General features: G+C 69.6%; 57 protein-coding genes and 4 pseudogenes. 28 read left to right on the top strand and 33 right to left on the bottom strand.

Going from position 1 to position 55435, the window contains the following annotated elements; genetic code table 11:
• Positions 1–359: 359 nt before the first annotated feature.
• Genes menC through AB0J97_RS43900 form a run of 6 tightly spaced genes read right to left on the bottom strand, consistent with a single transcriptional unit; the run spans position 360 to position 7425 of the window.
• Entirely contained in the window at positions 360–1475 is a 1116-nt protein-coding gene (gene menC / locus AB0J97_RS43925) for an o-succinylbenzoate synthase (RefSeq protein WP_357700137.1), read from the bottom strand.
• Between the two features lie 10 nt (positions 1476–1485).
• Positions 1486–3000, bottom strand: a complete 1515-nt coding sequence (locus AB0J97_RS43920) for a serine hydrolase domain-containing protein (protein ID WP_364101073.1) — start codon at positions 2998–3000, stop codon at positions 1486–1488.
• Complete coding sequence (locus AB0J97_RS43915) at positions 2984–4189, bottom strand: pyridoxal-phosphate dependent enzyme (protein ID WP_357700133.1); 1206 nt, start codon at positions 4187–4189, stop codon at positions 2984–2986. Before AB0J97_RS43915 ends, AB0J97_RS43920 begins: the two co-directional genes overlap by 17 nt.
• A 1-nt stretch (position 4190) precedes the next feature.
• Positions 4191–5009, bottom strand: a complete 819-nt coding sequence (locus AB0J97_RS43910; RefSeq protein WP_364101069.1) for a CoA ester lyase — start codon at positions 5007–5009, stop codon at positions 4191–4193.
• Complete coding sequence (locus AB0J97_RS43905; protein WP_364101066.1) at positions 5006–5986, bottom strand: MaoC family dehydratase; 981 nt, start codon at positions 5984–5986, stop codon at positions 5006–5008. The genes AB0J97_RS43910 and AB0J97_RS43905 overlap by 4 nt, the downstream gene beginning before the upstream one ends.
• Complete coding sequence (locus tag AB0J97_RS43900; protein WP_364101063.1) at positions 5983–7425, bottom strand: leucyl aminopeptidase family protein; 1443 nt, start codon at positions 7423–7425, stop codon at positions 5983–5985. The genes AB0J97_RS43905 and AB0J97_RS43900 overlap by 4 nt, the downstream gene beginning before the upstream one ends.
• A 187-nt stretch (positions 7426–7612) precedes the next feature.
• On the opposite strand from AB0J97_RS43900, the gene AB0J97_RS43895 reads away from it, so the two are divergent.
• The 10 genes from AB0J97_RS43895 to AB0J97_RS43850 all read left to right on the top strand — a co-directional run bounded on the left by AB0J97_RS43895 (position 7613) and on the right by AB0J97_RS43850 (position 15444).
• Positions 7613–8740 carry a M20/M25/M40 family metallo-hydrolase gene (locus AB0J97_RS43895; RefSeq protein WP_364101060.1) on the top strand — a complete coding sequence of 376 codons (1128 nt, stop codon included), beginning with the start codon at positions 7613–7615 and terminating at the stop codon, positions 8738–8740.
• Positions 8741–8754: 14 nt separating this feature from the next.
• Positions 8755–9519, top strand: coding sequence for a GNAT family N-acetyltransferase (locus AB0J97_RS43890; RefSeq protein WP_364101057.1), 765 nt, complete (start codon positions 8755–8757; stop codon positions 9517–9519).
• On the top strand, positions 9516–10835 hold the full coding sequence (locus AB0J97_RS43885) for a M20/M25/M40 family metallo-hydrolase (protein ID WP_364101054.1): 1320 nt from the start codon (positions 9516–9518) through the stop codon (positions 10833–10835). Before AB0J97_RS43890 ends, AB0J97_RS43885 begins: the two co-directional genes overlap by 4 nt.
• 27 nt (positions 10836–10862) lie before the next feature.
• Positions 10863–11084, top strand: coding sequence for a hypothetical protein (locus AB0J97_RS43880; RefSeq protein WP_364101051.1), 222 nt, complete (start codon positions 10863–10865; stop codon positions 11082–11084).
• Entirely contained in the window at positions 11081–11296 is a 216-nt protein-coding gene (locus tag AB0J97_RS43875; RefSeq protein WP_364101048.1) for a hypothetical protein, read from the top strand. The genes AB0J97_RS43880 and AB0J97_RS43875 overlap by 4 nt, the downstream gene beginning before the upstream one ends.
• Positions 11297–11573: 277 nt before the next feature.
• A complete protein-coding gene (locus tag AB0J97_RS43870; protein ID WP_364101045.1) occupies positions 11574–12434 on the top strand; it encodes an ABC transporter permease in 861 nt (286 codons plus the stop codon).
• Between the two features lie 31 nt (positions 12435–12465).
• On the top strand, positions 12466–13500 hold the full coding sequence (locus AB0J97_RS43865) for an ABC transporter substrate-binding protein (protein WP_364101042.1): 1035 nt from the start codon (positions 12466–12468) through the stop codon (positions 13498–13500).
• On the top strand, positions 13484–14275 hold the full coding sequence (locus AB0J97_RS43860) for an ABC transporter ATP-binding protein (protein WP_357700112.1): 792 nt from the start codon (positions 13484–13486) through the stop codon (positions 14273–14275). Before AB0J97_RS43865 ends, AB0J97_RS43860 begins: the two co-directional genes overlap by 17 nt.
• Positions 14276–14297: 22 nt before the next feature.
• Positions 14298–15167: a TauD/TfdA family dioxygenase gene (locus tag AB0J97_RS43855; RefSeq protein ID WP_364101039.1), complete on the top strand. Its 870-nt coding sequence runs from the start codon at positions 14298–14300 to the stop codon at positions 15165–15167.
• A complete protein-coding gene (locus tag AB0J97_RS43850; RefSeq protein WP_364101036.1) occupies positions 15130–15444 on the top strand; it encodes an integrase core domain-containing protein in 315 nt (104 codons plus the stop codon). The genes AB0J97_RS43855 and AB0J97_RS43850 overlap by 38 nt, the downstream gene beginning before the upstream one ends.
• A gap of 20 nt (positions 15445–15464) precedes the next feature.
• Here the strand turns inward: AB0J97_RS43850 and AB0J97_RS43845 are convergent, their stop codons facing one another.
• The 6 genes from AB0J97_RS43845 to AB0J97_RS43820 all read right to left on the bottom strand — a co-directional run bounded on the left by AB0J97_RS43845 (position 15465) and on the right by AB0J97_RS43820 (position 19835).
• Positions 15465–15809 carry a hypothetical protein gene (locus AB0J97_RS43845; RefSeq protein WP_364101033.1) on the bottom strand — a complete coding sequence of 115 codons (345 nt, stop codon included), beginning with the start codon at positions 15807–15809 and terminating at the stop codon, positions 15465–15467.
• A gap of 76 nt (positions 15810–15885) precedes the next feature.
• Positions 15886–16404: a hypothetical protein gene (locus tag AB0J97_RS43840; protein ID WP_364101030.1), complete on the bottom strand. Its 519-nt coding sequence runs from the start codon at positions 16402–16404 to the stop codon at positions 15886–15888.
• 113 nt (positions 16405–16517) lie between these two features.
• Entirely contained in the window at positions 16518–16946 is a 429-nt protein-coding gene (locus AB0J97_RS43835; RefSeq protein ID WP_364101027.1) for an RICIN domain-containing protein, read from the bottom strand.
• A gap of 185 nt (positions 16947–17131) precedes the next feature.
• A complete protein-coding gene (locus AB0J97_RS43830; RefSeq protein ID WP_364101024.1) occupies positions 17132–17944 on the bottom strand; it encodes an SDR family oxidoreductase in 813 nt (270 codons plus the stop codon).
• Between the two features lie 400 nt (positions 17945–18344).
• The gene (locus AB0J97_RS43825; RefSeq protein ID WP_364101021.1) at positions 18345–18863 is read right to left on the bottom strand and encodes a hypothetical protein; all 519 of its coding nucleotides are present in this window, start codon (positions 18861–18863) and stop codon (positions 18345–18347) included.
• A gap of 753 nt (positions 18864–19616) precedes the next feature.
• Positions 19617–19835, bottom strand: a complete 219-nt coding sequence (locus AB0J97_RS43820) for a hypothetical protein (protein WP_364101018.1) — start codon at positions 19833–19835, stop codon at positions 19617–19619.
• Positions 19836–19910: 75 nt separating this feature from the next.
• Here AB0J97_RS43820 and AB0J97_RS43815 point away from each other — a divergent pair, with 75 nt between their 5' ends.
• From AB0J97_RS43815 to AB0J97_RS43790, 6 genes and pseudogenes are all read left to right on the top strand, one after another.
• Positions 19911–20705 (top strand): alpha/beta hydrolase, encoded by a 795-nt coding sequence (locus tag AB0J97_RS43815; RefSeq protein WP_364101015.1) that lies wholly within the window; start codon positions 19911–19913, stop codon positions 20703–20705.
• A 31-nt stretch (positions 20706–20736) separates the two neighbouring features.
• Positions 20737–21312: a helix-turn-helix domain-containing protein gene (locus AB0J97_RS43810; RefSeq protein ID WP_364101012.1), complete on the top strand. Its 576-nt coding sequence runs from the start codon at positions 20737–20739 to the stop codon at positions 21310–21312.
• Between the two features lie 384 nt (positions 21313–21696).
• Entirely contained in the window at positions 21697–22827 is a 1131-nt protein-coding gene (locus AB0J97_RS43805) for a serine hydrolase domain-containing protein (protein ID WP_364101009.1), read from the top strand.
• Between the two features lie 271 nt (positions 22828–23098).
• Positions 23099–23818 (top strand): annotated as a pseudogene (locus AB0J97_RS43800) (serine hydrolase domain-containing protein); the annotation flags it as partial.
• Between the two features lie 130 nt (positions 23819–23948).
• Positions 23949–24317 (top strand): serine hydrolase, encoded by a 369-nt coding sequence (locus AB0J97_RS43795; protein WP_364101140.1) that lies wholly within the window; start codon positions 23949–23951, stop codon positions 24315–24317.
• A 341-nt stretch (positions 24318–24658) separates the two neighbouring features.
• Positions 24659–25117: a hypothetical protein gene (locus AB0J97_RS43790; protein ID WP_364101005.1), complete on the top strand. Its 459-nt coding sequence runs from the start codon at positions 24659–24661 to the stop codon at positions 25115–25117.
• A gap of 219 nt (positions 25118–25336) precedes the next feature.
• Here AB0J97_RS43790 and AB0J97_RS43785 read toward each other — a convergent pair whose 3' ends face one another.
• The gene (locus AB0J97_RS43785; protein WP_364101137.1) at positions 25337–26440 is read right to left on the bottom strand and encodes an acyltransferase; all 1104 of its coding nucleotides are present in this window, start codon (positions 26438–26440) and stop codon (positions 25337–25339) included.
• Positions 26441–26466: 26 nt separating this feature from the next.
• Positions 26467–28230 carry an AMP-dependent synthetase/ligase gene (locus AB0J97_RS43780; RefSeq protein WP_364101002.1) on the bottom strand — a complete coding sequence of 588 codons (1764 nt, stop codon included), beginning with the start codon at positions 28228–28230 and terminating at the stop codon, positions 26467–26469.
• 101 nt (positions 28231–28331) lie between these two features.
• Between AB0J97_RS43780 and AB0J97_RS43775 the strand changes: the two genes are divergently transcribed.
• Positions 28332–30716: a phosphoketolase family protein gene (locus tag AB0J97_RS43775; protein WP_364101134.1), complete on the top strand. Its 2385-nt coding sequence runs from the start codon at positions 28332–28334 to the stop codon at positions 30714–30716.
• A gap of 425 nt (positions 30717–31141) precedes the next feature.
• On the opposite strand, the gene AB0J97_RS43770 is transcribed toward AB0J97_RS43775, so the two are convergent.
• Together AB0J97_RS43770 and AB0J97_RS43765 are read right to left on the bottom strand one after the other, a co-directional pair.
• Complete coding sequence (locus tag AB0J97_RS43770) at positions 31142–32449, bottom strand: acyltransferase (protein WP_364100999.1); 1308 nt, start codon at positions 32447–32449, stop codon at positions 31142–31144.
• Between the two features lie 4 nt (positions 32450–32453).
• The gene (locus AB0J97_RS43765) at positions 32454–32813 is read right to left on the bottom strand and encodes a hypothetical protein (RefSeq protein ID WP_364100996.1); all 360 of its coding nucleotides are present in this window, start codon (positions 32811–32813) and stop codon (positions 32454–32456) included.
• A gap of 541 nt (positions 32814–33354) precedes the next feature.
• Here AB0J97_RS43765 and AB0J97_RS43760 point away from each other — a divergent pair.
• On the top strand, positions 33355–33891 hold the full coding sequence (locus tag AB0J97_RS43760; RefSeq protein WP_364101143.1) for a hypothetical protein: 537 nt from the start codon (positions 33355–33357) through the stop codon (positions 33889–33891).
• Between the two features lie 2 nt (positions 33892–33893).
• On the opposite strand, the pseudogene AB0J97_RS43755 reads toward AB0J97_RS43760, so the two are convergent.
• The 8 genes and pseudogenes from AB0J97_RS43755 to AB0J97_RS43720 all read right to left on the bottom strand — a co-directional run.
• Positions 33894–34055, bottom strand: a pseudogene (locus AB0J97_RS43755) (hypothetical protein); the annotation flags it as partial.
• A gap of 146 nt (positions 34056–34201) precedes the next feature.
• Positions 34202–34552 carry a hypothetical protein gene (locus tag AB0J97_RS43750; RefSeq protein WP_364100993.1) on the bottom strand — a complete coding sequence of 117 codons (351 nt, stop codon included), beginning with the start codon at positions 34550–34552 and terminating at the stop codon, positions 34202–34204.
• A 105-nt stretch (positions 34553–34657) separates the two neighbouring features.
• Complete coding sequence (locus tag AB0J97_RS43745; protein ID WP_364100990.1) at positions 34658–35812, bottom strand: alpha/beta hydrolase; 1155 nt, start codon at positions 35810–35812, stop codon at positions 34658–34660.
• A 10-nt stretch (positions 35813–35822) separates the two neighbouring features.
• Positions 35823–37247 (bottom strand): S41 family peptidase, encoded by a 1425-nt coding sequence (locus AB0J97_RS43740; protein WP_364100987.1) that lies wholly within the window; start codon positions 37245–37247, stop codon positions 35823–35825.
• Complete coding sequence (locus AB0J97_RS43735; RefSeq protein ID WP_364100984.1) at positions 37244–38290, bottom strand: ABC transporter permease; 1047 nt, start codon at positions 38288–38290, stop codon at positions 37244–37246. Before AB0J97_RS43735 ends, AB0J97_RS43740 begins: the two co-directional genes overlap by 4 nt.
• Positions 38287–39177: an ABC transporter ATP-binding protein gene (locus tag AB0J97_RS43730; protein WP_364100981.1), complete on the bottom strand. Its 891-nt coding sequence runs from the start codon at positions 39175–39177 to the stop codon at positions 38287–38289. Before AB0J97_RS43730 ends, AB0J97_RS43735 begins: the two co-directional genes overlap by 4 nt.
• Positions 39174–39566, bottom strand: coding sequence for a GntR family transcriptional regulator (locus AB0J97_RS43725; RefSeq protein ID WP_364100978.1), 393 nt, complete (start codon positions 39564–39566; stop codon positions 39174–39176). The genes AB0J97_RS43730 and AB0J97_RS43725 overlap by 4 nt, the downstream gene beginning before the upstream one ends.
• Before the next feature lie 532 nt (positions 39567–40098).
• Positions 40099–40842, bottom strand: coding sequence for a hypothetical protein (locus AB0J97_RS43720; protein WP_364100975.1), 744 nt, complete (start codon positions 40840–40842; stop codon positions 40099–40101).
• Positions 40843–41316: 474 nt separating this feature from the next.
• On the opposite strand from AB0J97_RS43720, the gene AB0J97_RS43715 reads away from it, so the two are divergent.
• Positions 41317–42360 carry a PHB depolymerase family esterase gene (locus AB0J97_RS43715; protein ID WP_364100972.1) on the top strand — a complete coding sequence of 348 codons (1044 nt, stop codon included), beginning with the start codon at positions 41317–41319 and terminating at the stop codon, positions 42358–42360.
• A 218-nt stretch (positions 42361–42578) separates the two neighbouring features.
• Here the strand turns inward: AB0J97_RS43715 and AB0J97_RS43710 are convergent, their stop codons facing one another.
• Together AB0J97_RS43710 and AB0J97_RS43705 are read right to left on the bottom strand one after the other, a co-directional pair.
• Entirely contained in the window at positions 42579–43421 is an 843-nt protein-coding gene (locus AB0J97_RS43710) for an MBL fold metallo-hydrolase (RefSeq protein ID WP_364100969.1), read from the bottom strand.
• A 47-nt stretch (positions 43422–43468) separates the two neighbouring features.
• The gene (locus AB0J97_RS43705; RefSeq protein ID WP_364100966.1) at positions 43469–43759 is read right to left on the bottom strand and encodes a transposase; all 291 of its coding nucleotides are present in this window, start codon (positions 43757–43759) and stop codon (positions 43469–43471) included.
• Positions 43760–44006: 247 nt separating this feature from the next.
• Here AB0J97_RS43705 and AB0J97_RS43700 point away from each other — a divergent pair, with 247 nt between their 5' ends.
• From AB0J97_RS43700 to AB0J97_RS43690, 3 genes are all read left to right on the top strand, one after another.
• A complete protein-coding gene (locus AB0J97_RS43700) occupies positions 44007–45500 on the top strand; it encodes an Ig-like domain-containing protein (RefSeq protein ID WP_364100963.1) in 1494 nt (497 codons plus the stop codon).
• Positions 45501–45559: 59 nt separating this feature from the next.
• Positions 45560–46318, top strand: a complete 759-nt coding sequence (locus tag AB0J97_RS43695) for a hypothetical protein (RefSeq protein WP_364100960.1) — start codon at positions 45560–45562, stop codon at positions 46316–46318.
• A 103-nt stretch (positions 46319–46421) separates the two neighbouring features.
• Positions 46422–47015 carry a DUF6461 domain-containing protein gene (locus AB0J97_RS43690; RefSeq protein ID WP_364100957.1) on the top strand — a complete coding sequence of 198 codons (594 nt, stop codon included), beginning with the start codon at positions 46422–46424 and terminating at the stop codon, positions 47013–47015.
• Positions 47016–47236: 221 nt separating this feature from the next.
• On the opposite strand, the gene AB0J97_RS43685 is transcribed toward AB0J97_RS43690, so the two are convergent.
• Positions 47237–48271: an integrase core domain-containing protein gene (locus AB0J97_RS43685; RefSeq protein ID WP_364100954.1), complete on the bottom strand. Its 1035-nt coding sequence runs from the start codon at positions 48269–48271 to the stop codon at positions 47237–47239.
• Positions 48272–48424: 153 nt separating this feature from the next.
• Between AB0J97_RS43685 and AB0J97_RS43680 the strand changes: the two genes are divergently transcribed.
• The 3 genes from AB0J97_RS43680 (at position 48425) to AB0J97_RS43670 (ending at position 49981) form a co-directional block, all read left to right on the top strand.
• Positions 48425–48610, top strand: coding sequence for a hypothetical protein (locus tag AB0J97_RS43680; protein ID WP_364100951.1), 186 nt, complete (start codon positions 48425–48427; stop codon positions 48608–48610).
• A 92-nt stretch (positions 48611–48702) separates the two neighbouring features.
• Positions 48703–49179, top strand: coding sequence for a TipAS antibiotic-recognition domain-containing protein (locus AB0J97_RS43675; protein ID WP_364100948.1), 477 nt, complete (start codon positions 48703–48705; stop codon positions 49177–49179).
• 334 nt (positions 49180–49513) lie between these two features.
• Positions 49514–49981 (top strand): DUF1772 domain-containing protein, encoded by a 468-nt coding sequence (locus AB0J97_RS43670; RefSeq protein WP_364100945.1) that lies wholly within the window; start codon positions 49514–49516, stop codon positions 49979–49981.
• A 480-nt stretch (positions 49982–50461) separates the two neighbouring features.
• Here the strand turns inward: AB0J97_RS43670 and AB0J97_RS43665 are convergent, their stop codons facing one another.
• Positions 50462–50668, bottom strand: coding sequence for a cold-shock protein (locus AB0J97_RS43665; RefSeq protein WP_364100942.1), 207 nt, complete (start codon positions 50666–50668; stop codon positions 50462–50464).
• Between the two features lie 691 nt (positions 50669–51359).
• Between AB0J97_RS43665 and AB0J97_RS43660 the strand changes: the two genes are divergently transcribed.
• Positions 51360–51842 carry a DUF5994 family protein gene (locus tag AB0J97_RS43660; RefSeq protein WP_364100939.1) on the top strand — a complete coding sequence of 161 codons (483 nt, stop codon included), beginning with the start codon at positions 51360–51362 and terminating at the stop codon, positions 51840–51842.
• A gap of 66 nt (positions 51843–51908) precedes the next feature.
• Positions 51909–52229 (top strand): STAS domain-containing protein, encoded by a 321-nt coding sequence (locus tag AB0J97_RS43655; RefSeq protein ID WP_364100936.1) that lies wholly within the window; start codon positions 51909–51911, stop codon positions 52227–52229.
• Between the two features lie 191 nt (positions 52230–52420).
• On the opposite strand, the gene AB0J97_RS43650 is transcribed toward AB0J97_RS43655, so the two are convergent.
• Entirely contained in the window at positions 52421–52600 is a 180-nt protein-coding gene (locus AB0J97_RS43650; protein ID WP_364100933.1) for a hypothetical protein, read from the bottom strand.
• 442 nt (positions 52601–53042) lie between these two features.
• Between AB0J97_RS43650 and AB0J97_RS43645 the strand changes: the two are divergent.
• Positions 53043–53264: pseudogene (locus AB0J97_RS43645) on the top strand (hypothetical protein); the annotation flags it as partial.
• Here AB0J97_RS43645 and AB0J97_RS43640 read toward each other — a convergent pair.
• From AB0J97_RS43640 to AB0J97_RS43625, 4 genes and pseudogenes are all read right to left on the bottom strand, one after another.
• Positions 53261–53398 (bottom strand): annotated as a pseudogene (locus AB0J97_RS43640) (hypothetical protein); the annotation flags it as partial. The pseudogenes AB0J97_RS43645 and AB0J97_RS43640 overlap by 4 nt on opposite strands.
• Entirely contained in the window at positions 53358–53621 is a 264-nt protein-coding gene (locus AB0J97_RS43635; RefSeq protein ID WP_364101131.1) for a DUF1883 domain-containing protein, read from the bottom strand. The pseudogene AB0J97_RS43640 and the gene AB0J97_RS43635, both read right to left, overlap by 41 nt.
• 180 nt (positions 53622–53801) lie before the next feature.
• On the bottom strand, positions 53802–54227 hold the full coding sequence (locus tag AB0J97_RS43630) for an STAS domain-containing protein (RefSeq protein WP_364100930.1): 426 nt from the start codon (positions 54225–54227) through the stop codon (positions 53802–53804).
• A gap of 143 nt (positions 54228–54370) precedes the next feature.
• Positions 54371–54643 carry a MerR family transcriptional regulator gene (locus AB0J97_RS43625; RefSeq protein WP_260477504.1) on the bottom strand — a complete coding sequence of 91 codons (273 nt, stop codon included), beginning with the start codon at positions 54641–54643 and terminating at the stop codon, positions 54371–54373.
• Between the last annotated feature and the right edge of the window lie 792 nt (positions 54644–55435).

Genomic DNA, 55435 nt, shown 5'->3' with positions numbered 1-55435 from the left:
CTCGATCTGGTGCGGCAGCACCATCTTCACGGGGCTCGGGGGTCACTGCGGGATGGGCGGTAGCGATCGCCGCTGTCTAAGAGGCCGCCGACTATCAGCGTTTCATCGGTCTGCTCAGCCCGAGGTTGGCGGGTGGTCCGGGTGCGCGGTGGTCGGTCGGATGCGCGGGTAGGCCGGTGGGGTGTGTCCGGGCCGGCCGGGACCCGGGGTCGGCCAGAAACGCGAACATCCTGCCCTCGGGCACCAGATGACCCACCAGCGCGGCGGCGTCGAGAAGCTCCCGGTCTGCACGCTCCACACCCCGCACCCAGACTCGGCATGAATCACTACAGACGAGACGCCGATTCTTCAGCGGCCTCCTACAGAGGCAGCCACTCGGTGTGAACTGTTGCTGCGGCGAGGGCTTCGGGGTCGGGGGTGACGCCCAGGCCCGGGCCTTCCGGGACTGACATGTAGCCGTCGCTGAGTTCGAGGGGTGGGGTGATGTCCTGGTGGTAGAAGCGCGACGAGGCGGAGATGTCACCTGGTAGCCGCATGCCGGGCAGGGCGGCCAGGGCGGCGTTCGCGGCGCGGCCCAGGCCGGTCTCGACCATGCCGCCGCACCAGACCGGGACGTCGTGGGCTTGGCAGAGGTCGTGCACGCGCCGGGCCTCGAGGTAGCCGCCCACCCGGCCGGCCTTGATGTTGACGACACGGCACGCGCCCAGTCTGATCGCGTCGGCCGCGGCCCGGGCGGAGGTGATCGACTCGTCCAGGCAGATGGGGGTTCGCAGGTGGCGGGCCAGCTCGGCGTGGCCCAGCACGTTCTCCTCGGCCATCGGCTGCTCGATGAGCAGCAGGCCGAAATCGTCCAGTTTCCGGAGTTGGTCGACGTCGGCGAGCGTGTACGCCGCGTTCGCGTCGACCTGCAACGGGATGTCGCCGAACGCGTCCCGGATCGCGCGCACCGCCGCGACGTCCCAGCCTGGCTCGATCTTGAGTTTGATCCGCCGGTATCCGTCGGCCAGGTAGGCGCCGACCGCGGTGACCAGCTCGTCGAGGGTGTCCATGATGCCGACCGAGACGCCCGCCGGCACCGACGTGTGGACGGCGCCGAGCGCGCGGCTCAGCGGCATCCCCAGACCCCGTAGCTCGGCGTCCCAGACCGCCATCTCGAGCGCCGCCTTGCTCATCCGGTGCCCGCGGAAGCGATCCAGCGCGGCGCTGACGAGGTTGACGTCGATGGCGGGCAGGTCGCGCAGCGCGGGCACGAGGAAGTCGCGCAGCGTGATCATCGCCGCGCCGACGTACTCCGAGGCGTACAGCGGGTGCTGGGCGGCGACACACTCGCCCCAGCCCTCGGCGTCGGCGGTGACGGCGCGGAGGATCAGCACGTCTTTGGTCGTCTGGGTGCCGAAGGAGGTGCGGAACGGCGACACCAGGGGCAGCCGGAGCCGCCGCATCTCGATGCCTTCCAGCGCGGATACCTTACCCATCAGGGTCACCTCAGTCCTCGGTCCGGGTCAGGGGGATGTTGGCGTACGCCGGGCCGGCGTCGCCGACCGTCAGCACCTCGCCGGTCGCGGACAGGTAGCGTCCCGGGCCGGCGGCGGTGAGCTGCAGGGTGATCGGGTCGTCGAGGGAGCCTCCACTGGGCAGGTCGATCACGGCGTGGTCCCCGTCCTGCCGCAGGCGGTACGGCGCCATCGGCACCTCCCCGACCCGGGATTCGTAGTCGCCGGCCAGGCCGGGTTCGAGCGTCGACGGGCCGAGCTCGGGCACGGCGGTCCGGTACCGCACATCGCCGGTGACGGCGTCGAGCTGGTAACGGACGTGCCCGGCCGCGTCGCGCAGGAACACGGACCGGCCGTCGACGCCGTGAAGTTCGCCGTCGCGGGCGACGATGTCCCGGATGTCGCCAAGGCGCCCGACGTACCGGCCGGCCGCGTCCTGCGGGTAAGGCGAAACCGCCGCCGGGGGTGGGGTGGCCTGCGAGCCGTGGCCGTCCGCGAGCCGCCGGACGATGTCGGCCGCCAGCTCGTTCTGCAGGTCGTGGTCCACGGAGTTGGTGAGCACCGCACCGCCGACGCCGAGGTCCGGCAGCCAGAACACCTGGCAGAGGAAGCCGAAGCCGGCCCCGCCGTGGTGCAGCACCCGGACCCCGGGCGCCCAGCGGTCGACGTAGAGCCCCAGCCCGTACCCCTGGGTCTGCTCCTCGGTCAGCCTCGGGAAGTCCAGGTGTTGCCGGGCCAACTCGGGCCGTAGGACGCCGTCGCCCTCGCGCAACTGGAATCGCAGGTAGCGCAGTACATCCGCCACGCTGGTGTAGAGACCGCCCGACGGCACCATCGGCACTCGCCGGGGCACGTCGCGACCCGCGCGGGCGAACGTGCGGGAGTGCCCGAGCGTCCGGTCCTCCTCGCCGTCGAAGGCGCCGAAGTCGAACGTCGACCGGGTGAGACCGAGCGGCTCGAACAGCCGCCCGCGCATGAACTCGGCGAACGTCTCCCCCGCCGCAGTGGCCACCACCTGGCCGGCGAGGTCGATCCCGAGGTTGGAGTACTCGTGGTGGTGGCCGACGGGGAAGCGCAGCCAGGTCTCGGAGATGCTGGCGAGGTGCTCCTCGAACGTGGCGTCGCCGACCTCGTAGTTGGACCCGACCGGCGCCTCGTGGGTGAAGCCGGCGGTGTGGGTCAGCAGGTGGCGCAGGGTGATCCGGCGTTCGGGCCGCTCCTCGAAGTCGCTGTGTACGGTGAAGTCCGGCAGGTGGCGCAGGATCGGCTGGTCGAGGTCGACCAGGCCCTCCTGCACGGCCAGCAGCACGCCGGTCGCGGTCACCAGCTTCGACGTCGACTGGACGCTGAACATGGTGCGGGCGCCGATGCCGCTGCCGAATCCCTCGGCCCACAGGACGCCGTCGGCATCACACAACCCTACGGCGACCCCCGGAATCCCCCGCGACCTCGCTTCGCGGGGAACGGCTTCGGAGAGGTACGCGATGAGCTCATCGACCCGTGACATGACCCGCCCCTTCTTCGGTACGACCCCGCGCCGTCGACGATCCGGCCAGGACCGCCTCGTATCCGGCCGGATCGGTGACCCCTTCGGTGTCGAAGAGGACGAGCGTGGATCTGGGCCGCAGCAGCGAACCCGCCCGCGAGTCGAGCCGCAGCCGCCGGAGACCGGCCAGACCGGCCGCGCCGCTCTCGCTGGTCGCGACGCCGAGCGCGGCGAGGTCGCGGACGGCCGCGGCCACCTCGAGGTCGGAGACCCGGGTGGCGGCACGGACGCCCCGCTGCAGCGCCGGCCATGCCACCAGCGAGACCTCGCCGCAGTTGAGCCCCGCCATCGTGGACTCGTGTGGTCCCGGCACCGTCACCCGTTCCCGGGCCGCCAGGGACTGCCATAGGCAGTCGGCCGCAGCCGGCTCGGCGGTGACGACGCTGCACGACCCGCTCGCGAGGCTGCGGACCGCGGCCGAGGCGAACGCGCCCACACCCACCGGGACGAGCGCCAAGTCGATCGACGCGTCCGAGCCGAGCGCCGCGGCGAGCTGGCGCCGGGTCTCGGCGAAGATCGTCGAGTAACCGGCGGCCACGGCCTCGGGGATCCGGGTGTACCCGGGCCACGACGTGTCCGAGACGAGCAGCTCGTGCCGACCGTCGGACCGGTCCCGCTCCGCGCTCTCGGCCGACCGGCGAACGGCGTCGTCGTACGATCCGGCGACCACCTCGACCTCGGCGCCCTCACCGCGGATCGCATCGACGCGTGCCTCGGCCATGTCCGCGGGCACGAAGATCCGGCTGTTCAGGCCCAGCCGGCGCGCCAGGTACGCGACGGCGCGGCCGTGGTTGCCGTCCGTGGCGGTCGACAGGACGATCGAGGCGCGCAGGGCGCCGGCCGCCTCGGCGAGCGCGTCGAACGTCGGGAAGGGCACGCGGCCGATGTGACCGGCGATCGCCACGCTGACGGCCCAGCTCGCACCGACGACCTTGAACGACGGCAGGCCGAGGCGCTCGACCTCGTGCTTGACGAGCACATGCGCGACGCCGACCTGGTCGGCGATCGCCGGCGCCGGCACCAGCGCGGACTCGGCGAATCCCGGGATCGATCGGTGAAAGTGCTCGATCGCGTCCGGAGGGCGTTCCGCCCAGCCGTCGAGGGCCGACCACGCCGGATTCCACAGGACGTTACTCTCGAAGTGCGCCATCTCAGTCCCCAGTTCCCCTTTTCTCATCGATGGCCGAGCCAGCCACAATCCGGCGCGCGCGCTCGACGACCGGGGCGTCGACCATGACGCCCCCGACGGCGACCGCACCCTGCCCGGCCGCCGCGATCACCTCGCGCGCCCAGGACACCTCCTCCGGCGACGGCGCGAAGGCGGCCCGGATCGCGCCGGCCTGGACCGGATGGACTGCGAGCTTGCCCGCGTAGCCCTCGCGGCGCGCTCGCCCGGCGTCGGCGAACGTGGCGTCGTAGTCCCGCAGCGCCATGGTCACCCCGTCCACCGGCGCGGGCTTCCCAGCCGCGCGGGACTCCAGAGCCAGCCGGCTCCGGACCTGCCTGACGACGTCGGACTCCTGCTCGCAGCCGAGATCGAGGGCGAGGTCGACAGTGCCCAGCATGAGCCGCTCCACCCGCTCGACGGCGAGCATCTCGGCGACTCGCCCGACGCCGACGGCGGACTCGACGAGGGCCGCCGACGGCACCGGGAGCAGGTCGCACACGCGTTGCAGGTCCGCCGCCGACTCGGCCTTGGGCACGACCACGCCCCGCAGGCCCGCGCAGCCGACCAGCGCGCGCAGATCGTCCGCGTGCCACGGTGATCCTGCCGGGTTCACCCGTACCCAGGCGGATCCGCCGACGGCGAGCCAGCCCGCGACGTGGTCCCGGGCCGCCGGCTTGGCAGTCAGCGCCACGGCGTCCTCCAGATCGCAGATGATCTGGTCGGCGGCGCTCGCGGCCTTCGCGAAGCGCTCAGGGCGGTCGCCCGGGACGAAGAGCCAGGCCGGGCCTCGTACGGTGCTCATGCGACCAGCGCCGCGAAGGTCCAGTCGAGGACGGCTCCGCGACCGGCCACCGACGTCTGGGTGTTGAGCACGGCGATCGCGGTGCCGTCCCGGTAGGGCGTGACGCCCCGCACCGTGACGCGGCTGCGCACCGTGTCGCCTTCGAAGACGGGCGCGACGTGGTCGCATGCGAACCACTCGGTCACGATCACCAGCCCCGGGACCATCCGGCAGGTCTGGCTGAGCGCGAGCCCGATCGTGTGCCCGCCGTAGACGAGCCGACGGCCGCCGGCGGCCTCCGCGTCGTGGTGCACCGCCGCGATGTTGACGGTGAGCCGCGCCAGTTCCGGCGCGCTCGAGACCACGTCGCCGGCCGCCAGCTCGAAGGTGTCGCCAGCCGACGGCGGACCGCCGGGCGAGGGCGCCAGCGGCTTGAGCGACCACTGCGCGAGCCAGTCGGGGGCCGTCGCCACGTCCGGCACGGACGGTGCGGTGAAAAGGCCGTCGGCGTGGGGGCCCGCCTCCGGGGCCGGTCCGGACCCGTCGCGGCAGGGCAGCAGCGCGCACCGGTCGAAAGCGAGGATGACACGTCCGGTCTGGTCCCGGGTCACGATGCTCAGCACCGCCTTGCCGCGCTCGGGCCGGTCGGGCCGGGACCGGACCCGGCGGAGAGCGACGACCTCGGTCGAGGTGACGAGGGTGTCGCCGAGGTACGGCGTCGCCCGCGGCCGCAGCCCCCGGTAGAAGAGGTTCGCCACCACCTGGCGGGTCACGACGCTCGACTGGCCGACGGCCACGTCCCAGACCACGCCGGGATACGCGAGGCCGGGACGTCCGGTGACCCGCTCGGCGAGCGTCTCGTCGAGGCAGAGCCGGAGCCGGTCGCCGAGGATCGCCCGGTGCTGGGCATGGAGCCCGGCATCCAGCGTGACGGCCGGCGCGGTGAAGGTGTCGCCGACGGCGAGATCGTCGAACCAGGGACCGTCCACGACGCTCATGCGTCCTCCTCCAGTGCCGGCACGCCGGCGGTCAGGTAGCGGGTGAGCAGGCGCACCCCGCGGCCGTTGGCGCCTGCGGCCCACCGGGCGTCGGCGGCCGGGCGCATCACCGTGAGCCCGAGGTCGAGGTGCGCCCACGGCACGCCGGACGCGAACGGCTCCAGGTACAGCGCCGCGGTGATGGCGCCGTACGGCTGGGGCGCGTCCGGGTCGAAGTTCCGGGTGTCCGCCACGTCGGAGGCGAGGGTGGCCCGGTAGGGCTCCCACATCGGCATCGCCCACCCGGGCTCACCGGCCGCGCCACCGGCGGCCAGCACCCGCGCCATCAGGGCGTCGTCGGTGCCGAAACCGGCCCACATGTCGGGGCCGAGGCCGGTGACCGAGGTCAGCGTCGCCAGGTCGACGATCGCGGCAGGGCCGGCCTCCACGGCGTACGCCATGGCGTCCGCGACCACGAGCCGTCCCTCGCAGTCGGCGTTGGTCACCTCGACGGTCCGGCCACCGCGATGGCGCAGGACGTCCCCGATCCGGACCGCGTACGGGCCCGGCATGTTCTCGGCACACGGCAGATAGGCCCGTACCGGCGCGTCGGAGCCCAGGCGGGCCAGCGCGACGAGGGCGCCGAGAACGGCGGCGGCGCCGGCCATGTCCGCCTTCATGGTGAGCATGCCCCGGGTGGGCTTGAGCGACAGGCCGCCCGCGTCGAAGGTGATGCCCTTGCCGACGAGCGCCGTGTGCGGGCCGTCGCCTCCGCGTCGCAGCTCGATCAGGCACGGCGGATGCACGCTTCCCCGGCCCACGCCGGCGATGCCGCCGAATTGCTCGCGCTCCAGCGTCGCGGCGTCGTGTACGCGTACCTCGAAGCCGAGCGCCTCGCCGAGTTCCTGGCACACGGTCGCCAGCCGCGCCGGGACGAGTTGGCCGGGCGGCGTGTTGATCAGGTCCCGAGCGAGGTTGGCGGCCGCGCCGAGCGCGACCCCTTCCCGGACGGCATGCTCCGGTCCCCCGTGCCGACGCGGACCGGGGTCGAGCCGGGCGAGCAGGTCGGCGACGGTCCAGTCGGGGCGGTACCGGTACGTGCCGAGGGTCCAGCCCTCCGCCGCGGCGACCGCGCAATCCGGGTCGGCCTCCCAGCACCCGATCGCGTCGAGCACCGCCGGCGCGGATCCGCAGTGCCGGGCCGCCGCCATCGCGGCCGCCCGCACGTGGTCGAACGCCAGACCCGGCCGGGGATCACCGACAGTCACGTAGACGAGGTCGGGGCCGTCGAGGACGGGGACCCGGGCCACGTCGCCGGGCTCGGCCGGGCCGAGGCGAGCCCCGATCGCGTGCACGTCAACATCAACGCCGGCCTCCGCGAGGAAGCCGGCCACCGGGGCCGGCACCGCCCCATCGGTCCCGACCGGCACGACGACCACGTCCGCCACCCGTTCCGTCACCTGGTCCTCCTGAACACGCGGGCCGCCCGCTGCGACCCGTCTCGTTTGAGCAAGCTAACCGGCGGCGCCGGCCGCCGTCGGTGTCGAACACCCAACCTCGGGACCGCCTTTCATGTCGGGCCACAAGAGTCGCCACCGCACCCGATGAAACGTTGACGGCGCCGTCCAAAGCGCCGGAGGAAAACCCATGAACGCACCGTCCGTCAGCTCCCGCTCCCGGGTCGCCGGCGTCGTCGCGGCGTCGGTCCGGATGATCCGCTGCGAGTCACCCTCCACCGACCTCGCCGCGGTCGCCCGCAGCGCCGACTGCGTCGCGCGGGTCGGCGAAGAGATCCTGGGCCGCCCCGCCGAGCCGATCGTCACCGCCGGCCGCACCCACCTGCGCTGGCGGTGGGGAAAGGAACCACCTCGCGTGCTCGTGCTGGGCCACCACGACACCGTCTGGCCGCTGGGCACGATCGACACGATCCCCTGCACGGCCGGCGACCGGATCCGCGGGCCCGGGTGCCTGGACATGAAGGTGGGCCTCGCCCTCGCCTTCCACGCCATCGCCGCGCTCGACGACCCATCCGGGGTCACCCTGCTGGTCACCGGTGACGAGGAGCTCGGCTCTCCGACCTCCCGCGAGCTGATCGAGGATGAGGCCAGGGGCTGCGCTGCGGCCCTGGTACTGGAGGCCGGCGACGACTCCGGCGCCCTGAAGACCGAGCGCAAGGGCCGGGCCCACTACGAGCTGACCTTCGCCGGACGCGCGGCCCATGCCGGCCTGGAACCGCACCTGGGCGCGAACGCGCTGATCACACTGGGCGCCGCCGTCGGCGCCGTCGCCGCGCTGGCCGACGACGCGGCGGGGACCAGCGTGACGCCGACGATGGCTTCCGCCGGTACGGCCGTCAACACGGTGCCGGACCGGGCCACGCTGACGATCGACGTTCGCGCCCGGACCACCGAGGAGCTGCGGCGGGTCGACACCGCGATCCGCGGCCTGGCGCCGGCGAACGGTGACGTCGCCATCGAGATGGAGGGTGGCATCGACCGTCCGCCGCTCGATGCCACGATGACGGCCGGGCTGTTCGAGCGGGCCCGCGCCGTGGCGGATCGGCTGGGCATCGGCCCGCTCGCCGGCGTCGCGGTTGGCGGCGGATCGGACGGCAACCTCACGGCCGCTGCCGGGGTGCCGACCCTGGACGGCCTGGGCGCGGTGGGCGGCGGGGCGCACGCCCGCCACGAGTGGGTCGACGTGGCTCGGCTCGGCGACCGTCTCGCCCTGCTGACCGGGCTGCTCGCCGACCTGCTCGGCGAGGCCGGGCGATGACGCCGGAGCACGGAGTGTCAGTCCGCGAGGCGGCCGGGCTCGCCGACCTCGAGGCGATCGCCGCCCTCTTCAACCGGGTCTGGGACGGCGCGCCCGACTCCAGCCAGATCACCGTCGCGTTGCTGCGCGCCTTCAGCATGACCGGCAACTACGTCGCCGTCGCATTCGTCGGGGAGCATCTGGCCGGCGCCGCGGTCGGGTTCCTCGCGCCGCACAACGGATCCCTGCACAGCCACATCACCGGGGTGGAGGCGAAGTACCGCGCCCAGCAGATCGGCTACCTGCTCAAGTGCCACCAGCGCGACTGGGCGCTGGGCCGCGGCATCGGCTCGATCACCTGGACGTTCGACCCCCTGGTCCGTCGCAACGCGTACTTCAACCTGGTCAAGCTCGGCGCCCGGGCGACGGACTATCTGCCCGACTGCTACGGCCCGATGCACGACGGGCTCAACCGCGGCGAGGCCAGCGACCGGCTGTTCGTCGAGTGGGACCTGCTCTCCCCCGCCGCCGTCGGGCCGCCCGAGGGCGAACATCGGCCGCTGATCACGGTCCGCGACGACGCGCTCCGGGTGGTGCCGTGGACCGGCGGGCCCGCCTTCGTCCCGGTCCCCGAGGACATCGAACGGGTCCGGGTCGAGAACCCCCTCCTCGCGCGGGCCTGGCGTGCCCACGTACGGGACGTGCTGGCCGGGGCCCTGGCCGACGGCGCCGAGATCGCCGCCTTCGACCGGCGGCACGGCTACCTGATCACCTACCCAGCCAAGACAGGAGAACGATGAAAGACCACCCGGACGTCGTGACGATCTGCTCCGACCTCATCGCGATCGACACCAGCAACTACGGCAAGGCGGGCAGCAAGGGCGAACTGGCCGCGGCCGAGTACGTCGCCAGTCTCCTGCGCGGGGCGGGGTACGACCCCGAAATCATCGAGTCCGCGCCGACCCGGGCCAACGTCGTTCTCCGGGTCCCCGGCGCCGACCGGTTGCTGCCCGGCCTGCTCGTCCACGGGCATCTCGACGTCGTCCCCGCCGAGCCGGAGCGGTGGACGGTGGCGCCGTTCGAGGGCCGGGTGGCGGACGGGTACGTGTGGGGCCGCGGCGCCACCGACATGAAGGATACGGTCGCGATGATGCTCGCCACCCTGCTGCGGTGGGCGGCCGACGCGACCGGACCACGACGCGACGTGGTCTTCGCCTTCGTCGCGGACGAGGAGGAGGACGGTGCCCTCGGCGCCGAGTGGCTGGTACGCAACCGACCCGAGCTCTTCGCCGGGGTCACCACCGCCGTCGGCGAGTCGGGCGGGCGGCCCGTGCCGGTACGGGCGCCCGACGGGACGGTACGGCGGTTCTACCCGATCGCTGTCGCCGAGCGCGGCTCCCTCCACATGCGCGTCCGCGCCACCGGTACGGAGGGCCACGGGTCACGCCCGAACCCGGACAACCCCGTCGCCCGCCTGGTGACCGGCCTGGCCCGGATCTCGGCGCACCGGTGGCCGCTGGCGCTGACGCCACCGGTGCGCCGGCTGCTCGACACCGCCGTGCGGACCCTCGGCCTCGACGCCGACCTCTCCTCCGACGAGGGCGTCGAGGCCGTCCTCGACCGGATCGGGCCGCTGCGCGAGTACGTCGAGCCGTCGCTGCGCTGCTCGACGAACGTCACCGTGCTCGACGCGGGCTACAAGTTCAACGTGGTACCAGGCGAGGCGCACGCCGAGATCGACGTACGCTCGCTGCCCGGCACCGAGGACGAACAGCTCGCCATCATCGACGAGTTGCTGGGACCGTCCATCACCCGGTCGTTCCTGTCCTACCGCCCCGCGATCGGGGCCGGCTGGGACAACGCCTGGTACGACGCGATGGCCGCGTCGGTCCTGCGCCACGACCCGGACGGCGTGATCGTCCCGTTCTGCATGGGCGGTGGCACCGACGCCAAGCCGTTCGCCGAACTGGGGCTGGCGGGCTTCGGCTTCGCCCCGCTCGGTGAGGACCCCGACGGCCGCACACCAGCCGGGATGCACGGCGTCGACGAACGCGTGCCGATCGCGTCCCTGCGCAGCGGCCTCGACGTGCTGGACGACTTCCTGCGCACGGTATGACCCGCTAACGCCCTGCCGTGGGACCGGTTGCATCCCCGCCTGACCCGCCGGGCCGCCTGGCTGGACCACGGCGACCTGCCCGTGCTGGAAGGCACGCTGATCCGGCTCACGGTGCGGCACCTGCCCGGCGACCGTGACCCGAAATCGTTGTGGCTGTGGTCGTCCCGCACCGGCGTCTGTCCGTCTCATGGGGACAACCTCTGGCAGGCGTTCCTGCGCAGGTTCGACCTTTCGTGTCGGGGCCGGTGAGGCCGAGCAGAATCCGGAGCGGCGGGGAACCCGCGGCTGGTGATTTCGCCGGGGCGCTGCGGCGGGTCCGCTCCTCCAGCCTGCCGCGCGAGCACCGGCGTCTCCAGGAGTTCGGGCAGTCATCGTTCATCGGCAAGATCCTCATCGTGGAGCGCGAGGCCCTGCCGGAGCGGGCCACGGTCGTGCTCGTGCGTGAGCCGATCGGGTTCTGAGCGCGCACGGCTGCCCGGCGAGGATCCGACGATCAGCGGATCCTGGCCACCGCTCCGGTGACGGGCTGGGGTTGGGGATCAGGTTGAGCATCGGGGAGACCCGCTCGACCCCGTCATGCAGCGTCGCCGCCTCCTCGTAGCGCAAGCCGTCCGGGTGCACCCGGACGGGCCCCGACGCCCGGCTACATATCCGATATAGCTAGTAGGAAATGTTGACTTTAGGTGAGCGTCGCCGTAGTTTCGTGGTCATGAGCCCCCCGACCAGGCGTCCGAGGCGGTGACCTCGCCCACCTCGACGGCCGCCCCCTCGACCGCCGTTCCCGACGGCGGACCGGCGTCCGTCACCCGGCGATGGCGGCCGGCGACCCGCAGGACCATGGTGCGCGGGCTCGCCGGGGCCGCGCTCCTCGGCCTGTGGCAGCTCGCCGCGGCCGCGGCGGCCAATCCCTCCTTCATCCCCTCTCCCGGTGCCGTGTGGGAGCAGTTCCTGCGGTTGTCCACGACGCACGACGGCATCCGCGGTTACAGCGGCAGCCTGCTCGTCGAGCACTTGGGCATCAGCCTGCGGCGCATCCTCATCGGATCCGCGATCGGTGTGGCCGGCGGGCTCGTCGTGGGCGTCGTGCTCGGCACCGTGCCGTGGATCCGCGTCGTGGCCGAGCCGGTGGTCACCTTCGTGCGGGCGCTGCCGCCGCTGGCGTACTTCAGCCTGCTCATCATCTGGTTCGGCATCGACGAGACGCCCAAGCTGTGGCTGCTGGCGATCGCGGCGCTGCCACCGGTCGCGGTGGCCACCGCCGCCGCCGTGCACGGCGCGCCGTCCCACCTGGTCGAGGCGGCCAGGGCACTGGGCGCCTCGCGGCGGGACGTCATCCGGGACGTGGTGCTGCCCAACGCGCTGCCGGAGATCTTCACCGGCGTCCGCCTGGCCGTCGGCATCGCGTACTCGTCCGTGGTCGCCGCTGAGACGGTCAACGGCGTGCCCGGCATCGGCGGCATGGTCCGGGACGCCCAGCGTTACCTGCAGACCGACGTCGTGGTGCTGGGGCTGCTGGCCATCGGACTGTCGGGCCTGCTCATCGACGGTCTGCTGCGGGTCGCGGAGAAACGGCTCATCCCCTGGCGGGGCCGCTCGTGACCCGCCGCACGTCCCTCGTGAGGAAGCCGCCATGCGTCTGAGATTCCTGCTGTCTTTCGTGTTGATCGCGGTCCTGGCCGCCTGCGGTGATGGCACCGCGACCCGGGGAGGCGGTGGCGGCGCGGCGGCCAACCGCATCCGCCTCGCCTACCAGGCCTTCCCCAGCGGCGACCTCATCGTCAAGAACAAGAGGTGGCTGGAGGAGGCGCTGCCCGGCTATCAGATCCAGTGGACGAAGTTCGACTCGGGCGCCAGCATCAACACCGCCTTCGTGGCCGGCAGCGTGGACATCGCCGCCATCGGCTCCAGCCCGGTGGCCCGCGGGCTGTCGGCCCCGCTGAACATCCCGTACCAGGTGGCGTTCGTGCTCGACGTGGCAGGTGACAACGAGGCCCTGGTCGTCAGGAACGACAGCGGCGTGTCGGCGATCGAGGGCCTGCGCGGCAAGAAGGTCGCCACGTCGTTCGCCTCGACCTCCCATTACAGCCTGCTGGCCGCGCTCGGCCAGGCGGGCGTGCGCGAGTCGGAGCTGACCATCGTCGACCTCGAACCGCAGGACATCCTTGCCTCCTGGACGCGCGGCGACATCGACGCCGCCTACACCTGGCTGCCCACCCTGAAGGAGCTGAAGAAGAACGGCAAGGTCCTGATCGCCAGCCGGGAACTGGCCACGGCCGGCAAGCCCACGCTTGACCTCGGGGTGGTGTCCACCGCGTTCCTCAAGGCGCATCCAGAGGCGGTGGACGCCTGGCGCAAGGCCGAGGCGAGGGCCCTGCAGCTCATCGCCGACAACCGCGCCGAGGCCGCCGCCGCCGTCGCCGCCGAGCTCAACCTCACCAAGGAGGACGCCGAGGACCAGCTCACCCAGGGCGTCTTCCTCAAGCCCGCCGACCTGGCCTCCCCCGAGTGGCTCGGCACCCCCGAGCGGCCCGGCGCCCTGGCCGAGAACCTCGTCAGCGCCGCGCAGTTCCTCAAGGACCAGCAGAAGATCGAAGCCGTACCCGACCTGGCGACCGTGCGGAACGCCGTCTACAACAAGGGGCTGCCCGATGTCCTCACCCCTTGAGGCCGGCACGCAGACCGCCGTCCACGTGAAGGATGTCGTGCACGTGTACGGGACGGGCACGGACATCGTGACCGCGCTCGGCCCGATCTCGCTCGACGTCCCCCGCGGCTCGTTCCTCGTGATCGTCGGAGCGTCCGGCTGCGGCAAGAGCACGCTGCTGCGCCTGATCGCCGGCTTCGAGCGGCCCAGCGGCGGCGTCGTCCGTACCGCCGGAGCGGCGCCGGTGCCCGGCACCGGCGCCGGGATCGTGTTCCAGCAGCCCCGGCTGTTCCCCTGGAAGAGCGTGGGCGGCAACGTGGAGCTGGCCCTGCGCTACGCGGGCGTCCCCCGCGAGGAGCGCGCCCGCCGGGTGCCAGAGCTCCTGGAACGGGTCGGCCTGCACGACGTGGCCCGCCGCCGGACCTGGCAGCTGTCCGGCGGTCAGCAGCAGCGCGTGGCCATCGCCAGGGCGCTGGCGGGCGACGATCCGCTGCTGCTGCTCGACGAGCCGTTCGCGGCCCTGGACGCGCTCACCCGCGAGCGGCTGCAGGAGGACCTGCGCCGGGTCAGCGAGCAGACGGGCCGCACCTCCGTGTTCGTCACCCACAGCGTCGAAGAGGCCGTCTTCCTCGGCAGCCGCGTCGTCGTGCTCACCAGCAGGCCCGGCCAGATCGCCCTCGACCTCGACATCCCCCTGCCCCGCACCGGCCTGGAGCCCGACGAACTCCGCGCCCTCCCCGAGTACACGGCCCTGCGTGCCACCGTCAGCCACGCCGTCCGCGAGGCCGCCGGATGACCACCACAGAACAGGAGCGCACATGTCCACATCCCTGGCCGCCACGCTCACCCTGCGCCCGCTCGGACCGCACTTCGGCGCCCGGATAGAAGGGCTCGACCTGGCGACCGCCGACGACGAGGAGCTGGCCGCGGTACGAACCGCCCTCGTCGAGTGGAAGGCACTGTTCTTCTCCGGCCAGAGCCTCGACGAGGACGGCCAGGTCGCCCTGGGCCGCCGCCTCGGCGAGTTGACCGCCTCCCACCCCGTCGTCGGCGGCGTGGACGAGACGCACCCGGAGATCTACGAGCTCGACAGCGCCGACAACGGCTTCGCCGACGTCTGGCACACCGACGTCACCTTCATGCCGCGCCCGCCGCTCGGCTCGATCCTGCGCGCCGTGGTGCTGCCGCCCACCGGCGGGGACACGAGCTGGGCCGACAGCCAGCTCGCCTACGACTCACTGGCCGCACCCGTACGGGAACTGGCCGACCAGCTCACCGCGGTGCACGACGGCAACCGCGAGTTCGGCTACTACCTGGCCCAGCGGCGCGGCGGCAAGGGCAGCGTCTGGGAGGGCGAGGTCGTCACCCGGCTGGACCCGGTGGAGCACCCCGTCGTCCGCGTCCACCCCGAGACCGGGCGCAAGGGCCTCTTCGTCAACCCCGGCTTCACCTCGCACGTCGTCGGCGTCTCCGAGGCTGAGAGCCGTCACATCCTCGACCTGCTCTACGCCCACCTGACGAAGCCGGAGCACATCATCCGCCACCGCTGGCGCCTCGGCGACGTGGCCATGTGGGACAACCGCAGCACCGCCCACTACGCCAACCGCGACTACGGCACCGCCCGCCGGGTCATGCACCGCATCACGCTGCGTGGCGACCGGCCGTTCGGACCGTCGTCCCCCCGCTGAAGGGAACGGCCCGTCCCCACGAGCGAACGCGTTCGCCGAACGATTCGTGGGAACACTACGCCGAGACTGCCTCGATCACCTGCTCATCCATGGCGAGCGGCACCTGCGCAAGGTCCTGACCGAGCACGAACACCATTTCAACCATCATCGCCCGCATCAGGGCCGCACCCTCCGCCCTCCGCTGCACGACCCCAGCGAAGTGATCGACGTGGCCACCCGGATCCACCGCCGGAGGACCGTCACCGGGCTGATCAGCGAGTACCGCAGAGCAGCCTGACCGTCCGGCAAACGGCCAGCTCAACAGCAGTGTCCGCGTTTCGGCACCGCACAGGGTATGCCTTCGCTCGCGGCATAGAACTGTCCAGTCTCCAGGCGTCCGACTCGGTCGGCGCGGCCTCCGCGGGCTCGCGCCAGCCCTTTGACCACCTCGATCTGCGTGGGGCTGTTGATTCTCCCGATGAACTGCGTTGTGGCGTTTCCCGCGATGTGGTTGTGCAGGCCGCGCGGTGTCTGGGTAGCGACGACCAGGCCGAGGCCGTACTTACGCGCCTGTGAGGCCAGGGTCGGCGTGCTGGCCAGCGCTTCGGTCTTCGGCGTCGCCGGCACAAGGGCCTGCGCCTCGTCCATCACGTACAGGCCCACCGACGGGCCCATGGTGGATCTGCGAAAAGAAGATCCAAGGCGCGCCGGACTCCGGCGATCGAACGGAGCGGCGACCTCAGGTGAGCGCCTCGCGGAGGACGCGAACAGCCTTCGGGCCGACTCCGTGCAGCGCCAGCAGCTCGGCGTCGGTCAGTGCGGCGACCTGGGTGAGCATGGTGATGCCTGCGCCGGCGAGGGCCCGGGTGGCGGGCCCTCCGATGGCCTTGGGCAGGTCGCCGACCTCGCCGGGCGTCGCGTCGTCCCCCGCGGCCACTCGCGCCGCCAGTTGCCTCGGTGCCTGCGCGAGCCAGGCGCGACGCACCCAGTGGTTGAGCTGCTGACCGTTGATGTCTCCGATCGGGACACGAACGCCGACCGGCGTCGCGTCGCGATCCAGCCGCTGCGCTGCCGGATGCGCGGCAAGCGCCTCTTCCGCATCCGGCGCGGGGAGACGGAGTTCCACCAGGTTGTCCTTGCCCATCGACGCGAACCGTTTCCCATGCACCGTGAACGCGACGATTCCTGGGTCGATGACGTGCTCGGCCGTCTCGGGACAGGAAAGGGCGGCCTTGCGAAGCTGGGCGAAGGTGGTCATCCGCCCAGCCTGGCACATCGGCCCCGTTCCCGAGGCCGCGCTGCCGAACCTCGTCACCCGGCGGGAACTGCCGCCGTCGCGGCCCAGGTACCTCACCGGACCGCCGTCAGGCTCTAGGGAACGGCCTTGAGCAGCCAGAGCTCGTTCTCGTCACGACCCTGGTCGAACTGCACCACGCGCGCGCCCGGGTCGGTGGAGGCGTTCGCGACCGCCAGCACCTTGCCTGAGTGCTTGGCGATGAGCCGGTAGACGCCCGGCTCCTGCTCCTTGAGGTACCAGATCTGGCTGGGACTGCCGTTGATGCTCCACTGCATCGCGAAGTCGGAGTTCTGGTTCGCCAGGGTGACGTCCAGGGCCTTGCCGGAGTGTTCGGCGATGAACTTGTAGCCGCCCTCGGCGGGTTCCAGGCGGAAGATCTGGTTGGTCCGGCCGTGCGGGGTCCACTGGATCGCCCAGCCACCGTCGGCCATGTCGCATTGTGCGATGTCGAGGGCGAGCCCGGACTTCTTGTTGATCAGGGTGGCTCGGACCGGGATGTCCATAAAGGTCCTCTCGAACGGGAGCGGGAGGTGGCGGTGCGCCGCCTCGTCTCCATAAGAGACGATTACGCACCCGAAATCACCCTCCGGCCGTGACCGCTTCCGGACAGAGGTCCCGCTGCAGAAAGGCGGCGGTAGCCCCCTCGACCACCGCTCCCCCGCGCGCCCACCGCCCGGCGGGCCTGAAGTCAGTCGACGATCGCGCCGCTGGTCAGGTTGGCGATCGTGCCGGTCATGGCCCCCGCTCGATCCGAAGCCAGGAACGCGGCCGTCTCCGCGATCTCGGAGAGCGTCGGCAGCCTCTTGAGCAGCGTCCCCTGCGCCATCGCCCCGCCTTCCAGCATCTCCTGGACCGACTGCCCGGCCGCTGCCGCGGCCTGCTCGAAGAGCTCCTTGGTGTAGGAGCCGGCGGCCGGCGCGTCGACGACGGCGTGCGGACGGATGCCGATGACCCGGACGTTGCTCGGTGCCAGCTCCGCGGCCAGAATTCGGGAGAACGCCTCCTTGCCGGCCGCGCTCACGGCGTGCCCCAAGATGCCGCCCACGGCCAGCTTGGCGCCCGGCTCCGACAGCGTGAGGATCACACCGCCGCGCTCGCCTCCCATGTGCCGGGCCACAGCCTTGCTGGTGATGAACAACGTCCGCAAGAAGCCGTCGATCGGCCGCATGAACTCCTCCAGGGACAAATCCGCCAGCGTGGTCCCCTGGTCGTGCTGGACACTCACGGCGTTCACGGCGATGTCGATGCCGCCGGCCGTCGCCGCGACCGTGTCGGCGTGCTTGTCGACCGCCTCTTGGTCGAGCACGTCGACCAGGGCGGTCTCGGCCGTTCCGCCCGTGGCGGCGATGTCACGGGCCACGGCGTCGAGCTTGGCCTGCGTCCGACCGGCGATGAAGACCCTCGCGCCTTCCCGGGCGAAGACCCGTGCGACGGCTCCGGCGATCGCGCCGCCGCCTCCGTAGATGACGGCGTTCTTGTCCTTGAGCAGCGATCCGCTCATCGGTGACCTCCACATGATCGTTCTTCCGGATGGACAGGCAGGCTCCGCGGTCGCGGCCATGGCGGCCGCCCGGCACGCGAGAGCGCACTTGCGTGATGCAAACGAGGCTAGAGAGCCTGCTGATCGTGCGTGACGCGCTGTTCGCCGGGGCCACCCGGTTCGCCGACTTCCAGTTGTGAAGGCGCGCGCTCTTCGTGGTGAGGCGAAGGAGGGCGCGGCCGGTCCCGGACTGCAGGCCGGAGATCAGCCGAGCTCCCTGCGCCAGTCCCGCCACCCCGAGTCGTGTGGTGGGGATCAGAGTCTTCGCCGCGCTGAGCGCGTGTGCGGTGCCACGCTTCGCAGGAATGTGATCCAGGAGACTGTCATGCCCGGTAGGCGTACGTACTATCATCGCAGCGGACTAGCTGGCCAGCAGGTCAACGGCGAACCCAGTAATGAACATGCCGAAAGCGAGCCAGCGCAGAATATTTCCGGGGTTGGCGCGGTCGAGGAGATCGGCGGTGAATTCGGCGACCCTGGTAGCGATGAATTGGGACCACAACCCGATCTGAACACTTTTGTTGACCAGGATGAAAATACTTCCACATATCAGGAGAGCGCTGGCGAACACGGTGACTCCAGCGCCTCGCGAGGGGATCAGGCCGTACTCAAAGGCAATCTTCCCCAAGAATATGCCGCATGGCAGCGTAAGCACCGCGCAAAAGACGAGTAGAATCGATCCCCGGGTTTCGACAACCTGAGCCTGATTGCGCCTGATGAAGAGTTGGCGCTGGCGAGCCGGCAGTGCAGCGCAGATGAACTCGCTTATGCGGTCCTTAACATAATCGAATTGCGCAGCGCAGAGGATCTCGTGTTCGATGTCGCAGGAGTGTGCGGTGGGCACCGAGTCGGCGATTTCAATCCGGAGGGTTTGGATCATTTCTTTAGTGATCCACGGCTGATTGCCCAGATGGATTAACTTCAGCTACTCAGAGGGCAACTCCCGCAAGTACCACCTACCCAGCGAATACCCATAAGCCACATGATCCTGAGAACACATTACATGCCTTGTTACATCGGCCTCAAGTTTGAGCAACGGGGCCTGCTCGCGAATGCGACGGGCCATCTCTCGGTTACATCGCCATTCTTCCCTCGCTCGTACTCCGATGGCACGGAGTCGATCCGGCCCGATCAAGTCCAGGACCACCACGCAGCCCGCGAGGAACTGCGACAGCTTTCCCCCTCGCCCCCACCACACCATGGACAGGCCCCACAGCGTGCTGCCCGAGGTTTGGCGCCCGGACAGCCATACCGATAGGACTTCCTGCAGATCTTGGTGGCCGAGTACGACCAGTGTCACGGTGGTGCCCGCCAGGCCCAAGCACGCCATCCTGACGAAGGTCCTCGACCGCATGGAACCAGCGTGTCACGGTGTGTGTCCACGGCAGGGCATATCCCGGAGAATCGATGCGCCCCCGATGGAAGACACCCGTTGGCGAGATGCCCGCCCGCCGTCCTTCGCCCCAGACGACTACCGCGCCCGCTCAGCCGGGGCGGCGTATGAGGGGGCGAGGGCCACGGTCGAGCTGGCCTGGCCGACACCCGGGAGCGGCGTGACGTGACTACCCCCTGCCGGCGCGGGCAAGGGCCTGCCCATCGCACTGGCCGGTGAAGTGCCGCAGGCAGACCCCGGTCAGCCACGTCCGGCATCCGCGCCGTCCGGCGCGCCGACCGCATCGTCTTCCTCGACGGCGGCCGGATCGTGGAGGAAGGCAGCCACGACGAACTGCTCGCCCAGGGCGGCCGTTACGCCGGCTTCTGGAACATCTCCATGGCTTCCGCCGCGCGGGAATGAGCCCGCCGGGCCGTGTTCCGGCCTTGGGACCTCGGCACGGCCGTTGCGCGGGAACATTCGTCCAATACTGGCGGACGGCCGCGCGTGCAGAGTCGCCGCATGAGTGAATACGACATTGCACGTTCGCATGGGATGCACGTGGTCCATGACGGCCCGCGGCAGGCGCCGCCGTTGTTGCTCATCCACGGGTCGGGGGCCTCGGGCGGTTTCTGGGGTCCGGTGGTCCCGGCGCTGGCCGGTCACCATCATGTCATCCGGGTCGATCTCCCGGGTTGCGGCCAGTCCCCGCCCGCGCCGTCGTACGACGTGCCCGCGCAGGCGGGTCAGGTGGCGGCGCTGCTGGACGACCTCGGGCTTCGTCACGTCGCCGTGGCCGGGCACTCCAGCGGCGGCTACGTCGCCACCGCGCTGGCCGAGCAACGTCCCGACCTCGTGGGTTCGCTTGCGTTGATCAGTAGTGGCCCGAGTCCGGACGCGCTCCTGCGGCAGCCGTTCATCCTCCGGGTGCTGCTGGCCCCGCCGCTGGGCCCGCTCATCTGGCCGAGGCGGTCGGATGCGATGATCCGCAAAGGGATCAGCGCGACGGCCGTCCGCCCCGTTGACCTCCCGGACGACGTGGTCGCCGACGTACGCAGCATCACCTACCGCGTGATGCGGACGGTGCTACACCAGAACACCGCCTACATCGCCGAACGCAGCATGCCCGAACGGCTCGCCGCCCTCAGGATCCCCGTGCAGGTGATCTTCGGTGCTGCCGACCCCCGTTGGGAGCCGTCGTCGGCGCACCGATACGACGCGGTGCCGGGCGCGCGGGTCGAGCTGCTACCCGGCGTCGGTCACCTACCCATGCTGGAAGCGCCCGAGACGATCGGCGAACTGCTGCTGGACTTCACGGCGGCGGGGCCGACGACGACCCGTAACCCCTGATGTCTGGACTGGCCATGTGTCGCCTGCCGGAATGCCGTCTGACCGGGCGTGGGCGGACAAGGCCAGGCTGCACACCGCCACGTCGCGGGACGAACGCTTGACGATGGCGGTGGACATCCTGGGCCGGCGGCTGGGCGACCACCCGCGGGTCGACCTCCAGGTCGCCCGCGCCTGGCGGCGGACGCTGTCCACCCGGGGCCGGGTGCGGGTCGACGGCCTGGCGGACGAGGTCGGCTGGAGCCGCAAGCGCCTGTGGTCCCGCTTCCGGTCCCAGCTCGGCATCACCCCCGGACGCGCCGCCCGGCTGGTGCGCTTCCACCACGCCGCCCACCTTCTCGCGGCGGGTCACGCCGCCTCCCGCGTAGCCGCCGAGAACGGCTACGTCGACCAGTCCCACCTTCACCGCGAGGTCGCGACGTTCGCCGGGCTCACGCCCACGGCCCTGGCGGTCGCGCCGTGGCTCGCGGTCGACGACGTCGCATGGCCGGCTTCATCGCTCGCCGGGGTCCAGGCCGCGACGTCGCGCAGGGCGATCTGCGCCTCCCACGAGCGATCCGAGCCCTGGCGCAAGACACCGCCTGCGGACCAACTCCATATGGGTCGCTGACTCCCGCCTCCGTCGAGTGGATCCGACCCGGCCCTCCGTCCGGCCGTCTCGACCGCCAGGCGCACCGGGACGCTCACAAAAGCCGCGGAATAGCTGAATCCTGGCCACGCCCACGACCAGGGCCGAGCAGGACACGGTGAGCGGCCGCGTCCTGTAGGCGACGACGCCGAGGGCCGCCAGGGGGTTGCTGGAGGTCCTGCCCGCCCATCGTCGCTGCCCGCCCTGGCGCGCGGCGCGTGCTGGTGGGGTAGGCCCTACCAGGATGTAGCCGTCCATGCCAGTGAGCATTGGGCAGCTGGCGGGATCGTTCACTGTGATCGCCGCCCATAACGTGATGACCAGCGCCGATACGGCGCTGCATCACCATTCGGGAGAAGTCACTTCATGCGCATCACGTCCAAGACCCTCGCCCTCGCTCTCGCCGCCGCCACCGCCGGCACAGTCCTTGCCACCGTCCCGGCGCACGCCGCCCAGGCCACGACGCCGAGCACAACCGCCTCGCTGCAGAAGGCGATGGACGCACTGGTGGATACCGGCAACGTGGCAGGAGTGCAGGCCAGGCTCACCGAGGCCGGCAACCAGCGCGTGCTGCGCGCCGGGGCCGCCCGGATCGGCGACAGCCGCCCCGTCCCGGCTGACGGGCTGTTCCGCATGGGCAGCGCCACCAAGGTCTTCACCGCGGCCACCGTGCTGCACCTGGCCGGCGAGGGACGCATCAAGTTGGACGAGCCCATCGCCACCTACCTGCCCGGGCTGCTGCCACGCGAGAACGACATCACGGTGCGGATGATCCTGCAGCACACCGCCGGGATCCCCAGCTACACCGACATGCCGGAGTTTCCCACCGTCGGCGAGCCGTACCTGAAGCTGCGCTTCACCCGGTTCACCGACGAGCAGCTGGTGGCGGCCGCGCTGGCCAAGCCGCTGAACTTCGAGCCCGGCACGCGCTTTTCCTACTCCAACACCGGCTATCTGGTGGCCGGGATGCTGATCAAGGCGGTGACCGGCAACAGCTGGCAGAGCGAGGTCACCAAGCGCATCATCAAGCCGCTGGGCCTGCGCGACACCTCCGCTCCCATCTACTCCACCTCCATCCCCGGGCCGCACGCCCACGGCTACATCAAGAAGAGCACCGGCCAATACGTCGACATCAGCCGACTCAACCCGAGCATCGCCAGCGCCGGCGGCGCGATGATCACCACCACCAAGGACCTGACGACCTTCCTCCACAGCCTGGCCACCGGCAAGGTCCTCAAGCCCGCCCAACTCACCGAGATGAAGAAGGGCCTGTTCGTCAACTCCCAGATCGGCGCGTACGGCCTGGGCCTGAGGGTGCAGTCCACCAGCTGCGGCAAGCAGATCATCGGCCACACCGGAGGCATCCCCGGCTACCTCACCGCCGCCTACACCACCCCCGACGGCCGCACCACGCTGGCCCTGTCGGTCAACGAGAAGCAGCCGCAGACCGACCAGGCTCCCTTCGAGAAGGCGATCGACGCCGCCTTCTGCGCCTGAGACCGCCCCTGCCCCGAGGGTTCGACCTCGGGGCAGGGGGCGCGTCTGACGGCATCCAGGGCGGAGGAACCTGCGGGCAGCCGTCAGCACGAGCAGGATCTTGCGGCGACACGGGCTCAGGGCCACGTCCCGCCCCCGCCGTCAGCCCGTGCCCGGGAGACGTTCCCCAAGAGCAGGCGCAGCCGCCATCTCTTCCCCACCAGCCGTGCACATCCCGATCGCAGGTTCCTCACCCCCTCCCGTCACACCACACCGTCACCACGGAGAACCGATGTCGCCGTCCCACCCCACCAGAGCCGCCCTCACGCCCCCGCCGGCCGCCCCCCGGTGGCGCCGCGCCCTGGCCCCGGCCACCGCGGCCGCCGTCGCCCTCAGCGCCCTGGGCCTGGCCGCCGCCCCGGCCGCCGCCGAGGCCGGCGCGCGGGCCCGCCCGCCCGACGCCGTACAGACGGCTCTGGAAGACCTGGTCGGCACCGGCGGTTTCCCGGGCACTCTGGCCTCGACGCGGGACCGCGGCGGGCGCGTGCGCGACTACACCGCAGGCGTGGCGGACCTGGCCACCCGGGCGAAGGTCCCCCGCAACGGGAAGGTACGCATCGGCAGCACCACCAAGACCTTCCTCGCCACGGTCGTCCTGCAACTGGCCGGAGAGGGCAAGATCGACCTCGACGCCCCGGTCGAGACCTATCTGCCCGGCCTGATCCGCGCCAACGGCAACGACGGCCGCCGCTTCACCGTCCGCCAGGCGCTCCAGCACACCGCCGGCCTGCCCGACTACGAACACGATCTGCTCGGCTCCTGGCCATCGTGGACCCAGGCCCGCCACCGCTACTTCGAACCCCGCGACGTGCTCGACGTGGGCCTGACCAGCCAGCCCGCTTTCGCCCCCGGCACCGGCTGGGCCTACAGCAACACCGGATACATCGTGCTCGGCCTGCTGGTGCAGAAGATCACCGGCCGGCCCCTCGGCGAGGAGATCGCCAACCGGATCATCACTCCACTCCGGCTGCGCGACACCTACTGGCCAGGCGTCGGCGAGCAGGACATCCGCGGCCCCCCACCCCAAGGGCTACCGGGCCAAGACCAACGAGCCGGGCGCCGAACTAGCCGAGGTCACACAGCTGGACCCGTCCTGGGCATGGGCGGCCGGACAGATGATCAGCACTCCCCGCGACGTCAACCGCTTCCTGGGCGCACTGCTCGACGGCCGGCTCCTCAAGCCCGACCTGCTGCGGCAGATGAAGCAGACCATCGCCGCGCCCGGATTCCCGAAAGGCTGGAGCTACGGGCTCGGCCTGATGAAGATCGAACTGAGCTGCGGCGGCCACGCCTGGGCCCATGGCGGCGACATCTCCGGCTACGAGGTTCGCAACGGCGCCACCGAGGACGGACGCGCGGCCACCGTCGCCGTCACCGCGATGCCCTACACCAAACCCGCCGCCGACCAGGTCAACGCCGCCCTGGACACCGCCCTGTGCGCCGAGCGATAGCAGGCGCGGCAACGCTCGAAGCCCTTTGGTGGCAAGGGCGGGAAGAGGCCGGGCCACAAGTTCGACCGGCAGGTGATCTGAGCCGCCGAATCCGGGATACCAGCGGAGCGAGGCCGTCGGCGAGGTCGTCGTCGAGGTCGTCGTCGAGGTCGTCGTCGAGGGCGAGCTTGCCAAGCTCATCGGCGAGGGCGTCGTCTTCGTCCTGACCCCGGTCCGGTTCACGATCGACCAGCACGCGCGCCGTGACCGTGCCGTCCAGGCGACCTCGGTGCCGCTCGCAGCTGAACGCGGCCCGCCTCCGGGCGGGCCTGCCCACCTGGGGCGGCGATCCTGCGCCACGGATGACCGATGCCGGGAGCGAGCCGGACCGGGGCACCTCCGGCTCTGTCCGGCACCGCGACGCGATCTTTCCGTTGCTGGTCATCCAGCCGGGCGCGTTCCACCCCTACGGCACGCCGGGGTACGTGGCCGACATGTTGTCGATGGGCCTGCGGCCGGTCGACCTGACGCGCGGCGCCATCGATGAGATCACGGGGTGGCAGGTGCGGATGGAGCGCGGCCGCGTCGCCGAGCTCACCCGCCGCGGGACGGCAGCGTGGTGGCGCGCCGACGCCACTACCGGCGGTGTGGATGTCGAGTGGAGGAAGGCGGCCAAGGCCCGCCGCCAGATGGTCTTGCTGGTGCTGCCGCCGGGCCGGCCGGCCGGCGAACAGGACGACATCACTGGGCAGATGCTGCGCGCCTGCTCGGAGGGCGTGGCGTCCGGCGGGGTGATTCCCGTGCGGGGCACGTTCTTCTGAACTAGAGGCACAGCCTTGGCGGGTGCCGGTGACAGGGCGTGCCCGGCCAAGGCGGCCACGTCGTGATGTCTGAAGGGAATCGCCGACCAGCCGATCCCTACAGGAGCGGTGCCTGATGCACCTGCCGGCGATGACGGCGGAGCAGCGTGCGAAGGGGTTGGCGAGGGTGGCCGAGGCGCGAACGGCGCGTCGGGCGCTGTCGGCGGGAGGTGTCCTGCATCACCTGCGGGGCCGACGGGCCGCCAGCTCCACGCGGGCGAACAGCATGACCAGCACGCCGAGCACGGCCGATGGGGCCAGGAGCCAGAGCCAGCGCTGCCTCCACCACCCGGCGGTCGGCAGCGCCGGCAGAGTGCCGCCCAGTCCTTCATAGGCCCACACCACCACCAGGTATGCGGTCATGTGCCAGAGAAAGATGGTCAGCGCGACCACATTGAGTGCCACCACCGGCTTCCAGGCGCCCGGCCGGCGCAGCAGGCGCTCGGCGGGCGGCGTGATCAGGGTCAGCAGCCCGAGCTGGAAGACGGCCAGGACGGCGATGGTGGCGTTGGTCGGGAAGAGGTTGGATTCACCGCCGATGGTGCCCACCATGGAGAGGGGATAGCCGGCTCCCCACGTCAGTCCGACCAGCCCCGCCAGCCCCGCCCCGGCGATCGCCAGCCGTTGCGCGAGCGGCCGATGCCCCAGGTCCCAGCCGCGCCAGGCGTAGCCGAGCTGGTGGCAGAACAGCCACACCACCGCGGCGGTCGCCCAGCCCGCCCAGCCCAGGCCGGCTCCCCGGTACGCCACACTGCCCAGGACGATCAGCAGCACGAGCGACGCCAGGACCCAGGCTCCGTAGCGGAGGTGCAGACCGGCGGTGATCGGCACCGTGGCGATCAGCGCGCCGTACACGCCAAGGAACCACAACGGCGTCAGGTAGCCGGGAAACCACTCCCACATCCACCGGTGCGGGCCGGGCAGGACGGCGGCGATCAGCTCACCGGCCAGCCAGACCAGGGCCCAGACGGCGGTCGGCCACAGCAGCCGACGCAGCCGGAGGCGGACGAACTCGCCGGCGGACGTCCCGCGTGACCGGGCCCGCTCCCAGCCGACCAGGTTGGCGTACCCGCCGACCAGGAAGAACACCGGCATGATCTGCAGCACCCAGGTGGCCAGCCAGCCGCCCGGCACGGTGTGGATCGGGTTGGGCATGCCCAGGCTGCCATCGGGGGTGCGGTGGGTGACCGACAAGGTCCAGTGCCAGAGGGTGACGACCACGATGCACAGGGCGCGGGCGGCGTCGACGACCCGGTCGCGGGACGCCGGCGTGGCCTCGACCAGCCGGTCCAGCTGCGATCGTGGACCGTTCAGCGGTACAGCTCCTCGATGTCGTCCGCGAAGTCCTTCTGGACCAGGGAACGCTTGACCTTGAGTGTGGGGGTCAGGTAGCCGTTCTGTTCGGTCAGGTCGATGGGCAGGATCCGGAATCTACGCACCGACTCGGCCCGGCTCACCGCCTTGTTGGCCTCGTCCACGGCCTTCTGCAGCTCGGCCAGCAGCTCCGGGTCCTCATGAGGCTCGACCTCCGAGGTCCGGCCGGTGGCCTGCTGCCAAGACGCCAGCGCCTCGGCGTCCAGGGTGATCAGCGCGGCGGTGTACGGCCGCCGGTCGCCGACGACCACCGCCTGGTTGATGAGCGGGTGGGTGCGCAGGCGATCCTCGAGCGGCTCCGGAGCGAGGTTCTTACCGCCGGCGGTGACGATGATCTCCTTCATGCGACCCGAGATCGTGAGGAACCCGTCCTCGTCCACTACCCCGAGGTCGCCGGTACGCAGCCAGCCGTCGGGGGTCATGGTCTCCCTGGTCTTCTGCTCGTTGCGCCAGTAGCCCTGGAACACGACCGGGCCCTTGATCAGGATCTCGCCGTCGTCGTCGATCCGGATCTCGACTCCCGGCAGGGGCGGCCCCACCGTGCCGATCTTCTGCTCGTCGGGCAGGTTCACGGTCGCGGCCGCGCTGGTCTCGGTCAGTCCGTACCCTTCCAACACGGTGACGCCGATGCCGCGGAAGAAGTGGCCAAGCCGGACGCCCAGCGGCGCTCCGCCGGAGATGGCGTAGCCGACCCGCCCGCCGAGCGCGCCCCGTAGCCGCCGGTAGACCAGCCGGTCGGCCAGGCGGTGCCCCAGGCGCAGGCGCAGGCCTGGCCCCCCGTCCTCCAGCGCCTGGCTGTAGGCGACGGCGGTCCGGTCGGCCCAGTCGAAGATCTTCTTCTTGCCCTCCTTCTGGGCCTTCTGCTGGGCACCGTGGTAGACCCGCTCGAACACCCTGGGCGCCGCCAGGAGGAACGTCGGTTTCAACACGTCCAGATCCTCGGTCAGCCGAGAACGGTCGGCGCTGTGCGCCAGGCCCACGCCGCGCTGCACGCAGGCCACCTGGATCACCCGCGCGAACACGTGCGCCAGCGGCAGGAACAGCAGGGTCGAGGCGTCTTTGCCGAAGATCTGCTCCAGGCTGTCGATCGCGGCGCGGGCCTCGTGCAGCAGGTTGCGGTGCGTCAGCATGCAGCCCTTCGGGCGGCCGGTGGTGCCCGAGGTGTAAATGATCGTCGCCAGGTCGTCGGCCGACACCGCCCGGCGGCGTTCGAGCAGCTGAGCGTCGTTCACGTCCGCGCCGCCCGCGCGGAGGCGGTCCAGCCCGCCGCCGTCGAACTGCCAGATCCGCGGAGACCCGGGCGCGCTCTCGACCAGCCGGCGATGCGCCTCGGTCTCGACCACCACCGCAACCGGGTCGGCGTCCTCCAGCACCCAGGCGACCTGCTCGGCCGAGGAGGTCTCATAGATCGGGACGGGCAGCGCCCCCACCGTCCACAGGGCGTAGTCCACCAGCGTCCACTCGTAGCGGGTGGCGGCCAGCAGCGCGACCCGATCGCCGGGCTGGATCCCGGCGGCCATGAAGCCGGCCGCCAGGGCGCGGACGTCGGCCGCGAACCGCCTGCTCGTCACCGGACGCCAGCCGTCACCCGAACGGCGCCGGAACAGAACCCGATCGCCGTTCACCCGGTCCTCGGCGAACACCACATCGGCGAGCTGGGCGTCGGAATCGACGGTGACCGGGGCCGCGAGAACACGCATCGTCCATCTCCCCCGCGCAAGAACAGGACGGTCATCAGCCTGTTTCCCCAGGTCAGAAAGGACAAACGTGGCATTGACCAGGATGGCCGGGGCATAACCACCTGGTGAACCGGCTCGCCCATCCCACTGACGACGACGTCGCCGCGGTCGACGCGTGGTGGCGCGCCAACAACTACCTGACCGTCGGCCAGATCTACCTGATGGCCAACCCGTTGCTACGCGAGCCCCTGGCCGACGAGCACATCAAGCCGCGGCTGCTCGGGCACTGGGGCACCAGCCCCGGCCTGGCCCTGGTGTACGCGCACGCGTCCCGGCTGATCCAGCACACCGGGCAGCAGATGATCTATCTGGCCGGCCCCGGGCACGGCGGCCCGACGCTGGTCGCGGCGAGCTACCTGGAGGGCACGTACACCGAGACCTACCCGCACATCACCATGGACGAGCAGGGGCTACTGCGGCTGTTCCGCCAGTTCTCCGCGCCCGGGGGGATCCCCAGCCACGCGTCGGTGCCGACCCCGGGCTCGATCCACGAGGGCGGGGAACTCGGCTACGTGCTGCTGCACGCGTTCGGCGCGGTGATGGACAACCCTGACCTCATCGCCCTGGCGGTGGTCGGCGACGGGGAGGCGGAGACCGCTCCGCTGGAAGGGTCGTGGAACGGGATCTCGTTCCTGAACCCGGCCCGCGACGGGTCGGTGCTACCGGTCCTCCACCTGAACGGCGCGAAGATCGCCGGGCCGACCCTGCTGGCCCGCAAGGACAGGGACGAGGTCCGGTCCCTGCTGACCGGGCACGGGTATGACGTGATCGAGGTCGAGGGTGACGACCTGCCCGGCATGCACCACCGGTTCGCCGCCGCGCTGGCGCGGGCGTGGGCGTCGATCAAGGCGATCCAGGCGGCGGCCCGCGGCGGCGACTGGGACGGCACCCGGCCTCGGTGGCCGATGATCGTGCTGAGGACGCCCAAGGGGTGGACCGGGCCGGACGTGGTGGACGGCGTACAGATAGAAGGCACCTGGCGCTCCCACCAGGTGCCGCTGGCCGGAGTCAAGGGCAACGAGGAGCACCTGCGAATCCTTGAGGGCTGGCTGCGCTCGTACCGGCCGGAAGAGCTTTTCGACGAGCGCGGCGCGCCCCGGCCGCTGATGCAGGCGATCAACCCCCAGGACGGGCTGCGGATGAGCGGCAACCCGCACGCCAACGGGGGCCTGCTCACCGTCGACCTGGACCTGCCCGACTTCCGCGACTACGCGGTGCCGGTGAAGGCGCCTGGCCGGGACCAGGCCGAGTCGACCCGCAAGCTCGGCGAGCTCATGCGCGACGTCTACCGGCGCAACCCGGACCGGTTCCGGCTCTTCTGCCCCGACGAGACCAACAGCAACCGGCTCGGGGCGGTGTTCGAGGCGTCCGACCGGGCGTTCGCGGAGCGCGTGACCGAGGAGGACGTCGCGATATCGCGGGACGGCCGGGTGATGGAGGTGCTCTCGGAGCACGCCTGCCACGGCTGGCTCGAGGGGTACACGCTGACGGGCCGGCACGGCTGGTTCGCCACGTATGAGGTGTTCGCCATGGTGTCGGCCTCGCAGACCGTGCAGCACGGGAAGTGGCTGCAGGAGGCGCGCCATCTGGCGTGGCGGGCTCCGGTGCCGAGCCTGAACATGCTGCTGACCTCGACCGCCTGGCGCCAGGACCACAACGGTTTCAGCCACCAGGGGCCCGGCCTGATCCAGAACGTGATCACCCACCGCGGCACGATCAGCCGGGTCTACCTGCCGCCGGACGCGAACACGCTGCTGTCGGTGGCCGACCATTGCATGCGGTCGCGGTCGCAGGTGAACCTCGTCGTCATCGACAAACAGCCGCAGCTGCAGTGGCTGACCATGGACGAAGCGGTGGCTCACTGCACCCGGGGGGCCGGGGCATGGCCCTGGGCGGGCACCGAGGACGGGCGGTCGGACCCCGACATCGTGCTTGCGTGCGCCGGGGACGTGGTCACCATGGAGACCGTCGCGGCGGCGAACATCCTGCGCGAGCGGCTGCCGCACTTCGCCACCCGAGTGGTCAACGTCGTCAATCTGATGGCGTTGCCGCCCAGCACGGTCCACCCGAACGGCATGGACGACATCCTGTTCCGGGAGCTGTTCACCGATCACGTGGACGTGCTGTTCGCCTTCCACGGCTACCCGGGCGCGATCCACCAGCTGGTGCACGGCAGGCCGGACGCGGACCGGTTCCATGTGCGGGGGTTCGTGGACGAGGGCACGACGACGACCCCGTTCGACATGGTGGTGCGGAACAGGGCGTCCCGGTACCACCTGGTGATCGACGCGCTGAACGCCGCGCGGCGGACCCCGGCCGGGGCGAGCGAGCTGAAGGCCTGGTGCGAGGATCAGCTCCACCGCCATCAGCAGTACGTGGTCGAGCACCTGCAGGACATGCCGGAGGTGCGGGACTGGTCGCTGGGCGACTGGGCCGAGCAGGGCTGAGCGCGGTGGTCCGGCCCTCGATCCCGCTCCAGGACTTCGACGCCGTCCTGTTCGACCTCGACGGCGTGCTGACGACCACCCGCGCGGTGCACGCGGCGGCCTGGAAGGAGATGTTCGACGCGTTCCTCCGCGCCTGGTACGAGCGGCAGGGCTCCGAGGGCGCGCCTTTCGACGATCAAGGCGACCATGCCGCCCATGTGGACGGCAAGCCGCGTCAGGCGGGCGTCCGCGACTTCCTCGCCTCTCGCGGTATCGAGCTGCCCGAGGGCCGGCCGGAGTCCTCGCCGGAGGAGGAATCGGTCTGGGGGCTGGGCAATCGCAAGCAGCTGCTGATCGACGCGCAGTTGAACATGATGGGCAGGAGTTCACCGTCACCGTGGGGTCACCAGCCTCGTTCCCCGGCCGTTACCGCACGAACGACGGCCTCACGCGCTCCCCCCTCTACCCAGGCCCCACCCGCCATTAGTTCGTGTCACGCGCAGCACGGCGGCACCGCACAGGTACGCGAGCACTCCGGCCCAGGGAAGGCCGGTTGGGCTCTGGTGGCCGGGACCGGCCAGAGCGATGAGGAGCAGCCCGGCCAGCACCGCGGCCATCCCGAGCACAGTGGCGCCGTCGCGCCACAGACTGCGCTCGACGGCAGGCAGCCGCGACCGGCGCAGCTCGATGCGCGCGAAGACGGCGACCAGGACGGCCAGGACGAGGGCGCAGGCCACGATCCAGGGCACCCGCCACAGCAGCCACGCCGCGGAGGGCAGCGGAGGCTGCGGCATCATCCCGGTGGGGTACAGCACCGCCGCCGCGATCGCCGCCGCCGTCATGTGCCACAGGAACAGGGTCAGAATCACCGCGTTGACCGCGATGACCGCACTCCACGGGCCGATCCGGCGCAGCCATCGGCCTGCCGCGGACTGAAGGGCCAGCACCACGCCGACCTGCGTGGCGGCGAGCGCCATCAGCGCCAGGGTCGGTGGCGCGGTGTTCTGACCGACCATGCCGATCGGGTACGGGCCCACCACGGTCAGCCCGATCAGGGCGACCAGCCCGCCCACCGCGACCGCGATCGCCCGCCCGCGGCTCATCCGCAGGAACCCGTCTCGCCAGCAGAAGCCGAGCTGGTAGACCGCCAGCCAGGCGAACAGATAGGTGATCTGCCCGACGATCGGCACGTGCAGGAGCCGCAGCAGGTCGGCGACGGCCACGATGACCAGCATCACCAGCGGGACGACGAGCCCGGCGCGGCGATGCAGCGCGTACAGCACCGGGGTGAGCACGACCAGGGTGAGGAAGGCCAGCAGGAACCACAGCGGAATGGAGGCGAGCCACGCCGCGTGACCGAGCAGCTGCCTGTTCACTCCGGCCGCCACCGCGACCAGGGAGGCCAGCGCCAGCACCAGGCACAGCGCGGTCGTCGGCCGGAGCAGCCGGTCGGTCCGCCGCAGCACCCAGCTGACGCCGTCGCCGCCGGAGGCGCGGTGCGAGGCCATCGAGGCGCCGCCGGCGTAGCCGCCGACCAGGAAGAAGATCGGCATCACCTGGAACAGCCAGGTGATCAGATCCAGCCAGCCGAGCACGTCCAGCGCGTTGTACCCGCCCAACCGCCCGTCCCGGTAGGTCACGGCGACGACGAACCAGTGTCCGAGGACCACCAGGCAGATGGCCAGCGCGCGCCACATGTCGACGCTGCGCTCGCGGCTGTCCGGCGTCCGCTCGGCCAGGTCACGCACGCGCATGACGTCAGCCCCCGACCGTTAGGCTGCGTGCCGCGGCCGACATCGAGCCGTGCGCGAGGTTGAACACGGTGGCGGCGAAGACGGCGACGGCCCAGGAGGTGTCGTCGCCGTCGTTGGAGGGGAACACCGGGTCCCACAGCTTCTGAGCGGTCGAGTCCTTGGCGGTCAGCGTGACGGCCTTCACGGTCATGAGATTCCTAAGGACCTGGTTGGTGATGTCCCACCCCTTCGGGTCCTTCGCCTCGTGGAGCTGACCGGCGACGTCGGGGGTCACGTGGACCAGGCACGCGGGCCCGTTGAGCATGGGGAAGACCTCGATGTCCGGGTTCTCCTCGGCCGGCGGTCGGAAGATGCTCTCTGCCACCGCTTGTGGGGCGGGTGTGGAGCCATCGCAGAGCTGCTGGATGGTCGCGAAGTCCGGCGCGTAGATCAGCGCGGTCGTGGCGGCGTCGTCCGGGGACGGCGCCGCCTTGGTGATGAGCTCGTAGCCGACAGGGTGCCGTTGACGTTGTCCTGCGTCACCGCGACGACATGGTCGAATCCGGTGGACGAGAGATGGGAATCCTGAGCGGCCATGGAGTCACCGTTTCCGAGGGCGTGCAAAGGCCAACCCGGAAGATGCACATCACTTGTCAGAGCGGCGTGCGGTGGCCCATCGCCGGGTTTCAACCATGGGATGCGGACTTTCCTTGCCGCGCTCCTGACCCCCTGCCGCGTGAGGTCCTCCGCCGGCTGCGGTCGCTCGTCCGCCCGGACACCGTCTTGCGCCGGCATCGCGATCTGATGAGACGTCGTCACGCTCGTACCTGTCGGCCGAAGCGGCCTGGCCGCCCACCCGCGGTCCGCTGATCCGTGCCCTCATCCTGCGTCCGGTTCGGGAGAACCCCGGCTGGGGCTACCGGCGGGTGCATGGTGAGCTCGCCACACTCGGTATCAAGGTCGTGCCGTCCACAGTGTGGGAGATCCTCAAGCAGGCAGGGCTTGATCCGGCGCCCGAGCGGGCGTCCACCACGCGGACCGACTTCCTGCGCTCGCAAGCCGACGCTCTGCCGGCCTGTGATTTCATCGAAACCATCACCTTGAACGGGCAGCGCCAGTACATCCTGGCCGTCATCGAGCACACCACCAGACGGACCCGCGTGCTCGGCACCACCGCTCACCCGCGCGCGAGCTGGGTCATCCAGGTGATCAGGCATCTGGTGATGGATCCGGACGATGCGGGCTTCCCGGCGCGCTTCCTGATCCGAGATCGGGATGGGAAGTTTCCGGTGCTCATGAACGAGGTCCTCGCCGAAGGCGGCATCACGACGGCGCTCACATGTATTCGGGTGCCGCGGACGAACTCGATCATGGAGCGGTGGGTGCAGTCGTGCCAGCACGAGCTTCTCGACCGCTGCCTGCCCAAGCTGCCGGCCGACGTCTTGGTCTGCTTCGCGACGTAGTCGACCACCTCCTCAGGGAACTCCGCCCGCCCACGCGGGAACCGACCGTGCTCCGTGAAGTACTTCAGCAACAGCGCGAAGGCCGGACGAATGCCCTCCTGCTTCGCACTGACCAGCCCGATCTCATCGCCCAGCACAGTCCAATGCGCGATGAGTTCATCCATGCCGAGCGGCGGACGTTCCATGCCCATAGATCCGCGCCAGGCGCTTCGGCAGGTCAGGCAAGGGATCTTCGAGGTTTGGCGGCCCATGACACATCGGTTAACGGCACCCCACCTTCGGCCACAGCGTGACCGTCGGCGGATCACGCTCAACTGCCGCCGGTCTTGCTGGGGGTCATACTCGAGATGCTCTGCGACAGGTAGTGCTTGCAGGCTTCCTCGGCCTTCGTGAACTCCGGGGTGTTGGATTTGTCTTTGTCGTTCTTCGCGAAGGAGCCGTCTGCGCCGGGGTCGGGGAACGACGGCACGCCGTTCTCGCGCATGCACTTGGCGAAGGCCACTGCATCGCCCTGCGGCGCCCTGGACGCCTCGGTCCGGCCGGGTTCCTCGTCACCTCCGCAGGCCGCGGCGGCCGATGCGACTGCGGCTAGGGCGACGGCCGCCATGAGGTTCCCGCGCGAGCGCCTCTGACCGGGGATGCCATCCATGTCGATCTCCATCGTTTGTCGTATGTATGTTCGAGATCGTCCCGGGGCGTCGGTCGTCGGCGCTGCGGGGCGGGGTTGCGGTCGGCATCCCCCGGTTGCTCCACGGCGCGCGGGGATTCATGACTGACCGCAGGCCTCGGGGCAGAATTTGACCTCGGGGTAGCGTGATGACGGCTTGTCCATGAGGGGTTGCCGTTGGGATTTCAGGTGCTGGTCGAGGAAGGCTGCCACGTAGGTGCGGGTGAGCTCGGCGGCGCGCGCCGCGGGCAGAATCCCGTACGCGGGCTTGATGCCGAGGGCGCCCACCAGCAGCGGGCCGTCGGTGAAGGACTGGTGTTCGGCGCCCGACAGCACGATCCAGCGCTTCCACCCGGTCAGCAGCTTCCAGTCGCGGTCCCAGGAGGTGTCTCGGCCTCCGGGGATGTGCTGCGGCGAGCCCAGGAACATGAACGGCCGGGAGAATCCGCTCTTGGGGATGCGGGCGTAGGTGGTGCCGTCCATGTCGATCCCGGCGCGCACCCGGGAGTCCTTCACCATGGCCGCCATGGCGCCGGCCCCGCCGATCGACTGGCCGGCCATCGCGATCCTGGAGCGGTCGATCCGGTTGGAACCGTCCCACTGCGATGGCAACTGGTCGAGCACGAAGGAGACGTCGGCCGCCCGGCCCTGAACCACTCCCGTGCCGAAGCCCGGGTCGGCGTCACTGTCGCAGGCGAGGCATTCGGCGACCCGGCCGTCGGACAGGGTAGTGGCGTAGCTTTCGTAGGTGTGGTCGATGCCGGCCACGACGTACCCGCGGCTGGCCAGGTCCTCGGCCAGGGACGTGAGCGTGCTCATCGGCTTGGTGAAGCCGGGGGACAGCACCACCAGCGGAAGCTTCCGTCCCGCGGGTTCGGCGTCTTTGATGGCGTTCGTGCGCGTCTTGCTCAGCGTGTCGTCCGGCACGCCCGTGATCCCCAAGCTCCTCAGGGTGAGCTCCGATTCCTTCGGCGTCATGTACGGCGCCCGCTGCCCGTCCCGCTGCTTGGTCGGATACCACAGGGTGACCTTGAGCTCCCTGGCGTCGACGTCGAGGTTCCACGGATCGGGGCGGGAGGCGTCCTTCAGATACAGGGCGGTGGTTCCCACCGGCTGGTCGCCGGTGGGGGCCGGCAGGGTGGCCGGCCCGGTCGGCGTGGGCGACGGGGCGGCGGAGCGGGGCGGCGCGGGTGCGGAGCAGGCCGATGCGGCCAGGACGGCCAGTCCCGCGGCGACGGCCAGGAGGTGTCTCATCGAGCGGTCCTCACTTGTGCAGCAGCAGGGTCAGGGCCTTGGCCAGGGCGGGGTCGCGCCCGGCGGCCGCGTCCCGCGGGGTCAGGGGCACGTGGTGGTCGGGCGGCACGCCGATCCGGTCGATCACCTCGCGGTTGGGCCCCAGGTGGTGCCTGGCGGGGAAGCCCAGCGTGGTGTTGTTGCCGAGCAGGTACGACTGCGCCGGGCCGGAGATGACGCCGGCGGTCCTGGTGCCGACCAGCCGGCCGATCCCCAGGTCCTTGACCGCGGAGCTGAAGTGCTCGCACGCCGAGGCGCAGCTGCGGTCGGTGAGCACCATCAGCGGCAGGTTGAGCAGCTCGACGGTGTCGTCGGTCCACGAAGTCTCGCACCTGCCCTCCACCGTGCACTGGTAGGCGGTGACCTTGCCGTGGGCGAACGCGCTCACCAGCCGGATCGCCTCCCTGGGGCTGCCGCCGCCGTTGCCGCGCAGGTCCAGCACGACGCCGGTGAGGGTCCGGCCGGTGCGCAGCCTGGAGATCGCCTTGAACACCCTGGTCGCGGAGTCGGGAGCGAACCCGCGCAGCCGCACATAGGCGATGTTGTCGTCCAGCAGCTTCGACTGCACCACTTGCAGGGTGGTCAGATCCCGCTGGTAGAGGCCGGGCTTGAGCGTCACGCTCCAGCGGCGGCCGGTGCTCTGCCGCAGGAGCCGCAGCCGGACCGGACGCGCCTGCGGATATTGCGGGTTGAGGGCCTCGATCGCGGGCGTGGCCTTCCTCTCGATGAAGGGCGCCGAGCCGTTGATCGATTCGATGATGTCGCCCGGGCGCAGTCCGGCGGCCTGCGCCGCGCCGCCCTGCACTTCGGTGACGAACAGCGGGGCCAGCGCGACGCCGGGGTTGCCCTCCACCTGCGGGCCGTTGACGTTCGCCTGGAGACCCAGGCCGTAGCCGTCGCCGTCGTAGGAGTCGGGGTGCCGCCCCCCTAGGTCGTGCGCCCAGTGGGCGTGATTGTCGCCGAGGCCGGCCACGATGGCCTCAAGGGTGGCGACGGCCAGCTTGTCGCGCAGGTCGGGGACCTGATCGGTGATCCTGCGATAGACGGCCTCGAAGGCGGCCCAGTCGGCTTTGCGGTCACCGGTCAGCGCCGGCATGGTGGCCTCGGGCAGATCGCGTCCATTGCGGTTGAGCTCTTGGGTCAGGGCGATGAATCCGGCGCTCAGCAGCGAGCGGGCGTCCAGCGTAGCGCCGCTGTAGTAGTTGCCGAGGATGCAGAAGTAGGCCTGCTCGATGACGTCGATCGTGGTGGCCGTCTCCGCCCCGGGAGGTGCCTGGGGCGCTGCACAGACCGTACCGGCTGCCGTGTTCGTCTGGCTGCGCGGCGGCGCCGGGGCTGTGCAGGCCGCCGCCAGGAGGAGGGCGAGCCCGGCGGTCGCGGTCCTGATGACGGTCATGACAGGCGCCTGCGGATCCACCAGAAGGACAACCATGTCAGGCCGAGGGTGAGCAGGGCGTAGATCCCGGTCTCGATCCACTGGAAGGGCCAGAAGCGCTCAAGGGGCTGGTAGGTCGCCTGCTGCCGGTAGCCGAGCCGGTTGATCTCGACTAGGCAGCCGTCCCCGGGGCCTGCTGACGGTGCGCAGGGGCCCGATGTCGTGGAGATCTTGATGGCGGCTCCCTCGCCGCTGGTGGGGATCAGGCGTCCGGATGGGTCGAGCAGGTCGTTGGACAGGATCCAGGAGCCCAGGTGGCCGGGGACGGCCGGATTCAGGGAGAGCCGCGGGGGCGCGCCTCCGTCCCGGGGGATGTTGAGGCCGTCCACGTTCGTTCTGCCGAGCTCGAAGGTAGAGGTGATCGGGGGCATCAGGTGGGGCCGGACCAGCAGCGGCATGGCGAGCTGGATCGCGGCGAAGGCGGCCAGGGTGAGGGCCATGGCGGGCAGCGTGCGGCGCACCAGCATGCCCACGGTGATGCCCAGGACGAAGGCGAAGGCCGCATACCCCATCGGGGCGAGGCCGCGCGCGCCGAACACCAGGGGAGCCATCAGGGCCAAGTCTTCAGCGGCTACTTTGTCCAGAGGGTCGGACCACCAGGTCACCATGAGACCGCACAGGCCGGCGGCGGCCACGGCGACCAGGCCGGTGAGGGCGAGCTTGACCGCCAGCCAGCGGCCGCGGGTGATGCTCTGGTTCCACACCATCAGGTGCGTGCCCGCCTCCAGCTCGCGGGTGATCAACGGTGCTCCCCAGAAGAGCCCGACGAGAGCGGGCAGGAGCAGCACGACAAGGCTGACGGCCATGAAGGAGAACTCGTGGCCGCCGAAGAATTGGTCGTAGAAGCGGTCGCAGGTGTTGGCCGGGGTACAGGCGGCGACCCCAGCGGAGTATCTGGCGGCCAGGTCCGGGCCGGTCAGAGCCAGGGCGACGGCGAGAATGACGAGTACGGCGGCCATCATCGCGGCCGAGCCGCGCAGCTGGCGCCAGGTCAGCCAGATCATCGCTGCACCTCCAGGGCGACTCGCCGGTTCTCGGCGGTGCGCTTGTCCATGTAGGCCAGGACGATGTCTTCCAGGCTGAGCTGGGTGACCGTCCAGGCGGGGTCGTGGATGGGGGCGTCGGTGCGGATCACGTACGTGCTCTGCCGGTCGGTGTGGCTGGCGGAGATCACGTGCTGGTCGGCAGGGAGCCGGTCGGGATCGCGGCGCGGGCCGGTGAGCCGGTGATGGGTGGCGAGCAGCTTGTCGGTCTCCCCGGCCACCTGCACGCGGGAGTCGACGAGCACGATCAGGAAGTCGCACGTGCGTTCCAGGTCGGAGACCAGGTGAGAGGAGAGCAGCACGCTGAACTCGTGCTCGACGGTCGCCTCCATCAGGCCCTGCAGGAACTCGCGGCGGGCCAGCGGGTCGAGCGAGGCGACCGGCTCGTCCAGGATCAGCAGCTCGGGCCGCTTGGCCAGGCCCACAGTGAGGGCGAGCTGGGCGCGCTGGCCGCCCGACAGCCTGCCCGCCCGATGGGCGGGATCGAGACCGAGTCGCGCGATCCGGTCCCGCGCCATGGCGGCGTCCCAGCGGGGGTTGAGCCGCGCGCCCAGCCGCAGATGATCGGCGACGCTCAGCCCGGCGTAGACGGGGGTGTCCTGGGCCACGAAGCCGACCTTGGCCAGCTGCGCCGGACCGCCCGCGGGCCGGCCGCCGAGCACGGTGATGCTGCCCGCCGTCGGCTCCAGCTGGCCACTGGCCAGCTTCAGCAGCGTGGTCTTACCGGCTCCGTTGGGCCCCACCAGCCCGACGACGTGCCCTGCCGGAATGTCGATGGTGCACTCGCGCAGCGCCCAGCGCTTGCCGTATTTCCTGCCCAGTCCCTGGGCCTGCAGGACCACGTTCACGCTATGTCCTCCTGAGAGGTGGTCCGAAAGGTGGTCATGAAGAGGGCCTCGATGCTCTCGTCGTCGAGTCCGGCCCGGCGGGCCTTGGCCAGCCAGCGCCGCAGTTCCAGCCGGAGCGGGCCGTGCGCGGCCAGCGAGGCGTTGGTGAGCGTCGCCGTCACGAACGTCCCCACTCCCGGCCGGGCGGCGACCAGGCCCTCGTGCTCCAGTTCGCGGTAGGCCTTCAGGACGGTGTTGGCGTTGATCGCCAGATGGGCCACGACCTCCTTGACGGTCGGCAGCTGGTCGCCCTCGCGCAGCACGCCGAGCCGCAGCGCCTGCCGTACTTGCTGGACCAGCTGCAGGTACGGCGAGACGCCCGACCTGCCGTCCAGATGGAACTCGATCACCTGGATCCTCCATTTATCTAGCCTGCTAGCACTTTAGGGTTCCAGATGTTAAAGGAGCATAAGGATCGCCGTAAAGGCCTTGCCCAGTGACACCCGAAGTGGTCCATCGCCCCATCCCGACCGCACCCCTACTACGCCGAGGCAGATCTTTGCCTTGCCGAATGACTGCCGCAGTAAATGCCGGATTTACCGGGATCGGTGAGTCATCCCAGCGGATCTACCGCACCTCGTTGACCACCTGGGCCTGGCTCGCCTGCGGACAGCAACCACCCCTCGGCAAGGACCGCCGCGGCGCCCAGGCGCCCATGGTCTGGTTCGCGGCTCTCGCCGATCCGGCGACCGCTGATCTCCTCGCCGCGGCTTTCGTCGAGCGAGCCCGCCTGGTGGACGCCGACACCGTCAACCGCGAGTTGTCGATCATGAAGGCCGCCATCGGCTGGTGGCGCGCTCGCGGCCGGCTCGCAGCCAACCCCATCGCAGGCATCGAACGACGGCCCGCTCCGCCCGACCGGACCCAGGCCCTGTCCCGCGATCAGCTCGCCACGGGGTGCACTGGCAATCGGGCACCGCCCAGCTGCTGCCCCGCCTGCTCAGGGGCCGCACTCGAGGCCCGGTCCTCCTCACCGACCGCAAAGCGCCCGCCCGCTGGAAGGTCACCGGACGCGGGCGGCTGTCCTACCGGCGCGCCGCCGAGCTGTTCGAGACGCTCACCCGGCCCCTGGCCCACCCCGGCATCATCGACGCAGCCGAACTCGAACTGCGCGGCGGCTGGACGCTGCACCAGCTCCGGCACTCCGCGCTCACCCACCAAGCAGAGGACAGCACCAACACGCCCACTCTGCTTGCCCGATCCCGGCACGCCTCCGTCCGGTCCCTGGAACGTTACGCCCGCCCCCGCGTCGACGCCGTCGCCGCGCCGGCTGGCCACCCCGTTCTTCACCCAACCCATGCTCCAGCGTGGAAGCAGGGTTGACGGCCGCTGGCGCCCACCGAAGTACGGACCCACGAGTACGGCGACCCCGGCCACTTCGCCGTGTTCGAGGTCGCTGCCGAGCGCCTTTACCAGGCCCTGCAACGTACCCGCGACGACCAGGACCTCACCAGCGGCGACGGCTTCGTCTCGTCGGTGGCCTTCCGCCCGGACGGCAAGACCCTGGCCATCGACATCCAGGTGCAAGGAGCTCGCCTCCCGCCACGGAGGGCGGGCTCGTTCGCGCCTGTGCGACCAGCAGGTGGCCAGCATGTCCGCCAGCGCCTCACGCTCGGAGACCTGCATCGACAGCCCTCAGTCGTGCTTGACGTCGATCCCGGAGCGGGCGTACTCGCAGGAGAAGGACTCCAGCGGCGGCTTCCAGATAGAACGGCCTGGAGGCGGCCCGCCGCCGCGGCCGGCCAGGCGGCCGCGGGCCCGTGGTCGACGACGACAAACGCGCCGCCATCCTCGCCCGCCCCGCGCGCGCGGGGAATCCATCCGCACCATCGCCGACGCCGAAGAGTCGTAGGCACCGGCAGTGCCTTCAGCAGCGCTCTATGTTGCCCGCACCGGGCGGCTGCCTGGCAGATCAGCCGGCCAGGCGTGCGACTCTTCGGCGGTGAGCAACTCGCCGATGCGGTGGCCGCCCTCGCACTCCGATCGTTGATCTGGTGTTTGCGCCGTCTTCTGGAAGACCGTTTGCGGAACGTGCGATTTGGGGTGACCGCAAGGCGGGGATCGCCATGGGCAACATGTCCGGGCAGGGGAGGCGAGGAAATGAGAGCGTCCAAGCTGGCAGTCGCCGTCGTGGGGCTGTCGATCGGTGCGGCGGCTTGCTCCAGTGGTGCCCCAGCGGCGATGTTCGCGGCTCAGCCCAGCCCGACGGGCACCTCCGCCGACGACGCCGAACTCGACAGGGAACTGCTGGGCCCGAACCCGCCCCAGGCTCCTCGGTTGAGCGCGCCGGTCCAGAATCTCACGGTGAAGGTCGGCGGCATGACCCGCTCCTACGTCGCCTTCGTCCCCAAGGATGTGCCGAAGAACGCCCCGCTGCTGCTGGCCTTCCACGGCACAGGCATGAACGGCGAGCTCATGCGGGCCTACACCGGATACGAGTTCGACAAGCTCGCCGACTCCAACAAGTTCGTCGTCGTCTACCCCAACGGATACGGACGGCACTGGAACGACTGCCGCAGGGACGCCAAGTACCCCGCCCGCACCGAGGACATCGACGACGTGGGATTCGTCCGCGCGATCATCGACAAGTACCGCGCCTCCAACGACATCGACCCGAACCGGATCTTCGCCATGGGCTACTCCAACGGCGGCCACATGACCTACCGGCTGGCCTCGGCGATGCCCGGCCAGATCAAGGCGATCTCACCGGTCGCGGCGAACTTCCCGGCGCCGGGCAACAACATCTGCCCGGCGATCAAGAGCCCGATGCCCATGCTCATGATCACCGGCACCAAGGACCCGCTCGACCCGTACAACGGTGGCGACGTCGTCGTGACCGGCACCTCCTACGGCAAGGTGCTGTCCTCCCCCGACACCGCGGCCCACTTCGCCGAGCTCAACGACAACACCGCGACACCGCAGGAAACCAAGCTCCCCCACCATGCCGATTCCGGAGCCACCTCGGTCTCCGTCAGAAGCTACGCACGGCCCGGCAAGCCCCCCGTCACCCAGTACACCGTCGACAACGGCGGCCACGTCGTCCCCAACCACGTCTTCGAAGCCCCAAGCCAACTCGGCCCGACAACGCATGACCTCGACGCACCACCGGTCATCTGGGACTTCTTCATGAAGAACAGCAGCTGACCGATCATCGACCTGGCCACTCCCACCTGGCACCCACGCCCACGGGAGCACCCCACCCCGCATGGCATCGGCGACGACCGGCCGGAGCGGAGCCCCGCTCACAGCCGCGCCCCCCGCAGACCCGGACGGCCGGCCGAGGCACAGCGGAGTGGGAGCCGGGCTGGTTCCAGGCGGAGATTCCTCCGGTAGGGCCACCCGCTTCCCGCGCGTCCGAGGGGCTACCGCGTCGCCGGGAACTTGTAGCGGTCGCCGTGTGCCAGATAGTGGAACTTGACGGGCGTCGAGAAGGCGGCGGCGGCCTCCTTGAAGTCGTCGAGCCCGGAGTGGAACACCGAGAAGTCGTTGTAGTGGATCGGGATCGCGGTGTGCGGCCTGACGATCTCCGCACAGCGGACCGCCTGGGCCCCGGTCATGGTCACCGTGGTCAGGAACAGCGTGGTCCCACCGCTGTGGAACATCCCCAGGTCGATGTCGGGGTAGTGGCGGGGGATGTCGTGCAGCCGGTTGTGCAGCATGGTGTCGCCGCTGATGTAGAGCCGGAACAGCCGCTGGTCGCCGTTGTGGAAGTCCAGCAGGTTGCCGTTGACCGGCATGAGCATGTCCGCCATCTCGAAGTCGCTGGTGTGCTCGGCCGGCATGGCCGTCACCACGAGCCGGGCGTCACCCCTCTGAACCGTCTGACTCTCCCAGGTGTCGAGCGCGTGGCCGTTGGTGAAGCCCAGCGGGTGCAGCTCCTCGATCGCGTGCTTCGTGCTGACGACCGGGATCTCCTTGTCAAGATCCCGAGCCGCGACATGGTCGAAGTGGTCGGCGTGATAGTGCGACAGGACGATCAGGTCCAGCGGGGGCAGGTCGGCGACCTGGCAGTCCGGCTCCATCTCGCGCCGGGCATAGATGCCGTGCCCGAGGTGGAGATGGTCACCCTTGTGCAGAAACGCGGGGTCGGTCAGAATCGTGAACCCCGCGAACCGGATCAACGTCGTGGCGTTGCCGATGAAGTACACCTCGCCGGAGTCGAAGTCGGGCTGCTCCCCTGCCGGGAGCGTGAGTGTCGCGTTCATAAGAACCTTCTGTATCAGCGGAGCGGATGCGGCCGCCGTGGCGTAAGTCATCCAGGACGACCGACGCTCCCGGAGCCCGGTGTGAGCCGTGTACGAGTCACATCTGCGCAGCTCATACCCACAGAACCACCACAGATACGGCGCTCCCCCGGACTTTCCGGCCCGCACCCACGCGCCTGCGCGCTCGCGATCCGATGCCGGTTCACCCAGCTGCCCAGGGTGCTGGCGTTGATGTCGAACTCCCGCGCCACGGACGCGACCGTCCGATCGCCCTCCAGCACCATGCGGATGGCTTCTTCCTTGAACTCCGGCGAGAACTGCCTGCGACGCCTCGTCACGTACCTACCTCTTCCAGACTTCTGTCAGCTTATGTAGCCGACTGTCCGGAATCTGCTGGGCACCTCAAACAGCATCGCGCAGGAGTGGGCCAACGGTGAGCCCAACTACGGGTTCCAGCTCACAGCGGGCAATGAGTCCGACTACACCAACTGGCGTGCGTATCGTTCGCACGAGTACGGCGAAGATGGTTACGGCTCCCACGGCCCCAAGCTCATCATCGGCTATGAACCTGCGAAGGAAGTCGTGGTGGCGTGGGAATCGGATGCGGAAGTGCCGACTTGGCCGACGTATTCCGAGGCCATGGCTATGCAGATCGATCCGCGCCGGGTAAACATGACCGCCACGTTCAGCGAATCGGTGACCGATGTGCAGTTCACCGTCAAGGATCCATCGGGGGCCGAAGTCCCAGGCGGCGCCGCCGGTGACAACGGGAACAAGCTGTGGACTTTCACTCCCGGCCGGCAACTGGACCCCGAGACCGTCTACACCGTCACCGTCCACGAGGGGAAAGACCTCGGTGGCAACGTCATGTCGCCCTATTCGTGGTCGTTCACCACGAGTCAGCCGGACACGACGCCACCCACCGTTACGGGCACGGTTCCAGCAGCGAATGCCACAGACGTCGAGCCGGGCACCCCTTTGCGGGTGACCTTCAGCGAACCGGTGAGCAACGCGACGGTCAGCGTCAAGGACGCTGCCGGCTCAGCCGTGGCCGGCACCCAGACGGTGGAGTCGGCGACCGCACTGGTATTCGCCCCGACGCAACCATTGACGGAGGAGACGGTGTTCACCGCTGAGGTGAGCCGCGCCACCGACGAGGCCGGAAATGTAATGGCAGCATCATCGTGGACGTTCACGACGGCGGCACTCCAGCCTCCGGAGAACTCGCCCTCTGTGGAGTACGAGTATGTGTCTCCGACCACGGATGAGGCGGGTGAGGTCACCTCGTCGTTGACGCCTGCCTTCGAGGCACGGGTGTCGGATCCCGATGGTCGGGCTTCGACGTTGACCGTTCAGGTGGAACATGATCCGTCGGTGCCCGCTCAGGGCAGTGGTCTGATCTGGTCCGGTACCAGCGTCTCGGTCCCCTCGAACGGCTGGGCGTACCTGTCGATTCCAGCCGGCAAACTGGCCAAGGGGTGGAAGACCCGTTGGCGTGCACGGGCGACAGCCGATGGCGTGAACGGCGCCTGGACCGCCTGGCACATGCTGACTGTCACGGTCCCCAGCCCCGCTGTGGCGCGTACCAATGCTCAGGCTCAGGATCCGCTGCCAACAGACCGGCCGTTCAACTACGAGCGGATGACGATCTCGGCGTGCAGGCAGGCACGACTTCAGAGTGGCCGGTCCTACCACGCGTTCGGGTGGGCTGTGGTCAAGCCCTACACCGCCTGCTACAGCAGGTGGAAAGGCTGGGCGACCTACAAGACGGACCTCTACACCAACCTGCCGAAGGAACCCATAAAAAACGGTGTCATGATGGAGACGGTAGTCGTCATGAACACCTACCTGGGGAACGCGGACGGAAATGGCGTCATCGGTATAGGAAACGTCGGTGGTCAAGCGCTCAGACCTAGGGACATCTCTGTCACCACTTCGATCGAGAACATCCGGCAGATGCGAGACGGTGTGGAAGTCACACAAGCGACGACTTCTCGCTCGAGCTCGACGTCGACACCACCGGTTCGGACGGTTCCACCTGCGACTGGATCGTCGGCGAACGCCGTCTGGACAGACTGAGTAAATGGAGAGCGGACGGCTCCGACGAGTTCATCTTCAAGTCAAGCGGTGGCGACTTCGTGAACTGCACCATCAAGCCGACCATCTTCTTGTACCACCCCGCCTGGTGGAACTCGGACAACCCAAAAGTTCCGTTGTGGGCCAAGGCAGAGATCGAGCGAGTGCCCACGGGCAGGGACCTCCTTGTGCCGACAGTCCGCTGCGACAGCCGGCCCATGGGGCCCTACAAAGGAACGAACCCGGTCGTCTACCACGGCGCCTGTATCTTTATGGGTGCCAACAGGGTCTATACGATGTACCGGTCAGACCAATACCGGGGAGAGGTCGCCCAGCATATCTGGGACGCCTTCCATGACAACAAGGACACGAGACCACCGAAGTACGACGACTTCGGCGTACAGGTCAAGAAGGAAGTCCCCGGTAATTACGACGCTCCTTTGCGTCTTGCCGACGGCAAGCCGAACCCCGCTTCCCGACCGCTCACCAGAATCACCGACGATGACGTGGCCGCAGACGGTTTCAAACGGCGAGGCAAGAACAAGTACTGGACGGAGATGGGGTGTAAGATCTGGTTCCCTGGCTGGGTCGATCAAGGAAAGCAGTGCGACGAGTTTCCCTTTAGGTCCACGAGGGAAGGGCCGGGAGACGGTGAGTATGTCAACCTGAAGTGGATCCTCTATAACAATGCCTCGGTGCGTCCGGTGACAACGTCACACAATTCAATGGCGGGCAGAGATCTGTGGCTCTTCTATGCGCGTTACCGCGTGAACCGGACGAGTAAGTTCTGGGTCAGCGTCAAGGACCAGCCTCCCAGGTAAAACGCCACTGGTGGCACGGATACGTGCCCGATGTACACCGGATGAATTGCGGGGAGCAGGCGACCGCTTCAGCTGCCTGCTCCCCCTGATCGCGAGATATCACATGCCAAAACCCACCGACCTCTACGACCTGTTGGCCGCCCGAGGGCTCGACGGTGCAGCCGAATATCCGGGCTTCCACATCGTGTGGGCCGAAGGGATGGGTGGCAACGAACTGGCCCGGCGGCTCGGCGCCGATTCGGCCAGTGCGTACCGGTGCGGCCTGGACGATATGGCGGGCCTCGGCGGCGGGCGTGCCGGCATGTGGGCCGGCGCTGCCGACGGATGGGTGCGGGCCTTCATGTTCGACTGGTTTCCGAATGACTTCTCCTGGATCCAGGAGGCGTCGCGCGGAACGCGCCTGCTGAACATCCAATGCGCCAGCGGTCATCGTCTGGACTGGGCCGTCGACGGCGTCACGGTGGTCGGGCTCAACCTCGTCTGGCCGAGTGAGCGGTTCGGGGCCGACCCCACCGCGCTCGACCAGCTCATGCGAGACCTGCACTTCCAACTGGACGAACCAGCGGACATCTTCAACGAAGATCCCACCACGGTCGAGGTAAGCGTGACATCTGCCCTCCGGCTGGCAGGTCGCCTCACCGGGCGGGAGATCGACGCGCGGTGGCTGGACCGCACCCACAGCCTGTACCTGTTCTGACCTCAGCACTGACGCGTCCCCGGTTCCTGAAGTGTTTCAAAATTAGGCCCAAGGCCTTGACCCCTGTGAGTGCCGGAAACTGAATCGCCCCGGGTTCGGTGGAGACTTTGGTGTGCCCCGAGTTCGATGGAGGCGCTTTCTGCTCCAAGATCGGAATGGGAAGTTCCCTGTGCGGCGCCAAAACGCGGATACTGCTGCTGAGCTGGGCGTTTGCCGGACGATTAGGCCGCTCTGCGGTACTCGCTGATCAATCCTGTGATGGTCCTTCGACGGTGAATCCGGGAGGCCATATCGATCACCTCGCTGGGATCGTGCAACGGCGGGCGGAGGGAACGGCTCTGATGCGGGCGATGTTGGTTGTAGTGGTGTTCGTACTCGGTCAGGACTTTACGCAGGTGCCGCTCACCATTGAGGAGCAGGTGGTCGAGGCACTCACGGCGTAGCGTTCCCACAAACCGTTCGGCGAATGCGTTCGCTCGTGGTGACCGGACGGGTGTCTTGATGACTCGCACGCCGGCGGCGGTGAACAGCTCATCGAAGGAGCGGGAGAACTTGCCGTCACGGTCCCGGATGAGGAACTTGAACGCGCCGGCGCGTTCTCCCAGGTCCATCAGCAGATTCCGGGCTTGCTGGGTGGTCCATGCGCCCGTGGGGTTGGAGGTGAGGCCCAGCACGTGCACGCGGCGTGTCTCGATCTCCATGACGAACAGGACGTACAAGCGTTTGAGGAAGACAGTGTCGACGTGCAGGAAGTCGCAGGCCAGGATGCCGGAGGTTTGCGAGGTGAGGAACTGTCGCCAGGTCGGTGAGGTCTGTCGTGGCGCTGGGCCGAGGCCGGCCGCGGCGAGGATCCGGCGAATGGTGCCTTCCCCGATTCGATGGCCGAGGCCGAGCAATTCCCCCTGGATCCGCCGGTGCCCCCATCGGGGATTTTCCCTGGCCAGTCGGATCACCAGATGACGTAGCTCGTTCGGGATCGGTGGACGCCCGGTCGCGTTCGGGTACGTCCAGCGTTGGCTGACCAGCCGGCGGTGCCAGGCCAACAAGGTGCCAGGCGTCACGATCCGATGGAGGCGAAGCCGTGCAGGAAGCAGCCGCGCCAGTGCGGCCAGCAGCGCCCGGTCGGCCCAGTCCGGTTGCGGCCGGGAAACCTGACGACGCAGGACGGCGACCTCATGACGCAGCACCAAAATCTCCACGTCCTTGGAAGTGTCGCCCCGCGCGAGAAGCGTCAACCAGCCGAACAACCGGACCATCAGCAGCTACAGCAGGCGTAGAAACACGAGTGCTGAGGATAGAAGGCCAGGTTAGATGCCATGCACGAGTTTTGGCACCGCACAGGGCGCGTACCTTTTGTCCGGATCGGGCGTCACCGTGAATGCGATCTGCCCGGCTTCGTCGAGACGCCGATGCTCCAGGAGATCCGCGACCACGTCCTCGTGCACGGCTTCGCCATCGCCAGCTCGGATGAGGTCGCGGCGGCCGTCCAGGCGATCGTCCAGAGCGGCACGACCGGCGAAGCGTGGACCGTCCAGGCAGGCGAACCCGCCACACCGGTGACGTTCCCGGCGATCGAGCTCAGCCGGAGCCCGTGAGTGAGGACCGCTCCGGCGATGCCGTTCAGCTTTGAACGACGCAGCTGGAGCGGCTTGACCCTCACGTAGCGTCATGCCCTACGGTCGCGGCCATGAGTGACAAGAAGATCCGGTCCCCGCTCAGCGAGGAGGACAAATGCGAGGTCTGGGGCGAGTGGGCCGACCACGAAGACGAGTACCTCGACGAGGTGGAGCAGCGGTGGGGGAGCGGCACCGCATACGCGCAGTCCGCGAAGCGCGTCGCGGCTTACGACAAGAAGCAGTGGGAGCAGATCAACCGCGACAACGCGGCCATCGAGGCACGGATCCGTGAGCTGATGGATGCCGGCGCCGACCCGACGAGCGAGGCGGCGATGGATGTGGCCGAGTCGCAGCTGCGGCACATCGCCCGCTGGTTCTACGACATGACGCACGAGTTCCACGTGCAGAAGAGCTACCTGTACGTGGAGGACCCGCGTTACCGGGCGGGCATCGAGGCGAACACCCGTCGGGGTGCGGCGGAGTGGCTCCAGAAGGCGATAAAGGCCAACGCGGCCCGCGCCGCCGAGGGGCCGACCAAGGCCTGCTGACTGGTCCGCCATGCCGGCTCGGTCCGCAGATCGGGCCTGCGGCAGGCTCACTCCGGACGACGAGCGCCGGCTCGATGGTCATCGTGGATTCGCAGCCCTTTTCGCAGCTCAGAGCGATGTGATTGTCAGGCACGCAAGGCAAGCCGGCGATCAGGGCGAAGGTCGGTGCGCCGGTCGGGGGCGCGAAGGTGGCCAGCGCCCGCCCTGCGTCCCTCGGGAGCAGGTGCTGCACTGGGGCCCGTGGTGTGCCCACCGGCCGGGGCCGCGCTCTCGGCTGTGGGTGTATTTGGGGTGGCCCCTGGTCGATCCTTTCTTGGCGAGGAAGGGAGGATCGGTGGCTTTCGTACTGGTCGCGTCCAGGATGGTCGCACTGCTGCTGGTCGGCTTGTACGCGGGTGGCGTCGTCTTCGTGGTGGTCGCCCCGTCCATGGCTCGCCTGCCGGGGGCCGCGTACGTGCGGTACTGGCAGGCGCTCAACGTCGACTACGGGCGGGCGATGCCGCCGCTGCTGCTGACCGGCATCGCGGCGCTGATCGTCATGACCGCCCTGTCATGGCGTCGCGGATGGTTCGTCCTCGGTGTCAGCGCGACCGCCCTGATCATGGTGGTTCTCACCGTGCTCCTCACCCTGAGGACCCTGGAACCCCTCAACCGGGTGGTGGACGCCTGGGATCCCGACAACCTGCCCGCCGACTGGGCCGAGAGCCGCCGGCGGTGGCTCAACCTGCACCTCGTCCGGACCGTGCTCGCGCTTGCGGCGTTCGCCTGCCTCATCGTCGTCCAGACCTTCGACCGCGGCTGACCCGCCTGTCCGGGCGTCAGCGGCGACTCGCAATGGCTACGCGATCGCCGGCGGCCTGACCTCAAAACGGGGATAAGGTCTCGTCCAGCATGACTGGACGCGGTGGGTGCGAGTAGGCGAAGAGGGAGGGGGCTGCGGCGGACCGCGGCACCAGCACGGTCAGCACGCTTTCGCCAGTGGAGGCGGGATCGGCAACGGCTCGCCGGTCACCGTTCTGGGAGCGCTGAGCAGATGGGGCTGTCCCGCCGTTGATCAGGTCCTCTTCATCGATCTCCCGCTGGTGTGCCACAGCCCGGCTTCCAGGAGCGCGGTCAGTTCGCCGGCCGGACGTTCTGCCTCGGTCCCGGACATGGCATGCTCGATTCGCCGTGCCAGATGTAGATCCCGTACTGCCGATCGCCGTACGCACGAACACGAGGCCGGAAACGAATCAGGGTTCGCACCTGTGAAGGTGCGACCCCTGATTCGTGGCGCCATTCGTCAGGCGGCAACGATGTTCTCGGCCTGCGGACCCTTCTGGCCCTGGGTGACATCGAAGGCCACCTTCTGGCCATCCCGCAGCTCGCGGTAGCCGCCCTGGGCGACGATGTTGGAGTAGTGCGCGAAAACGTCGGCGCCGCCGCCGTCCTGCTCGATGAAGCCGAAGCCCTTTTCAGCGTTGAACCACTTCACGGTGCCAGAAGCCATGTCGATCTCCTTTTCGCAGGTGCAATCCGAAATCCGCGATGCACGAATTCCGTGTCGCCGAGATAGGCCCACACCCGGAGAAGACCGGAAAACAAAAATGCACCCGAGGCTACATACCGTCAGGTGCACACAAGTTCATTATGGGTACCACAACTGCAACTACTTTCACCCTAGCACACACGGTAGCCCGTGATACGCAGGCCCCGCCGCTCATCCGCCTGGTCACGAATCACCTCCTCCAGGTTTCTGTCACCTCATGCGGCTAATTGTCCCGAACCGCCTGGCGCCCGAGCCCGACCAACCAACGCCCTGACCGTCCACACATCGTCGCTCCACGGGCAAGCGTCCCGGGGCGAGGATCCAGCACCCACACCGTGGCCCCCGAGACGTTCGCCGCGGCAGGACCGATCGGTCAAGCCGATCTTCATACACCGGCGGGAGTCACCGTGGACGGCGGGGAGCGGCACATTCCCCTCCACTTACGATTCTGGTGACGCTTCGATGGCTATATGGTCTTTGTGGTCGTTTTCTTGCGATATCAGCCGCTCGCGCTGCGAGAATTACGGAATCCTGGAAGTCGTGAGGTATGGTGAAACTACCGAAGACTTTTCGAGCGTCGGCACTCAGGTCTGCGTCGCCTTCGGCGAACCACCACCGGCCCCTTGAACGGGCCCGGACAGGCCCGGCGATCATGATGTCGACACTTCTCTTTCATCCCGCACGGCTCAGCGTCGATCCGGCGCCGAATCAGCGGAAGGTGGCGGACAGGGCTCGGTGGTTCTCCTCCCCTGACGCGTCCGCCGAGTTGCCCGGCCTCATCGCCGCGGTCGGCGAGCTGCTCGATCGAGTCACGCTCCGCATCGGCATCCATGGCGATATGTGGCAGAACATCCCGCGCCGGATCCCGGCGCGCGGGCGGCAGGTGCGCATCGGCTGGTTCCGCCACATCCACCCCCGCGCGATCACTGTCAGTTTCGCCACCGGCGAGCCGGTCATGCTGCGGATCATTCCGTCGCGCACCGCCGCGGGCGCCGCCGAGGCCACGCTCAAGCTCACCGCACCGGACGGCGCAGGCTTGAGCATCGACGCCCGTCCTCGCCCTCGCGCACTCGCCGACCGACTCCGGTACGACCTGCATGACCTGATCGAGCAGACCAGGTGTCCCCCGTACTGACGCCGGGCCGGTCCTCGACAGGCAGGCATCTCATGACCCTTCAGCTTCTTCCGTGAGGAAAACTTCATGACCGTCATCGACATCGCCCCGCAGGCTGTGAGCGCCTCGGCGCCGACTCTCGTACAGCTGTCGGGAGACATTGACATCTTCACCACAGCTCGGCTGCGCCAGCGGCTGATCAGCGCCCTGGATCACAGCACCGACGTGCTCGTCCTGGACGTATCCCGGGTCACCTTCTGCGGTGCCGGCGGGATCGGCGTGCTGATCGGCGTGAAAGGCCGTGCGCGGGCACGCGGTGTCACGCTCGCCCTGCGCGGCGTCTCACCGCGAATGGCCCGGCTGCTGCGTGTCACCGGACTGGACCGCCACTTCCCGACCACGGCGTAGCGGCGTACCGGCCATGCCAGGCGGATGCCATGTCTGCGGAAGGATGTTCTACAGAGAACGCGGGGAGTCCAGCTGCAGGCCGACGTGCCGCCCGTACCCCTCACACACGTAGTAGCCGGCCCGCGGCCTCCACACCAGCCGGGGCAGCGCGTCACCGTGTGGCCGCGCTCTTCATCCGCCAGCCTGCGCCGCTAGGGCGCCAAATCGAGTGCCCACTCCACCGGTCCGGGCTCCACCGACCCCTGTTCCCCCTGCTCGTCCTCGACGCTGGTCATGATGGTCGGGCCGTCGAGCACGAGCACCTGATCCAGCTTGTCCACCAGCCACATCACCGACCGGGACCGCACCACCCCCGACTCGCTGGCAGGCACCAGGTCCGCGCGCCGGCAACTCCCCCGTCGCTGCGGGCACGACGTCCCACTCCCCCACAAGCTGCCGGGCGACCGCCAGGACTGCGCCTTCACCACGCACGACCGCGCCGCCGATGCCGCGAGCTCGTCCACCACAAGCAGCGGACGACGCGCCGTCGCCCGGGTACCGTCCGTAGTGCAACGGCTCTCCTCGCTGCCCTTCACCGGCGCGGCCGCGGCGGGGCGCAGTTCGGGCCGCTCTCGTGGACGTGCCCTCCGTCACCACGCGGATTCCCGGTTTCCAACTGATCGCCGACGTGCCAATCCGGTGACGGGATCGCCTTCCTGTCCACGGCGACCGGGGTCTTCGGCGCCGTCAGGCGTCACTCAGGCGAGGGCCGCCACCGCCTTGATGGCCTGGTCTCCACCCGCGCCTGGCTGACCGCACCCACGATTCAAGGTCACCTACACACCCAAGCACGCCAGCCGGCTGAACATGATCGAGATGTGGTTCTCCGCGCTCACCCGTCGCCTGCAGCGACGTGGCGAGTTCACCTCCCGCGAGGATCTGATGGCCCAGATCGACGACTTCACCATCCGTTACAACGAGACAGCTCGGCCTTACCGCTGGCGCTACGACGCCCGTGTGGGACACGACCGCCATCTCGTTCGCCGCAGCGACTAGACCTGCAGGCCGTGCCGCAGGATCCGCAGGAGGCGCTGCGTGTGGCCGGCGTCGGTGCCGGTCATGGCAGCCGCGCTCGTCAAGGCCAGCAGGTCAGCCACGTCGAGATCGGAACGGACGGTGCCCTCTTGACCTGGTCGTAGCCAGGTACCAGTAGTCGTCGTAGGGCACCTGCAGTGTGAGAGGGCTGTAGTCGAAGAAGCCGCCGTGGTACTCGTAGGCCTCCTGGGCGAGGTACGCCTGGTACTCGTCGCTGTCCATCAGGCAGACCCGGGCCGTTGACCCGCGCCAGTCCACCTCGAAGCAGGCGCCGGCCCGGTTTCTGCAAGGTCCCAGTACAGATGCCTCACACACCATGAGTAGCTGGTCACGCACCGCGCGGGAAGCTATGGCCGGCCACCCCGAGCCCTGCTCCAGGCAGCGGCGGTCAGAAAGATTTGGAACGGAATCCGGTGTCGGGCGGGGTTCTCCGAGATGGATGAACACCTGCCGTTGCGGCCGGAGCAATCCTGATCGTGACGGCCCAGGGGCAGGCGGTCAGCCCGCTTCCGGCGGCTTGGGCGAGGGTCCCAGGGGCGGTGTCACGGCCCGTGTCGCGGTCACGCTCTGGATGGCTTGTTCAACCGATGATGCGACCTGGAACGCGGCGCGCAGGCCGGTGATCGACAGGATGCGTTCCAGCCGGGCCGGCACCTGAGCCAGCACCAGGCCGGCCTGCCGCTGGCGGCTTTGCTGCAACAGCAGCACCAGAACGCCGACGCCCGTGGAGTCGCAGAAGGTCACGCCGCTCAGGTCCACCACCAGCGCACTGGACAGGGCCGCCTGCCAGGGATCTTTGACCTGGTGGTGCAGCAGGCCGGCGAACTGGTAGTCGAGTTCGCCGGCCACGCGCGCCACGATGTAGTCCTGGTGCACAGCGATGGAGACGGCGAAGCTTTCGGGGAAGCCGTGGTCCTCGGTCACGGGACGTCTTTCTCAGAGAAGGGCGGTCAGCTTCAACGGCCGGCGCCGCGCCGGCCTGGCTGTCGCGGGAATGCCGTGGCTCCCCGGCGTTTCGGACGCGGCTTGTCCTGATGCCCCCGGGCGTGACCGGGGGCTCGGAACGGTCAGTGACGCCGGCGGAGTTCTTCGCGCTGGCGGAGTTCTTCATTGATACGCAGCGCCTCGGCGAGCTGGTCTTCCAGGATGATGATGCGGCAGGCCGCTTCCAGCTGGGTGCCGGCGTCGACGAGTTCGCGGGCGCGGGCGGCCAGGCGCAGCTGGTAGCGGGAGAAGCGGCGGTGGCCGCCCTCGCTGCGTAGCGGCTCGATCAGCTTGGCGGCGCCGAGGCTGCGCAGGAACGCCGGGGTGACGCCGAGGATCTCGGCGGCCCGGCCCATGCTGTAGGCGGGGTAGTCCTCGTCATCGAGCCGCTGCCCGGGACTGGCGGCCGCGTCGACCGCCTGGGCCGGATGAGGGGCTGGGCGAGCGCCGGTGAGGCGGGGCTGCTCCCGCCTGGAGGCGGTGACCGTTGCCTGAGGTGTTTGATCCATTCAACCTTCCCGAATGCGAACAGGGGCCCCGGCGCCATGATGCGCCGGGGCCCAGAGGTTTAACACCATCGACCGGCCCTGCCTGCGTGCTGCAGGGGCGGTTCACTTATGCCGCGCCAGCCGCCCGATGCGGGGGTGCGGGGATCGCGTAAGCGTGACCGTAGACCACCGTCCTGTTCGTGGAGCTGCGGTACCCGTGCGGCGACATGCGGCCGGCGACGGGCGATCCTGATGGCGTTCAACACTCCCTTCCAGTTATCCGTGCCTCGGCACCCTGACCGCTGGTGCCGACTTTCCGTAAGCGGCAGCGCGTCCACCGCCCCGGCCCTCTTTCTCAACCACCTGGCCGCGGCAGTCCGACCTTCTGCCCTCTTCCTCGTTCTGTACTGCTGTACTGCTGTCCACGCCCGTCCGGGCAGCCCCGTTGTGGTGCTCGTACTGCGCTGCCCTCGTGGATCCGTCCCTTGCGATGTCAGGAACTCTATCCTCCCACAGCGCGCATGTCTACTGTGGCGACTACAGATTTTCTTGTGCTCTTGAGGTAAGAGTGCGTTTCGCGAGCTGATGCCCCTTTCGTCGCCGGAGTTGGCTTAGGTCGCCCGGTCAGAGGCTCGTCATTCGGGCTATGGGCGCGGTTGG

The organism is Nonomuraea sp. NPDC049607 (genome assembly GCF_040675375.1).
Lineage (GTDB): Bacteria > Actinomycetota > Actinomycetes > Streptosporangiales > Streptosporangiaceae > Nonomuraea.
Note: the sequence above shows the minus strand (reverse complement) of the source record. Positions and strands in the feature narration are given on the sequence as shown.

What these genes read in the sequence shown, in the direction of transcription:
- AB0J97_RS43910 (WP_364101069.1), bottom strand. Translation starts at nt 5,009, where the DNA reads ATGAGCACCGTACGAGGCCCGGCCTGGCTCTTCGTCCCGGGCGACCGC.
- AB0J97_RS43665 (WP_364100942.1), bottom strand. Translation starts at nt 50,668, where the DNA reads ATGGCTTCTGGCACCGTGAAGTGGTTCAACGCTGAAAAGGGCTTCGGC.
- AB0J97_RS43855 (WP_364101039.1), top strand. Translation starts at nt 14,298, where the DNA reads ATGTCCACATCCCTGGCCGCCACGCTCACCCTGCGCCCGCTCGGACCG.
- AB0J97_RS43840 (WP_364101030.1), bottom strand. Translation starts at nt 16,404, where the DNA reads ATGACCACCTTCGCCCAGCTTCGCAAGGCCGCCCTTTCCTGTCCCGAG.
- AB0J97_RS43740 (WP_364100987.1), bottom strand. Translation starts at nt 37,247, where the DNA reads ATGACCGTCATCAGGACCGCGACCGCCGGGCTCGCCCTCCTCCTGGCG.
- AB0J97_RS43625 (WP_260477504.1), bottom strand. Translation starts at nt 54,643, where the DNA reads ATGGGCCGGGCCGCCGAGATCCTCGGCGTCACCCCGGCGTTCCTGCGC.
- AB0J97_RS43895 (WP_364101060.1), top strand. Translation starts at nt 7,613, where the DNA reads ATGAACGCACCGTCCGTCAGCTCCCGCTCCCGGGTCGCCGGCGTCGTC.
- AB0J97_RS43680 (WP_364100951.1), top strand. Translation starts at nt 48,425, where the DNA reads ATGCTCCAGGAGATCCGCGACCACGTCCTCGTGCACGGCTTCGCCATC.
- AB0J97_RS43780 (WP_364101002.1), bottom strand. Translation starts at nt 28,230, where the DNA reads ATGCGTGTTCTCGCGGCCCCGGTCACCGTCGATTCCGACGCCCAGCTC.
- AB0J97_RS43735 (WP_364100984.1), bottom strand. Translation starts at nt 38,290, where the DNA reads ATGATCTGGCTGACCTGGCGCCAGCTGCGCGGCTCGGCCGCGATGATG.
- AB0J97_RS43810 (WP_364101012.1), top strand. Translation starts at nt 20,737, where the DNA reads ATGCCGTCTGACCGGGCGTGGGCGGACAAGGCCAGGCTGCACACCGCC.
- AB0J97_RS43815 (WP_364101015.1), top strand. Translation starts at nt 19,911, where the DNA reads ATGCACGTGGTCCATGACGGCCCGCGGCAGGCGCCGCCGTTGTTGCTC.
- AB0J97_RS43715 (WP_364100972.1), top strand. Translation starts at nt 41,317, where the DNA reads ATGAGAGCGTCCAAGCTGGCAGTCGCCGTCGTGGGGCTGTCGATCGGT.
- menC (WP_357700137.1), bottom strand. Translation starts at nt 1,475, where the DNA reads ATGGGTAAGGTATCCGCGCTGGAAGGCATCGAGATGCGGCGGCTCCGG.
- AB0J97_RS43685 (WP_364100954.1), bottom strand. Translation starts at nt 48,271, where the DNA reads ATGGTCCGGTTGTTCGGCTGGTTGACGCTTCTCGCGCGGGGCGACACT.
- AB0J97_RS43905 (WP_364101066.1), bottom strand. Translation starts at nt 5,986, where the DNA reads ATGAGCGTCGTGGACGGTCCCTGGTTCGACGATCTCGCCGTCGGCGAC.
- AB0J97_RS43805 (WP_364101009.1), top strand. Translation starts at nt 21,697, where the DNA reads ATGCGCATCACGTCCAAGACCCTCGCCCTCGCTCTCGCCGCCGCCACC.
- AB0J97_RS43885 (WP_364101054.1), top strand. Translation starts at nt 9,516, where the DNA reads ATGAAAGACCACCCGGACGTCGTGACGATCTGCTCCGACCTCATCGCG.
- AB0J97_RS43710 (WP_364100969.1), bottom strand. Translation starts at nt 43,421, where the DNA reads ATGAACGCGACACTCACGCTCCCGGCAGGGGAGCAGCCCGACTTCGAC.
- AB0J97_RS43635 (WP_364101131.1), bottom strand. Translation starts at nt 53,621, where the DNA reads ATGGTGTGTGAGGCATCTGTACTGGGACCTTGCAGAAACCGGGCCGGC.
- AB0J97_RS43750 (WP_364100993.1), bottom strand. Translation starts at nt 34,552, where the DNA reads ATGGAGATCGACATGGATGGCATCCCCGGTCAGAGGCGCTCGCGCGGG.
- AB0J97_RS43790 (WP_364101005.1), top strand. Translation starts at nt 24,659, where the DNA reads ATGACCGATGCCGGGAGCGAGCCGGACCGGGGCACCTCCGGCTCTGTC.
- AB0J97_RS43825 (WP_364101021.1), bottom strand. Translation starts at nt 18,863, where the DNA reads ATGATCCAAACCCTCCGGATTGAAATCGCCGACTCGGTGCCCACCGCA.
- AB0J97_RS43660 (WP_364100939.1), top strand. Translation starts at nt 51,360, where the DNA reads ATGATGTCGACACTTCTCTTTCATCCCGCACGGCTCAGCGTCGATCCG.
- AB0J97_RS43860 (WP_357700112.1), top strand. Translation starts at nt 13,484, where the DNA reads ATGTCCTCACCCCTTGAGGCCGGCACGCAGACCGCCGTCCACGTGAAG.
- AB0J97_RS43770 (WP_364100999.1), bottom strand. Translation starts at nt 32,449, where the DNA reads ATGCGCGTGCGTGACCTGGCCGAGCGGACGCCGGACAGCCGCGAGCGC.
- AB0J97_RS43720 (WP_364100975.1), bottom strand. Translation starts at nt 40,842, where the DNA reads ATGCAGGTCTCCGAGCGTGAGGCGCTGGCGGACATGCTGGCCACCTGC.
- AB0J97_RS43745 (WP_364100990.1), bottom strand. Translation starts at nt 35,812, where the DNA reads ATGAGACACCTCCTGGCCGTCGCCGCGGGACTGGCCGTCCTGGCCGCA.
- AB0J97_RS43830 (WP_364101024.1), bottom strand. Translation starts at nt 17,944, where the DNA reads ATGAGCGGATCGCTGCTCAAGGACAAGAACGCCGTCATCTACGGAGGC.
- AB0J97_RS43675 (WP_364100948.1), top strand. Translation starts at nt 48,703, where the DNA reads ATGAGTGACAAGAAGATCCGGTCCCCGCTCAGCGAGGAGGACAAATGC.
- AB0J97_RS43865 (WP_364101042.1), top strand. Translation starts at nt 12,466, where the DNA reads ATGCGTCTGAGATTCCTGCTGTCTTTCGTGTTGATCGCGGTCCTGGCC.
- AB0J97_RS43690 (WP_364100957.1), top strand. Translation starts at nt 46,422, where the DNA reads ATGCCAAAACCCACCGACCTCTACGACCTGTTGGCCGCCCGAGGGCTC.
- AB0J97_RS43835 (WP_364101027.1), bottom strand. Translation starts at nt 16,946, where the DNA reads ATGGACATCCCGGTCCGAGCCACCCTGATCAACAAGAAGTCCGGGCTC.
- AB0J97_RS43820 (WP_364101018.1), bottom strand. Translation starts at nt 19,835, where the DNA reads ATGTTCCCGCGCAACGGCCGTGCCGAGGTCCCAAGGCCGGAACACGGC.
- AB0J97_RS43915 (WP_357700133.1), bottom strand. Translation starts at nt 4,189, where the DNA reads ATGGCGCACTTCGAGAGTAACGTCCTGTGGAATCCGGCGTGGTCGGCC.
- AB0J97_RS43920 (WP_364101073.1), bottom strand. Translation starts at nt 3,000, where the DNA reads ATGTCACGGGTCGATGAGCTCATCGCGTACCTCTCCGAAGCCGTTCCC.
- AB0J97_RS43655 (WP_364100936.1), top strand. Translation starts at nt 51,909, where the DNA reads ATGACCGTCATCGACATCGCCCCGCAGGCTGTGAGCGCCTCGGCGCCG.